Origin of the sequence: Mucilaginibacter sp. PAMC 26640, assembly GCA_001596135.1 — a bacterium.
Classification (GTDB): domain Bacteria; phylum Bacteroidota; class Bacteroidia; order Sphingobacteriales; family Sphingobacteriaceae; genus Mucilaginibacter.
In genome coordinates, this window is sequence record CP014773.1 from 1,903,160 (window position 1) to 1,960,830 (window position 57,671).

52 protein-coding genes and 2 pseudogenes (2 of these 54 running past the window's edge) are annotated in these 57,671 nt (G+C 43.8%); 40 read left to right on the top strand and 14 right to left on the bottom strand.

What is annotated here, in order from left to right; all coding sequences use genetic code 11:
• On the top strand, positions 1-472 hold the final stretch of the coding sequence (locus tag A0256_08160) for a 23S rRNA (uracil-5-)-methyltransferase RumA (GenBank protein ID AMR31401.1). 965 nt of this gene lie to the left of the window's left edge; only the last 472 of its 1,437 coding nucleotides appear in the window; the start codon falls outside the window, past its left edge; it ends in the stop codon at positions 470-472.
• Positions 473-570: 98 nt separating this feature from the next.
• Here the strand turns inward: A0256_08160 and A0256_08165 are convergent, their stop codons facing one another.
• Positions 571-1,539, bottom strand: a complete 969-nt coding sequence (locus A0256_08165) for a nucleoside-diphosphate sugar epimerase (protein AMR31402.1) — start codon at positions 1,537-1,539, stop codon at positions 571-573.
• 173 nt (positions 1,540-1,712) lie between these two features.
• Between A0256_08165 and A0256_08170 the strand changes: the two genes are divergently transcribed.
• The 3 genes from A0256_08170 to A0256_08180 all read left to right on the top strand — a co-directional run bounded on the left by A0256_08170 (position 1,713) and on the right by A0256_08180 (position 5,381).
• A complete protein-coding gene (locus A0256_08170; protein ID AMR34476.1) occupies positions 1,713-2,894 on the top strand; it encodes an arginase in 1,182 nt (393 codons plus the stop codon).
• Positions 2,895-2,947: 53 nt separating this feature from the next.
• On the top strand, positions 2,948-4,129 hold the full coding sequence (locus tag A0256_08175; protein ID AMR31403.1) for a hypothetical protein: 1,182 nt from the start codon (positions 2,948-2,950) through the stop codon (positions 4,127-4,129).
• 124 nt (positions 4,130-4,253) lie between these two features.
• Positions 4,254-5,381, top strand: coding sequence for a hypothetical protein (locus A0256_08180; GenBank protein AMR31404.1), 1,128 nt, complete (start codon positions 4,254-4,256; stop codon positions 5,379-5,381).
• 216 nt (positions 5,382-5,597) lie between these two features.
• Here the strand turns inward: A0256_08180 and A0256_08185 are convergent, their stop codons facing one another.
• Positions 5,598-6,872 carry a phosphoribosylamine--glycine ligase gene (locus A0256_08185; GenBank protein ID AMR31405.1) on the bottom strand — a complete coding sequence of 425 codons (1,275 nt, stop codon included), beginning with the start codon at positions 6,870-6,872 and terminating at the stop codon, positions 5,598-5,600.
• A gap of 241 nt (positions 6,873-7,113) precedes the next feature.
• Here A0256_08185 and secA point away from each other — a divergent pair, with 241 nt between their 5' ends.
• From secA to A0256_08205, 4 genes are all read left to right on the top strand, one after another.
• Positions 7,114-10,422, top strand: coding sequence for a preprotein translocase subunit SecA (gene secA, locus A0256_08190; GenBank protein ID AMR31406.1), 3,309 nt, complete (start codon positions 7,114-7,116; stop codon positions 10,420-10,422).
• Positions 10,423-10,543: 121 nt separating this feature from the next.
• Positions 10,544-11,011: a hypothetical protein gene (locus A0256_08195; protein ID AMR31407.1), complete on the top strand. Its 468-nt coding sequence runs from the start codon at positions 10,544-10,546 to the stop codon at positions 11,009-11,011.
• Positions 11,004-12,188 carry an N-acyl-L-amino acid amidohydrolase gene (locus tag A0256_08200; GenBank protein ID AMR31408.1) on the top strand — a complete coding sequence of 395 codons (1,185 nt, stop codon included), beginning with the start codon at positions 11,004-11,006 and terminating at the stop codon, positions 12,186-12,188. The genes A0256_08195 and A0256_08200 overlap by 8 nt, the downstream gene beginning before the upstream one ends.
• Positions 12,189-12,287: 99 nt before the next feature.
• A complete protein-coding gene (locus tag A0256_08205) occupies positions 12,288-13,217 on the top strand; it encodes a hypothetical protein (GenBank protein AMR31409.1) in 930 nt (309 codons plus the stop codon).
• 142 nt (positions 13,218-13,359) lie between these two features.
• On the opposite strand, the gene A0256_08210 is transcribed toward A0256_08205, so the two are convergent.
• Positions 13,360-14,796 (bottom strand): asparagine--tRNA ligase, encoded by a 1,437-nt coding sequence (locus A0256_08210; GenBank protein AMR31410.1) that lies wholly within the window; start codon positions 14,794-14,796, stop codon positions 13,360-13,362.
• A 108-nt stretch (positions 14,797-14,904) separates the two neighbouring features.
• Positions 14,905-15,387, bottom strand: a complete 483-nt coding sequence (locus A0256_08215) for a hypothetical protein (protein AMR31411.1) — start codon at positions 15,385-15,387, stop codon at positions 14,905-14,907.
• Between the two features lie 204 nt (positions 15,388-15,591).
• On the opposite strand from A0256_08215, the gene A0256_08220 reads away from it, so the two are divergent.
• The 4 genes from A0256_08220 to A0256_08235 all read left to right on the top strand — a co-directional run bounded on the left by A0256_08220 (position 15,592) and on the right by A0256_08235 (position 20,411).
• Positions 15,592-16,458: a hypothetical protein gene (locus A0256_08220; GenBank protein AMR31412.1), complete on the top strand. Its 867-nt coding sequence runs from the start codon at positions 15,592-15,594 to the stop codon at positions 16,456-16,458.
• A 580-nt stretch (positions 16,459-17,038) separates the two neighbouring features.
• Positions 17,039-18,967: a DNA primase gene (locus tag A0256_08225; protein AMR31413.1), complete on the top strand. Its 1,929-nt coding sequence runs from the start codon at positions 17,039-17,041 to the stop codon at positions 18,965-18,967.
• Positions 18,968-19,336 carry a hypothetical protein gene (locus A0256_08230; GenBank protein ID AMR31414.1) on the top strand — a complete coding sequence of 123 codons (369 nt, stop codon included), beginning with the start codon at positions 18,968-18,970 and terminating at the stop codon, positions 19,334-19,336.
• Between the two features lies 1 nt (position 19,337).
• Positions 19,338-20,411, top strand: a complete 1,074-nt coding sequence (locus tag A0256_08235) for a glutamine cyclotransferase (GenBank protein AMR31415.1) — start codon at positions 19,338-19,340, stop codon at positions 20,409-20,411.
• Between the two features lie 31 nt (positions 20,412-20,442).
• Here A0256_08235 and A0256_08240 read toward each other — a convergent pair whose 3' ends face one another.
• Entirely contained in the window at positions 20,443-21,243 is an 801-nt protein-coding gene (locus A0256_08240) for a hypothetical protein (protein ID AMR31416.1), read from the bottom strand.
• A 337-nt stretch (positions 21,244-21,580) separates the two neighbouring features.
• Positions 21,581-22,552 (bottom strand): AraC family transcriptional regulator, encoded by a 972-nt coding sequence (locus tag A0256_08245; GenBank protein AMR31417.1) that lies wholly within the window; start codon positions 22,550-22,552, stop codon positions 21,581-21,583.
• A gap of 161 nt (positions 22,553-22,713) precedes the next feature.
• Here A0256_08245 and A0256_08250 point away from each other — a divergent pair, with 161 nt between their 5' ends.
• The 3 genes and pseudogenes from A0256_08250 (at position 22,714) to A0256_08260 (ending at position 24,247) form a co-directional block, all read left to right on the top strand.
• Positions 22,714-23,277, top strand: coding sequence for a deaminase (locus A0256_08250; GenBank protein AMR34477.1), 564 nt, complete (start codon positions 22,714-22,716; stop codon positions 23,275-23,277).
• A 181-nt stretch (positions 23,278-23,458) separates the two neighbouring features.
• Positions 23,459-23,752: pseudogene (locus A0256_08255) on the top strand (hypothetical protein).
• A gap of 195 nt (positions 23,753-23,947) precedes the next feature.
• Positions 23,948-24,247, top strand: a pseudogene (locus A0256_08260) (hypothetical protein).
• A gap of 121 nt (positions 24,248-24,368) precedes the next feature.
• On the opposite strand, the gene pgi reads toward A0256_08260, so the two are convergent.
• Positions 24,369-26,015, bottom strand: coding sequence for a glucose-6-phosphate isomerase (pgi, locus tag A0256_08265; protein ID AMR31418.1), 1,647 nt, complete (start codon positions 26,013-26,015; stop codon positions 24,369-24,371).
• 282 nt (positions 26,016-26,297) lie between these two features.
• On the opposite strand from pgi, the gene A0256_08270 reads away from it, so the two are divergent.
• Entirely contained in the window at positions 26,298-26,735 is a 438-nt protein-coding gene (locus A0256_08270; protein AMR31419.1) for a hypothetical protein, read from the top strand.
• 73 nt (positions 26,736-26,808) lie between these two features.
• Here the strand turns inward: A0256_08270 and A0256_08275 are convergent, their stop codons facing one another.
• Complete coding sequence (locus A0256_08275; protein AMR31420.1) at positions 26,809-27,393, bottom strand: hypothetical protein; 585 nt, start codon at positions 27,391-27,393, stop codon at positions 26,809-26,811.
• Between the two features lie 768 nt (positions 27,394-28,161).
• Between A0256_08275 and A0256_08280 the strand changes: the two genes are divergently transcribed.
• Positions 28,162-29,019, top strand: coding sequence for a peptide chain release factor 2 (locus A0256_08280; GenBank protein AMR34478.1), 858 nt, complete (start codon positions 28,162-28,164; stop codon positions 29,017-29,019).
• Positions 29,020-29,211: 192 nt separating this feature from the next.
• Positions 29,212-30,123, top strand: a complete 912-nt coding sequence (locus A0256_08285) for a 1,4-beta-xylanase (GenBank protein ID AMR31421.1) — start codon at positions 29,212-29,214, stop codon at positions 30,121-30,123.
• Positions 30,124-30,213: 90 nt separating this feature from the next.
• On the opposite strand, the gene A0256_08290 is transcribed toward A0256_08285, so the two are convergent.
• From A0256_08290 to A0256_08300, 3 genes are all read right to left on the bottom strand, one after another.
• Entirely contained in the window at positions 30,214-30,891 is a 678-nt protein-coding gene (locus tag A0256_08290) for a DNA-binding response regulator (protein AMR34479.1), read from the bottom strand.
• Between the two features lie 7 nt (positions 30,892-30,898).
• The gene (locus A0256_08295; GenBank protein AMR31422.1) at positions 30,899-32,428 is read right to left on the bottom strand and encodes a histidine kinase; all 1,530 of its coding nucleotides are present in this window, start codon (positions 32,426-32,428) and stop codon (positions 30,899-30,901) included.
• Between the two features lie 162 nt (positions 32,429-32,590).
• Positions 32,591-33,460 carry a hypothetical protein gene (locus A0256_08300; GenBank protein ID AMR31423.1) on the bottom strand — a complete coding sequence of 290 codons (870 nt, stop codon included), beginning with the start codon at positions 33,458-33,460 and terminating at the stop codon, positions 32,591-32,593.
• 54 nt (positions 33,461-33,514) lie between these two features.
• On the opposite strand from A0256_08300, the gene A0256_08305 reads away from it, so the two are divergent.
• The gene (locus tag A0256_08305; protein AMR31424.1) at positions 33,515-34,300 is read left to right on the top strand and encodes an SAM-dependent methyltransferase; all 786 of its coding nucleotides are present in this window, start codon (positions 33,515-33,517) and stop codon (positions 34,298-34,300) included.
• Between the two features lie 132 nt (positions 34,301-34,432).
• On the opposite strand, the gene A0256_08310 is transcribed toward A0256_08305, so the two are convergent.
• Positions 34,433-35,569 (bottom strand): hypothetical protein, encoded by a 1,137-nt coding sequence (locus A0256_08310; protein AMR31425.1) that lies wholly within the window; start codon positions 35,567-35,569, stop codon positions 34,433-34,435.
• A 111-nt stretch (positions 35,570-35,680) separates the two neighbouring features.
• On the opposite strand from A0256_08310, the gene A0256_08315 reads away from it, so the two are divergent.
• The 20 genes from A0256_08315 (at position 35,681) to A0256_08410 (ending at position 56,122) form a co-directional block, all read left to right on the top strand.
• Positions 35,681-36,661 (top strand): deoxyhypusine synthase, encoded by a 981-nt coding sequence (locus A0256_08315; protein AMR31426.1) that lies wholly within the window; start codon positions 35,681-35,683, stop codon positions 36,659-36,661.
• A gap of 254 nt (positions 36,662-36,915) precedes the next feature.
• Positions 36,916-38,193 (top strand): cytochrome C, encoded by a 1,278-nt coding sequence (locus A0256_08320; protein AMR31427.1) that lies wholly within the window; start codon positions 36,916-36,918, stop codon positions 38,191-38,193.
• A gap of 41 nt (positions 38,194-38,234) precedes the next feature.
• Positions 38,235-41,315 (top strand): molybdopterin oxidoreductase, encoded by a 3,081-nt coding sequence (locus tag A0256_08325; protein AMR31428.1) that lies wholly within the window; start codon positions 38,235-38,237, stop codon positions 41,313-41,315.
• Between the two features lie 23 nt (positions 41,316-41,338).
• Positions 41,339-42,811, top strand: coding sequence for a hydrogenase (locus A0256_08330; GenBank protein ID AMR31429.1), 1,473 nt, complete (start codon positions 41,339-41,341; stop codon positions 42,809-42,811).
• Between the two features lie 2 nt (positions 42,812-42,813).
• Positions 42,814-43,350 (top strand): quinol:cytochrome C oxidoreductase, encoded by a 537-nt coding sequence (locus tag A0256_08335; GenBank protein AMR31430.1) that lies wholly within the window; start codon positions 42,814-42,816, stop codon positions 43,348-43,350.
• Complete coding sequence (locus A0256_08340) at positions 43,334-43,918, top strand: cytochrome C (protein AMR31431.1); 585 nt, start codon at positions 43,334-43,336, stop codon at positions 43,916-43,918. Before A0256_08335 ends, A0256_08340 begins: the two co-directional genes overlap by 17 nt.
• A gap of 11 nt (positions 43,919-43,929) precedes the next feature.
• A complete protein-coding gene (locus A0256_08345) occupies positions 43,930-45,189 on the top strand; it encodes a quinol:cytochrome C oxidoreductase (GenBank protein ID AMR31432.1) in 1,260 nt (419 codons plus the stop codon).
• Between the two features lie 3 nt (positions 45,190-45,192).
• Complete coding sequence (locus tag A0256_08350; GenBank protein ID AMR31433.1) at positions 45,193-46,425, top strand: hypothetical protein; 1,233 nt, start codon at positions 45,193-45,195, stop codon at positions 46,423-46,425.
• 118 nt (positions 46,426-46,543) lie between these two features.
• Positions 46,544-48,334 carry a cytochrome c oxidase subunit I gene (locus A0256_08355; protein ID AMR31434.1) on the top strand — a complete coding sequence of 597 codons (1,791 nt, stop codon included), beginning with the start codon at positions 46,544-46,546 and terminating at the stop codon, positions 48,332-48,334.
• Between the two features lie 85 nt (positions 48,335-48,419).
• Complete coding sequence (locus A0256_08360; GenBank protein AMR31435.1) at positions 48,420-49,481, top strand: cytochrome oxidase assembly protein; 1,062 nt, start codon at positions 48,420-48,422, stop codon at positions 49,479-49,481.
• Positions 49,478-50,374 (top strand): protoheme IX farnesyltransferase, encoded by an 897-nt coding sequence (locus tag A0256_08365; protein AMR31436.1) that lies wholly within the window; start codon positions 49,478-49,480, stop codon positions 50,372-50,374. The genes A0256_08360 and A0256_08365 overlap by 4 nt, the downstream gene beginning before the upstream one ends.
• A complete protein-coding gene (locus A0256_08370; protein AMR34480.1) occupies positions 50,374-50,952 on the top strand; it encodes a cytochrome C oxidase subunit III in 579 nt (192 codons plus the stop codon). The genes A0256_08365 and A0256_08370 overlap by 1 nt, the downstream gene beginning before the upstream one ends.
• 7 nt (positions 50,953-50,959) lie before the next feature.
• Positions 50,960-51,670 carry a cytochrome oxidase subunit III gene (locus A0256_08375; protein AMR31437.1) on the top strand — a complete coding sequence of 237 codons (711 nt, stop codon included), beginning with the start codon at positions 50,960-50,962 and terminating at the stop codon, positions 51,668-51,670.
• Positions 51,671-51,691: 21 nt separating this feature from the next.
• Entirely contained in the window at positions 51,692-52,033 is a 342-nt protein-coding gene (locus tag A0256_08380; protein AMR31438.1) for a caa(3)-type oxidase, read from the top strand.
• The gene (locus A0256_08385; protein ID AMR31439.1) at positions 52,033-52,731 is read left to right on the top strand and encodes an electron transport protein SCO1/SenC; all 699 of its coding nucleotides are present in this window, start codon (positions 52,033-52,035) and stop codon (positions 52,729-52,731) included. The genes A0256_08380 and A0256_08385 overlap by 1 nt, the downstream gene beginning before the upstream one ends.
• An 86-nt stretch (positions 52,732-52,817) precedes the next feature.
• Entirely contained in the window at positions 52,818-53,393 is a 576-nt protein-coding gene (locus A0256_08390; protein AMR31440.1) for a hypothetical protein, read from the top strand.
• A 12-nt stretch (positions 53,394-53,405) separates the two neighbouring features.
• Positions 53,406-53,681 carry a hypothetical protein gene (locus tag A0256_08395; GenBank protein ID AMR31441.1) on the top strand — a complete coding sequence of 92 codons (276 nt, stop codon included), beginning with the start codon at positions 53,406-53,408 and terminating at the stop codon, positions 53,679-53,681.
• Between the two features lie 40 nt (positions 53,682-53,721).
• Positions 53,722-54,384 (top strand): TIGR02453 family protein, encoded by a 663-nt coding sequence (locus A0256_08400; GenBank protein ID AMR31442.1) that lies wholly within the window; start codon positions 53,722-53,724, stop codon positions 54,382-54,384.
• A gap of 16 nt (positions 54,385-54,400) precedes the next feature.
• Positions 54,401-55,207, top strand: coding sequence for a hypothetical protein (locus A0256_08405; protein AMR31443.1), 807 nt, complete (start codon positions 54,401-54,403; stop codon positions 55,205-55,207).
• Positions 55,208-55,483: 276 nt separating this feature from the next.
• Positions 55,484-56,122, top strand: coding sequence for a lipid-binding protein (locus A0256_08410; GenBank protein AMR31444.1), 639 nt, complete (start codon positions 55,484-55,486; stop codon positions 56,120-56,122).
• A gap of 13 nt (positions 56,123-56,135) precedes the next feature.
• On the opposite strand, the gene A0256_08415 is transcribed toward A0256_08410, so the two are convergent.
• A complete protein-coding gene (locus tag A0256_08415; GenBank protein ID AMR31445.1) occupies positions 56,136-56,363 on the bottom strand; it encodes a hypothetical protein in 228 nt (75 codons plus the stop codon).
• A 465-nt stretch (positions 56,364-56,828) separates the two neighbouring features.
• Between A0256_08415 and A0256_08420 the strand changes: the two genes are divergently transcribed.
• Complete coding sequence (locus tag A0256_08420; GenBank protein AMR34481.1) at positions 56,829-57,473, top strand: hypothetical protein; 645 nt, start codon at positions 56,829-56,831, stop codon at positions 57,471-57,473.
• A gap of 147 nt (positions 57,474-57,620) precedes the next feature.
• Here A0256_08420 and A0256_08425 read toward each other — a convergent pair whose 3' ends face one another.
• A protein-coding gene (locus A0256_08425) for a hypothetical protein (protein AMR31446.1) crosses the window boundary here: on the bottom strand, positions 57,621-57,671 show its end. Its footprint extends 2,709 nt past the window's final position; 51 of the gene's 2,760 nt are visible here — the last part of the coding sequence; its start codon lies beyond the right edge, outside the window; its stop codon occupies positions 57,621-57,623.

A 57,671-nucleotide genomic window follows, 5' to 3' on the forward strand; every position in this document is an offset into this window, starting at 1 on the left:
CTTTGCCGGATTTAAAGGCGATGAGTTGGTGTATGACCTTTATACCGGTGCCGGTACCATCGCGAACTTTATTGCCGGCCATGTGCGCGAAGTGGTAGGGGTAGAGTATGTACCTACCGCTATTGAAGATGCCAAAGTAAACTCGGAGATCAACAACATTACCAATACCAAATTCTTTGCCGGCGATATGAAGGATGTTTTGGTGGCAGATTTTGTGGCCGAGCATGGCAAACCCGATGTGATCATCACCGACCCGCCGCGGGCCGGCATGCACGCCGACGTAGTTGCCCGACTAATGGAAATTGAAGCCCCTAAAATTGTTTACGTAAGCTGCAATGCCGCCACCCAGGCCCGCGACCTGGTCGTGTTAAAAGAGAAATATGATACGGTAAAAATTCAGCCGGTGGATATGTTCCCGCACACCCAGCATGTGGAGAACGTGGTGCTGTTAAAGCTAAGGGAGGTTTTGTAAAAGTTTATCGAGTACTCGTTATTAGGCGGTAATCCCTAAAGGGGTGATTAAACGAATAATGATGTACCTGAAATTGGGTTTTTTGTAAAACTAGCAGATCAATCCTTAAAGCTTTCACAAACTTCCTTAACTGTTTCGCTCAGTGGTTTAAATTCAAACCCGATTGCTTTCCTGATCTTGCTGGTGTCAAATTCTCTAACAACCGATGCTGCTTTCGCGCTGGTTTTATCTATAGCCGGGTCATGTCCGGTAAGGCTCCCCCACAGGGAAGCACCGCGCCAGGCCACTTCCATCAACCATGGCTTGGCCAGCTTAGCAGGCGCAGGCACACCAAGGAAACCCGCTATTTCGCTAAAAAGTTGTTGATAGGATCGGTTCTCGCCATTGATAATATAACGTTCACCGCTAATGTCGCTATCCATCAGGGCGATCATGCATTTGGCAACATCCTGCACATCCACAAAGCCCATGGTACCGCTGGTGTAAAATTTCAATCCTTTGCGTACCGTTTCAAAGATCTGTCCGCTGCCTTCAATCCCGGCACTGGCACCTAAAATAATGGTTGGGTTTACAATAACCGCATCCAGCCCCTCGGCAATGCCGCGCCAAACTTCCATTTCACTTTCCAGTTTCGAGATCGCATAGCCGTCGTTTTCAAGGGTAGGGTCCAGGTGGTGATTTTCATTGATGAGTTCGCCGGGTTTAGCTTCTCCTACGGCCGCTACCGAACTGGTATGCACCATACGAATATTTTTTTCGGTACAAAAATCAACCAGTGTTGCGGTCCCTCTTACATTAGTACGGATCATTGGGTTTTTATCCGCAGCCTTTAAGCTTACCCACGCAGCACAATTGTACACCTCTGTTATGCCATCCAGTGCAGCTTCTAGGGCAAAAGCATCCATCAGGTCTGCATCAACCCATTCTATCTTTGCAGGGTAGGGCAACAGCAGGTCGGGTATAACAGACGATGCCCTCTTTGTGCAGCGGATATAATTACCCCGCAGGATCAGCTCCTTCGCTAATTCTGCTCCTAAAAAACCTGTTGCACCGGTAACGAGTATCATTTGCCAAATATGGCAAATAATGTGCAGATGTGCGGATGTGCAGGTATGCAAATGAAAAACCTTGCTTAATGCCTTTACATGATCCAAAAATAGGTTCACATCTAAAATTTGCACATCTGCTCATGTTTTTTTTCCGCACATTTGCATATTCGCACATCTGCACATCAAACAACATGTCTTTAGCCGATTTTTTTACACCTATTGATCTTAAAAAGATAACGCCTAAAAACGGGTTTTATACCAGTCAGCTGGGGGATAAGATCGATCACAACTCCGTTGCCTTCCCAGATCTGGAGGAGAAAACGGACATCGCCATCATCGGTGTAATGGACGACCGCAATGCCATCAATAACTCCGGCTGCGCTTTAGGGCCGGACTACGTACGCGAAAAACTTTACCAGCTGAACGAGGGTGGCTACACTACCCGTATAGTAGACCTGGGCAACATCACCCGCGGCGAAAAAGTGACTGATACTTATTTCGCACTTAAAACAGTAGTGGAAGAACTGATCAAAAAAGATATCATTCCCGTGATCATCGGTGGGGGGCAGGACCTTACCTACGCACAATATATGGGCTACGAAAGCCTGGAACAAAAGGTGGATGTGCTGGTGGTTGATTCGCATTTCGATTTGGACGATGACGGTTTTGGCGATAGTATTGAAACCAACTCAATCGCCTATCTCAACAAGATCTTCCTGCACGAACCCAACTATCTCTTCAATTTCAGCAACCTGGGTTACCAAACCTATTTTGCCAGCCAGGAGAGTTTGAGCGTAATGAATAAGTTATACTTTGATGTTCATCGCCTGGGCGAACTCGCCGGAAACATCTCCGTAACGGAGCCTGTTATCCGCAATGCGAATATGGTGAGTTTCGATATGGGTGCCATCCGCTCGTCAGACGGTGGAGGTAATGCCAACGCAAAGCCAAATGGTTTTTATGGTGAAGATGCCTGCCAGATCTGCCGGTATGCCGGCTTCAATGATAAGCTAACGTCTATCGGTTTTTATGAATTTAACCCGGCTTACGATACCAACGGCCAAACAGCCATGCTACTCTCACAAATGGTGTGGTATTTTATAGATGGATTTTACAACCGCAAGAAGGATTTTCCCCTCAACCCAAAATCGCAGTATTTGATCTACAAAACCAGCCTCAAGCACGAAGAACACGAACTGGTATTTGTGAAAAGCAAAAAAAGCGACCGCTGGTGGATGCAGGTGCCATACCCTACGGGCGGGTCTAAAAACGAACGCTTTCACCTGGTGCCATGCCGGTACGACGATTATAAAACTGCACGCTCCGGCGAAATGCCCGATCTGTGGTGGCGCACCTTCCAAAAATTAAACTGACCTGCAATTGATTACGCTTTTTTGCGTTATACAAACTCACTATAATCAGATAAATGAAGAGATCTTTTTTATGCCTGCTGGCGCTTGTACCCGCACTGGTATTCGCACAAAATGCCAAACCTTTTAACATTAAAGGCAAGGTTGGTACCCTTAATGCTCCTGCAAAAATTTTCCTTACCTACTATCTGGGTTCAAATACGGTAACTGACTCATCCGAAGTTAAAAACGGCGATTTTGCTTTTACCGGCGTGGTTATGAACCCGGTTAACGCCGCCATGTTTGTAAGCTACAAAGGTACCGAATACGCCAAATTTATGCAGCAGAGCTTTCCAAATGGTCCGCAAAGTGGTGCGGCAAAAGGCACAGATCTGTTAACTTTTTTTATCGATAAGGGCGATATCAACATAGCATCTAAAGATTCAATCTCCAAGGCAGTTATTACCGGGTCAAAACTGAACGATGATAACGTAAGGCTGCAGGGCCAGTTGAAAGTGATTATTCAAAAGGCACAGGCCCTGGGCAAAGAAGCACAGGCTGCAACAGCTGCCCAGCAGCAATCTGCGGCGTTTCAAAACACCATGCAGGGGCGCTACAAAGCACTGCAGGCCGAGCAAAAGACCACTTTAAAGAACTTTATTTTTGCTAACCCAGATAGTTACCTCAGTTTGCTGGCGTTAACCAGCGTTAGTGGCCCTTCGCCGGATGTTGCTGAAGTGGAGCCGCTATATAATGCGCTGTCCGCTGATGTAAAAAGCACCGAACTGGCTAAGCAGTTAAAATATTCAATGGACAATCTGAAGATCACGGCCATAGGTTCTATGGCGCCGGATTTTATCCAGAATGATGTGAACGGTAAGCCGGTGAGCTTATCTTCTTTTAAAGGCAAGTATGTGCTGATAGATTTTTGGGCATCGTGGTGCGGTCCTTGCCGCCAGGAAAACCCTAATGTGGTGCGCACTTACAATAAATACAAAGGCAAAAACTTCACGGTGCTGGGCGTATCGCTGGATAAAGAAACCGGCAGGGATGCCTGGATAGCCGCTATCAAAAGCGACGGCCTTACCTGGACCCAGGTTTCCGATCTGAAATTCTGGAAAAACATGGCCGCAACGCTTTACGGTGTGCAAGCCATTCCACAAAATTTTCTGGTAGATCCACAAGGTAAAATAGTTGCTAAAAACCTGCGCGGCGATGATTTAGATAACAAGTTGGAAGAATTATTGGGTAAAATATAGGGGCATTGCGCTAAAATGCGGGTTTACGATAAACAACTTGTCATTATGTCGTTACAATAGCTGCTTTTGCTTTGATTTCTTGGCTCTTAGTAGGATATTGGCATCTTAATCATATCACTAACTCATGAAGAAAATAGTTTTCAGCGCTTTAGCGTTATTCCCGGCAATGCTTTTTGCACAGGATACTAAATTTACGGTACAGGGCAATGTAGGTACAGTTGGTGCGCCAGCCAAAGTTTACCTGCAATACCGTAAAGATAAAAAAACCGTTATCGACTCTGCTGTACTTAAAGATGGCAAGTTTAGCTTTACTGGCAACGCGGGCACTACACCCGCCAGCGGTTACCTCTTATTTAACGCGAAAGGTACAGGAATGAATGGTACCCGCGATTATAAATCTATTTATATTGAGCCTGGTGTTGTTAATGTTAGTGCTACAGATGCAATAGCTGATGCAAAGGTAGACGGGCCTAAAACAAACCAGGAAAATGCGTTGTACCAAGCCGCTTTGAAGCCTGTGAACGACGGTTATACGGCTATGGAAGCAAAAGAAAAAGCAGCCGGCGACCAGGCAAAAACCCCGGAATTTATTAAGCAGGCTAAACTGGATGAAAAAGCTATCGATGAAAAGGAGAAAGCAATTAACAAGCAGTTTATAACGGCTCACCCGGATTCTTATATAAGTTTGAACGCACTGCAGTCTTTTACTTACAGCGCGGATTATGTAGATATAGCGCCTTTATATGAAAACCTGTCGCCTGCAATTAAAGCCTCAGAAGGTGGCAAAGCTTTTGGCGAAATGCTGCCTAAATTAAAAGCGGTGGCCTTAGGCGCAACAGCCCCTGAATTTGCTGAGGCAGATACAGCAGGTAAAGTGGTTAGCCTTTCTTCGTTCCGCGGTAAATATGTGCTGATAGATTTTTGGGCATCATGGTGTGGTCCTTGCCGCGCAGAAAACCCCAACGTGGTTAAGGCATACAATCAATACAAAGCCAAAAACTTCACCATTGTAGGTGTTTCTTTAGATCGCCCGAACGCTAAGGAAAACTGGTTGAAAGCTATCCATAAAGACGGCCTTGCCTGGACACAGTTATCCGATCTTAAATTCTGGGACAGCAAAGCGGCCGGTATGTATGGCGTGCGCGCTATCCCTCAAAACTTTCTGTTAGATCCTAATGGAAAGATCATCGGTAAAAACCTTCGCGGCGACGATCTGGATGCTAAACTGGCAGAACTGTTTGGGAAGATATAATTTAGTCGGAAGTCGGAAAGACAGAAAGTCGGAAAGTCGGAAAGACGGAAAGTTGGAAAGATCGATAAGTACGAAGTTTCGGAAGTCTGTGAATTTGTGAAGGTAGATTTGCGAATCAGTCAGGCTGATATTTATACAAAAGGTCCCGGAGCATTGCTCACGGGACCTTTTTTGATATCCTATCTTTCGGACTTGCCGGACTTTCGGACTTTCCGACTACAACAAATCAAATCCGATGTCTTTCCGGAAATATACGCCGTCGTAATAGATCCTGGCTGCATCTGCGGTGGCTTGTTGCAGGGCACTGAACATATCATTTTGTAACGAGGTAATGGCCAATACCCGGCCGCCGGTTGATAAGATCTCTTCACCGTTTAACGATGTGCCGGCATGGAACACATGCGAATCGCGCACATTCTCTATCCCGCTGATGGCTTTATCTTTTAGGTATTCGCCTGGATAACCGCCTGCTACGCACACAACGGTTGCTGCAGTTTTATCAGAGATAAGTAATTCCTTTTCATTCAGGTTGCCCTCAGCAACACCTTGCAGCAAATCCACAAAATCAGAGTCGATGCGTGGCATAACGCTTTCCGTCTCCGGGTCGCCCATGCGGCAGTTGTATTCTATTACCCAAGGCTCGCCTTGTGTATTCATCAGTCCGATGAAAATAAAGCCTTTGTACGGGATGCCTTCGTTCTTTAAACCTTCAATTGTTGGGATGATCACCCTTTGCTCTACCTTCTCCATAAAAGCAGCGTCAGCAAACGGAACCGGAGAAACAGAACCCATACCGCCTGTATTCAAACCGGTATCACCTTCGCCAATGCGTTTGTAGTCTTTGGCTTCCGGCAGTATTTTGTAGTTGGTGCCATCGGTCATCACAAAAACGGATAGCTCGATGCCCTGTAAAAATTGCTCTATTACAACTTTGGAGCTGGCATTGCCGAACTTAGCCTCGGTAAGCATTTCTACTAGCTCCAGCTGGGCTTCTTCCAGTGTCAGGCAAATTAATACGCCTTTACCGGCTGCTAATCCATCCGCTTTTAAAACTACCGGCAAGCCGGCAGTTGCCAGGTAAGCAAAACCATCCTGCAAAGTGTCTTTTGTAAATGTTTTTGATGCTGCTGTAGGGATATTATTGCGCTGCATAAACAACTTACTGAAATCCTTACTGCCTTCTAGTTGGGCAGCTTCCTGCTGCGGGCCTATCACCGGGATATGCTTTAGCTGCTCATCTGCCAAAAAGAAATCATGAATGCCCTTTACCAGCGGTTCCTCGGGTCCAACCAATACCAGGCTGATCGCATTGCTTACCGCAAAAGTTTTGATGCCTTCAAAATCGGTAACCTTAAGGTTAACGTTGGTGCCATATTGGCCTGTGCCGGCATTACCCGGTGCAATAAAAAGATTATCGCATTTAGGGCTTTGGGAAATTTTCCAGGCGAAGGCGCTTTCCCTTCCGCCCGAACCGAGGATCAGGATATTCATGGGGCCAAAGATAGTTTTTTGCTATCAAGTAGGAAGTAGGAAGTATCAAGTCTTTAGTATCAAGTATCAAGATTTAATGCGCCCGGCCAGCCATACTAATACTAAATACTGGATACTAGATACTAGATACTAGCTACTTCCTACTAGCTACTTGCTACTATTTTCTTACCTTTGCCTGCCAATATGACTTTGAAATTGCAGTGGCTCAATTGTTGAGTTTATTGCACTTTATAAAAATACTATGTTAGACTTTTTTAGTAAGCTTTTCGGAAGCAAATCAGACAGGGATGTTAAAAGCATCCAGCCTATAGTTGAGAAGATTAAGGCGGAGTTTGCCAAACTGGGCCAATTGAGCAATGATGAGCTTAGGGCTAAAACGATAGAATTTAAAGAAACCATTGCTACCGGGCTCTCCGGTATTGATAGCGAAATACAGGCCATAAAGGACCGGACTGAAACTGAACTGGATATGGAGGTAAGCGAAAAGGTTACCCTTTATACCCAGTTAGATAAGCTGGAAAAGGATCGCAACAAGGAGCTGGAAGATATCCTGATCAATATTTTGCCACAGGCCTTTGGTGTAGTAAAAGAAACCGCTAAGCGCCTTGCTGAGAATAAAAGCATCGAAGTTACCGCTACTGAGTTTGACCGTGAACTAGCAGCAAAGAAAAGCAACGTAGTAATTAAAGGCGATAAAGCTACCCATAGCAGTACCTGGCTGGCTGCCGGCAACGAGGTTACCTGGAACATGGTACACTACGATGTGCAGCTGATTGGTGGTATTGTACTTCACCAGGGAAAAATCTCTGAAATGGCTACAGGTGAAGGTAAAACGCTGGTAGCTACACTGCCTGCGTACCTGAATGCACTTGCAGGCCAGGGCGTACACATTGTAACGGTGAATGATTACCTGGCACGCCGAGATAGCGAGTGGATGGGCCCGTTATATGAATTCCATGGCTTATCTGTGGATTGTATTGATAAACATGAGCCTAATTCTGAAGAGCGCCGCAAAGCTTATTTAGCTGATATTACTTTTGGCACCAATAACGAGTTTGGTTTTGATTACCTGCGTGACAATATGACACGTAGCCCTGAAGAGCTGGTGCAGCGCAAGCTACACTTTGCCATGGTGGATGAGGTGGATTCGGTGTTAATTGACGATGCGCGTACACCGTTGATCATCAGCGGGCCTATCCCGCGTGGTGATGAACACGAGTTTTATGAGCTGAAACCCCGTATAGAGCGTTTGGTTAATGCACAGAAGGCGTATGTAAATGGCGTATTGAATGAAGCTAAAAAAGCGATCAACGATGGCAAAACCGGTGTTGATGAAGGCGGTTTAGCTTTATTGCGTGCGCACCGTGCATTGCCAAAAAGTAAAGCACTGATCAAGTTCCTGAGCGAAGGCGGTAACAAAACCGTATTGCTGAAGACAGAGAACCACTACATGCAGGATCAGGGTAAAGAAATGCCTAAGGTAGATTCTGAACTGTTCTTCATTATAGATGAGAAAAGCAATTCGGTAGAATTGTCTGAAAAAGGTATCGAGCTGATCACCGCTTCCGGTGAGGATCAGGGTTTCTTTGTGATGCCTGACGTAGGTACCGAGATCGCCAACATCGAAAAATCTGCCTTGCCTGCCGAAGAAAAGATTGCTAAGAAAGACGAGCTCATGCGCGATTTTTCTATCAAATCGGAACGTATCCACTCGGTTAACCAGTTATTGAAAGCATACACTTTATTTGAAAAGGATACCGAATACATCCTTGACGATGGTAAAGTAAAAATAGTAGATGAGCAAACCGGCCGTGTTTTGGATGGCCGCCGTTACAGCGATGGCCTACACCAGGCTATTGAGGCAAAGGAAAATGTAAAGGTAGAAGATGCTACCCAAACATTTGCGACCATAACCCTGCAAAATTACTTCAGAATGTACCATAAGCTTTGTGGTATGACGGGTACTGCCGTTACCGAAGCAGGTGAATTCTGGGAAATTTATAAGCTGGATGTAGTGGAGATCCCAACCAATACCCCTGCTTCCCGCTCGGATATGCAGGATTTGGTTTATCGCACCATCCGCGAAAAATACAATGCTGTTGCTGATGAAATTGTTAAACTTACGGAGGCGGGTCGCCCGGTACTGGTAGGTACTACCTCTGTAGAAATTTCTGAGTTATTGAGCCGTATGCTTAAGCTGCGCGGTATTAAACATAATGTACTGAATGCCAAGATGCACCAGAAAGAGGCCGATATTGTGGCCGAGGCTGGTCAGCGGAGTACGGTAACCATTGCTACCAACATGGCTGGTCGTGGTACGGATATTAAGCTGGGCGAAGGCGTAAAAGAAGTTGGCGGTTTAGCCATTGTAGGTACCGAGCGCCATGAGAGCCGCCGGGTAGACAGGCAGCTGCGTGGTCGTGCAGGCCGCCAGGGTGACCCGGGTTCATCCCAGTTCTTCGTGTCATTAGAGGATAACCTGATGCGTTTATTCGGTTCGGAAAGGATCTCTAACCTGATGGTAAGAATGGGTATTGAGGAGGGCGAAGTGATTCAGCACTCCATGATCTCAAAATCTATTGAGCGTGCGCAGAAGAAAGTAGAAGAAAATAACTTTGGTATCCGTAAACGTTTGCTGGAGTACGATGATGTGATGAACTCACAGCGTACCGTTATTTACGCAAAACGTAAAAATGCCTTGTTCGGTGAGCGTTTGGAAGTTGATTTGAACAACACCATTTTTGATGTTATTGAGGATGTGGTTACCGAATATAAAGAAGCTAACAATTACGAAGGCTTCCAGTTGGAGGTGATCCGTTTGTTTTCGGTTGATCCGGATACAACACAGGAGCAGTTTTCAGCCACATCCGTTAATAACCTGGTTGATAAAACCTTTAATGATGTGATCGATTTCTACAAGCGTAAATCTGAAGCCATTGCGCAGCAGGCTTACCCGGTTATTAAAGATGTTTACGATACCCGTGGCCAGTATGTGGAGAACATTGTTGTTCCGTTCAGCGATGGCGTACATGGTATCCAGGTGGCTGTGCCGTTGAAGAAAGCGGTGGAGAACCAAGGGGCAGAGGTGTTCAGGTCGTTTGAGAAAAACGTTACCTTGTACCTGATTGATGATGCCTGGAAAGAGCACTTACGCGAAATGGACGAGTTAAAGCAATCGGTACAGAATGCCGTTTACGAACAAAAAGACCCATTATTGGTATATAAGTTCGAGGCTTTTGAATTATTCCGCCAGATGTTATCAAACGTGAACAAGGAGCTGGTAAGCTTCCTGTTCAGAGGTGGAATTGCAGTACAGCAGGAGCCGGAGGAAGTGAAGGAAGCAAAACCGGAGCCGAAGCTGGATCTTAAAAAAATGCGCACCTCCAAGCCGGAACTGGTTGGCGAAGCTAACGGCATGCCGATGGAAGATACCCGCGAAGTACAAAAAGCAACTCCTGTAAAGGTTGAGCAAAAAATAGGCAGGAACGACCCTTGCCCATGCGGTAGCGGCAAAAAGTTTAAGAACTGCCACGGCGTAGGGCAAAATTAAATAGCAGAAGGCGTCATCCTGAACTTGTTTCAGGACCCAGGTAGTAGTAAACAGTATGTATGCTACTTTGCAGATGGGTTACCGAAACAAGTTCGTTATGACTGCGTTTACATTATAACTAATGAAAAGAGCAACATTTGATCATAAAGCTAAGTTAAGCCTCATCAAATGCTGCTCTTTTTTTGTGCTGTTACTTTTCTCGGTGGCAGCCTCCGCACAGGTAAAAGGCAAAGTTACCGTAGTGCGCGATCCCTTGTTTGATACCCTGCTGGCCAAGCGGGCTTTACTTAACAAAATGGGCGGCGTGGCAGGTGGGGGATTTTTCCCATCCTATGGCTATCGGTTACAGATCTATAGCGGTAGTAACCGGAGCGCAGCTTTTGCAGCACAGGCAAGGTTTAACCGCGAATTTCCGGAGATGCGTACGTACGTAGGTTACCGTGAACCCAACTTTAAGGTAAAAGCCGGCGATTTCAGAACCCGTTTGGAGGCCGAAAAAATGAAGGCCCAACTACAGGATACGTTTTCGGCCATGTTTATCGTTTCAGAAAAAATCAATCCCCCAAAAACAGTTATTAGTAATGATTAAGCAAAAGATCCAGCAGCTTTCGGCAGATATATTTAACGATGTGGTAGCGAATCGCCGGCATTTGCACTCCCATCCCGAACTGTCTTTTCACGAAGTGGAAACATCGGTGTTTGTAGCCAATAAGCTAACCGAACTGGGTTTGGAGTACCATAAAATGGCCGATACCGGCTTGGTGGCCATGATCAAGGGCGACAAGCCTTCTGACAGGGTCATCGCCCTGCGTGCCGATATGGATGCTCTGCCGATACTGGAAGCGAATGACGTTACTTACAAATCGCAAAACCCGGGTGTGATGCACGCCTGCGGACATGATGCGCATACCTCATCGCTATTAGGAACCGCGAAGATCTTAACAGAACTGAAAGCAGAATTTGGTGGAACGGTTAAGTTGATATTTCAGCCTGCTGAAGAGAAACTGCCGGGTGGAGCCAGTTTAATGATCAAAGAAGGCGTACTGGAAAATCCTAAGCCGCACGCGGTATTGGGGCAGCATGTAATGCCACTAATCGATGCCGGTAAGGTTGGTTTCCGTGCGGGCAAGTATATGGCCTCTACAGATGAATTATACGTTACCGTGCGTGGTAAAGGCGGCCATGGTGCACAACCGCAGCAAAATGTTGACCCGGTGATCATCACTGCACATATTTTAACCGCACTGCAGCAAGTGGTAAGCCGCTTTGCCGACCCTAAAAGCCCTTCGGTACTTTCCTTTGGAAAAGTGATCGCCAACGGCGCAACCAATGTGATCCCGAACGAAGTTTACCTGGAGGGTACCTTTCGTACCATGGATGAAAAATGGCGGAACGAGGCTCATATCAAGATCAAGAAAATGGCCGAAGGTATTGCCGAGGCCATGGGTGGCAGTTGCGAATTTAATATCATGCGCGGCTATCCCTTCCTGATCAATGAAGAAGTGTTAACGAATGCAACCCGGAGCCATGCCGAAGATTATTTAGGCAAAGAGAACGTACTGGACCTGGATATTTGGATGGCGGCAGAGGATTTTGCCTACTACTCGCAGGTTGCCGATAGTTGTTTCTATCGTTTAGGCACCAGGAACGAGGCGCGTGGCATCACCTCATCGGTACATACCCCAACCTTCGATGTGGAAGAAGATGCCTTTAAAATAAGTACCGGACTGATGGCCTATTTGGCTATTAAGCAATTGGGAAATTAATTTCGTCGATAAAAGATGTCCATAGCGTATGGAGAGCCCGGATTGAACCGCTATTTCTACCTATGGTCTTTCGACTATCAACCATGGACTAAACAATAGATGAAAAGACTTTTCCTGGCTTTCTGCTTTATCCTATTCGCTTTCTGCTCAAATGCCCAGCAGATCCAACGCTTTAACCCAGACACTATACTTACCGTAGTGATCGATTCGCCCGTTAATATTATCTCGCACCGGCTGCGGGTACAGGACTTTATCGATGCGGTAACGCAGGATACCAGCTTTTACAAGGCTTTTCAGAACATGAAAGGCTACAAGTTCACGGCCGAGAACCGGGTGTTTACCTATGATAAAAAGAACAGGGTAGAGGGCAAGATCTATAGGAAAATTCAGCATAGCAATGTAGCGGGAAGCCACAAATTGCAATATTTGGCCAAAGCCGATAGCGGCACCGTGTTTAAAAAGAATGGCAAGTACCAGCTGTATACCGTAGAGATGTTTGACTATATCTTTATGAATGCCTACAACTCCGACTTTGTAAAAGGAGAGGGACAACCGGGAGATAAACCCGGTAAGAATGAAAGTTACAAATCAAAACTGAAAACGCTGGTGTTTACGCCCGGGCGTAAGGTAAACGGGATCCCTTTTATCAGCGATAAAACAGAAATTTTTGGTCCCGACTTAAAGCAATTTTACCTGTACCAGTTTGCCCGGGGTAAATATCTCGATAGCATCCCGGTATACCGCTTTAAAGTGGTTCGCAAACCCAGCAGCAGTCCGGATGATGTAATGATTCAGGAGATGACCACCATCTTCGATATGCGGACCTTCCAGATCCTGGGCCGCTATATCGATATGAAATACAGCAATATGCTATTTGATTTTAATGTGCAGATGAATATCGAGCTCAATAAATTCGACGACGAACTCCTGCCCATCAAGATCACCTACCAGGGGAACTGGAATATCCCGTTCCATAAGGAAGAGCGGGCCAGTTTTTTAATTGTGCATAAGGATTATAAAAAAGAGTAGGAAGCTTAGCCCCTAACCCCCTGAAGGGTGAACGGCATATCACATAATGCAGAAAGCCATCCGCGGGATGGCTTTCTGCATTATGTGAATTTAAAATTTGCTAATCAAAAACTCCCCCTTCAGAGGGCTGGGGGGCTCCGGCCTAAAATTCAGCGTTCTTCGGGAACCTTGGGAAAGGGATCACATCCCTGATATTACCCATACCGGTTACAAAAAGTACTAAACGCTCAAAGCCTAAACCGAAACCGGCATGCTGACAAGAACCAAAGCGGCGGGTATCTAAATACCACCAAAGCTCATTTTTAGGGATGCCCAGTTCGTCCATCCGGGTTTCTAATTTATCCAAACGTTCTTCACGCTGCGACCCGCCTACTATTTCGCCAATGCCCGGGAAAAGAATATCCATTGCTGCAACGGTTTTGCCGTCATCATTCTGGCGCATGTAGAAGGATTTGATTTCTTTAGGGTAATCCGTCAGGATCACCGGTTTTTTAAAGTGCTTCTCTACCAGATAACGCTCATGTTCCGATTGCAGATCGGTACCCCAGCCTTCAACCGGGAACTGGAATTTTTTCTTTTTGTTAGGAGTAGAATCACGCAGGATCTGGATCGCCTCGGTATAGGTAAGGCGCTCAAAATCGTTATTTAAGCAAAATTGCAGTTTATCCAGCAGGTTCAGTTCAGAACGTTCCTGCTGCGGTTTGCTTTTCTCTTCTTCCAGCAAACGCTGGTTTAAAATTTCAAGGTCCTCTTTATTTTTGTCCAGCGCGTAGTTAATTACATATTTCAGTAATTCTTCGGCCAGGTTGGCATTATCAGTCAGGTCATAAAAAGCCATTTCCGGCTCTATCATCCAAAACTCGGCTAAGTGGCGGGTAGTATTGGAATTCTCCGCGCGGAACGTTGGCCCAAAGGTGTAGATATCGCTTAAAGCCATGGCACCCAATTCACCTTCCAGCTGACCGGATACGGTTAAGTTGGTTGATTTACCAAAGAAATCCTGTTTGTAATCTACCTCACCGGTATCAGTGCGCGGTACGTTAGCCAAATCAAAATTGGTTACGTGGAAAGCTTCGCCGGCTCCTTCAGCATCAGATTGCGTAATGACCGGTGTATGCAGGTATACAAAGCCTTTCTCCTGGAAAAACTGGTGTACGGCAAACGATAAGGTGTTCCTTACACGGAATATCGCGCCGAAGGTATTGGTGCGGAAACGCAAGTGAGCGTTTTCACGCAAAAACTCCAGGGTTTGCTTTTTGGGTTGTAACGGAAACTCATCGGAGTTACAATCGCCCAGGATCTCAATGTCGCGGGCTATGATCTCCACCGACTGCCCCTGGCCCAGAGAAGCCGATAGCTCGCCGGTAACAGCAACCGCCGCACCAAAAGTAATGCGTTTTAATAAGGCGGGGTCCGTATTTTCAAAGTCAACCACAATTTGCAGGTTGCTATTGGTAGAGCCATCGTTTAAAGCAATAAAACGATTGGACCGGAATGCCCGTACCCATCCTTTTACCGTTACCTCGGTACCGGTTTCCCCGCTTTGCAGTAATGCTTTAATCTTAATTCGCTGACTCATATAAAAGTATTTTGGGTGGCAAAAATACAATTAATCATCCATTGGATGAACCTGAAATTGCATAATTTAAGCGCGGTGCTGATGCCTTTTCAATAAAAATGTCCGGATCTATTTGGGTAGGTAAACGTTAAACATACCATTAGCGAATTTCACCGTTTCGGGGTAAGCAGTTGATGGGTTAGGATAATCTCTTTTAAGGGTAAGGCTGTAGCTGCCGCTAATCAATCGGCTGGTTTCGTCATAGCCTGTAACGGTTAGTGTACTCGCAGCGGTTTTGTCTAATACATATTCGCTGGTAAAAACATCGCCGCCAACAGTTGTAAAATAAAAAGCCTGTGTGTTTTGAAAGGTGTATGTACCCTTGCCTGTGAATTTTAAGCGCATGATAAGGCGCTCTTCGGTTTTCGAACCAATAATCAATAAGGTATCCGTACCCTGTTTTTCGGCCGTGGCTTCGCCGGTCCATTTCACCATATTTTTGTCGGCACCAATGTAAGGTGCAATAGCCGGCGACACGCAGCAATTGCGTTTAGAGCATCCAGCGGTAAATAAGCCCAAAACAATTAGGATAAGCAGCGTTAACTTTTTCATGATAAGTTTTTATTTTAATTACGTCCGTTAATGGCGGAACGCTACAGTGAATTAAGGCTGACAGTGTTATGATTCCGTTAAATTAAAATCAACAAAGGTTCCGGTACACATCGTTGGGCCATTGCTTTGCCACGCTTGTTTCGATAAGTCAATTAATCCTTCAAAATTAGATCGTCTAATGGTGGCAATGCGTAGTTTTGCCGCATGAACCCAAGGGTAAGTCTGTTAGTCGGGATATTGTGTATCTCTTTTTCGCCAATCTTTGTAAAGCTGGCCGGTGTATCTCCGCTGGGTGCTGCATTTTACCGGGTAGCCGTTGCCTGGGTTTGCCTGCTGCCCTATTGTATCATCAAAAACAAACTAAAGGTAGATCGTCGCCAATTATTGATTGCGATTGCTGCCGGGATCATATTCGCATCAGATATTGCGGTTTGGAATATCTCACTTTTGAAAATCAGCGCCACCGTATCCACCCTGGTTGCCAACCTGGCCCCGGTTTGGGTGGGCCTCATGGGCTACCTGCTTTTCAGGAAGCTGTCTGGCCGGCTGTTTTGGATCGGCACTTTGATAGCTATCGCCGGCATGGTGATCCTGGTGGGTTACCAGCATATCCTCCATCTGGAATTTAATACCGGCATCTTGCTGGCCTTGCTGGCCAGTTTTCTATATGCCAGTTACATTATGCTCACCAAAAACATCATGGCGGGGATAGATGTGTTTACCTTTATGTTTTACAGCATGCTTAGTTCGGGGATCTTCCTGTTGGTCATCAGCAGTTTTACGGGAGATGATATGGTACATTTCCCCATTAAAGTTTGGCTTTGTTTTATCGGTATGGGGCTTATTTGCCAGCTGGTAGGCTGGCTCACTATCAATTATTCCCTGCGGTATATGGAATCTACCAAAGTAGCCATTGCGTTATTGAGCCAAACCGTTTTTGCCGGGATCCTGGCTGCCTTTTTTCTGAATGAGCATTTATCATTTACAGAGATCATTGGCAGCGTTGTGGTGTTGGCGGGAATAGCGGTAACGTTTTTGAAACCGAAAAAAGTTGAGGGGAGTGCTGTTTAGTAATTGCCGTTTGTAGCGTGGACTCACCCCGGGATCGCTGTGCTGCCCGACCCTCTTTGCGCAGCAGAGAGGGTGAAGCAATAAGCGCCATGTCTCCTCAACTTTCCATCACCCATCGCTTGCAGAGTGGACTCACCCCGGGATCGCTGCGCTGCCCGACCCTCTCTGCTGCGCAAAGAGGGTGAAGCAATAAGCGGCCTGTCTCCCCAACTTTCCATCACCCATCGCTTGCAGAGTGCACTCACCCCGGGATCGCTGCGCTGCCCGACCCTCTCTGCTGCGCAAAGAGGGTGTAGCAATAAGCGGCCTGTCTCCCCAATTTTACATCACCCACCACTTGCAGAATGGACTCACCCCGGCATCGCTATCACTCGCCACCCATTTCTGCTGCTTAGAAAGGGGGATTTCAGAATACTTTGCGCAACGAAAAGAGGGCGTAGTTGAGGCGGCTTGCCGGGTGCATCTCAACTTTCCGATTCCATCGATTCAAAATCATCACTGTATTAAACGTTAAATTTGTATCTTTAAAGAAGAAGTAAGTCGCTTATACCTTACTTTTGCAGGCTCAATTTTTTTATCTATGATCACCAAACCCACCATCGACCGTATAATGGAAGCCACAGATATTGTGGAGGTGATTGGCGAATTTGTGCAGTTAAAAAAACGCGGGGCCAATTTCGTGGGTTTGTCTCCCTTTGCTAATGAGCGTACCCCTTCTTTTACTGTTTCGCCTGCTAAAGGGATCTTCAAGGATTTCTCTACCGGTAAAGGCGGCAGTGCCATTACTTTTTTAATGGAGCTGGAAAAGTTTACTTATCCGGAAGCTCTTAAATGGCTGGCCAAAAAATACGGTATCGAGATAGAGGAAACGGAAGTATCAGCAGAGGATAAAGCGGAAGATAACCGCCGCGAAAGCCTTATGATCGCCACCGGCTACGCGGCTAAATTTTTCCACGAAAGCTTGTTGGATAGTGACGAGGGCCAGAGCATCGGACTTAGCTATTTTAAGGAACGCGGTTTTACCAATGATACCATCAAGAAATTTGAGCTGGGCTATTCGCCCGATCAATGGGAAGCCTTTACCGATAGCGCCCTGAAGGCCGGCTACCTGGAAGAATTCCTGGTAGAGAGCGGCCTGTCGGTTAAGCGCGATAACGGCAAACTGTACGACAGATATCGTGGCCGGGTGATGTTTCCCATCCATAGCTTTACAGGCCGGGTAATTGCCTTTGGCGGCCGTACGCTTAAAACAGATAAGAATGTTCCTAAGTACGTCAATTCCCCGGAATCGGAGATCTATCATAAATCCAATATCCTTTACGGGTTATACTTCGCCAAGAAATCTATTCGTGAGGAGGACAACTGTTACCTGGTAGAAGGGTATGCAGATGTACTCTCGGTTTCGCAGGCGGGTATAGACAATGTGGTGGCCTCATCAGGCACGTCACTTACAGCAGAACAGATCAAGCTCATTAGTCGCTTTACCAAGAATATCACCATTCTTTATGATGGCGATGCGGCGGGGATAAAAGCTTCCCTGCGCGGGTTGGATATGATTCTGGAGCAGGGCCTCAACGTAAAAGTGGTTTCGTTTCCTGATGGGCATGATCCGGATTCTTACGTGCGCAAACTGGGGACCAACGCCTTCAAAAAGCATATTGAGGAAAATAAGAAAGACTTTATACTATATAAAACGGACCTGCTTTTAAAAGATGCCGGTAAAGACCCCATAAAAAAAGCCGATGTGATCCGGGAGGTGGTTGAAAGCATCGCAAAGATCCCCGATTCTATCAAGGCCTCGGTTTTTATAAAGGAGTGCAGCCATATCATGCAAATTGATGAGCGTGCGCTGCTTACCGAACTCAACAAGATGCGCCAGGCTAAGGCCAAAAAGGATTATCAGCAGGAGCAAAACCACCGCCCTGCCGAAATGCCGGATGAGCCGCACTTTTTTGATGAGCCTGTAGAGGAGAAGCCAAAGCTGATCGACACGCAGGAGAAAGAGATCGTTCGCTTGCTGCTTTTATATGGTAACAAGATGATCGATTGGGATGGTATCGCCAATACCTATATCGGCCCTTTTATGATAGCCGAGCTAAGTGATGTGGAGTTTGATGAACCAAGCTGCAAGGCGTTTGTAGAGATCTACCAGAAAGAGGTCGAAAACGGCGTTTTGCCGGAGGAACAGCATTTTATCCATCATCCAGATAAAGGTATTGTGGATGTGGTAGTAACCCTGCTGGCCACCAAATATACATTGAGTGAAAATTGGTACGAGATGCACAAGATACTGGTGCCCGATGAAACGGAGAACATGAAGGCTACAATACTTGGCGCTATCTTTCACCTCAAAATGCATAAGGTTGGCAAAATTCTGGAGAACCTGCGCGGTGAGTTGCAAAAGGCAACATCAGATGCCGACCAGGATATTTTGCTGAACCAGTATATGCATATGAAAAAGGTAGAAAAGACGATTTCTGATTATTTAGGGTCGGTGATATTAAAATAAATGGCAAGCCACAACGATCTGGGCCGACATGGTGAAGCATTAGCCAAAGCCCATCTGGAAGCCAACGGCTACGAAATAATGGACGAGAACTGGGTGCATGGCAAAGCTGAAATTGATCTGATTGCCTATAAAGACAAAATAATTATCTTCACCGAAGTTAAAACGCGTACAGGTACCGGCTTTGGCATGCCCGAGGATTTTGTTGACGCCCGTAAGCAGCGTTTATTGGCAGATGCAGCCGATGAGTATATTTATTTGATGAACCACCAGGGCGAAGTGCGTTTTGATATAATATCTGTGCTGTTTGACCGTAATAACAACTATAACTTAAAACATATTGAAGATGCCTTTTGGCCATCTGCTACTTAACATGAATAAAAGATTAATATACCTGGCCGCCGCTGCCCTGCTTGTAATAGGCTACAATGGCTGTAAAGATAATAAAACCGATACCGCTGCTGATATTACCATGAGCCCCGAAGCCGGTACCACTTACAAAGCAGGTGAATCGGTTAGTATTAAGGTAAATTTTCCTGCCGATGCCAAAACTGATTCTGTGGTGTATATGCTGGATGCTGCCAAAATCACAGTAGCGAAAGATCTTAGCCCGGTCACCCTTAAAACGGATACCCTGGCACTAGGTGCAAGGGTGATCACTGCAAAAGTTTACCAGGCGGGCAAAAGTCAGGATGTCAGCACCAATATCGTTTTGCTTGCTGCTAAGGCACCCGAAGAATTAACTTTTAAGGTGGAGAAAGTATTCCCGCATGATACCACATCTTACACCGAAGGGCTGCTTTACCAGGATGGTGTTTTTTACGAGAGCGATGGCGGCCGGGTGGCTGAAGGTAACGGGCAATCAAGCATCCGTAAGGTTAACCCGCTAACGGGAAAGCCTATTATTAAAAAAGATATCGACCCAAAAATCTTTGCCGAAGGTATTTCGGTAGTAGGCGATAAGCTGGTGCAATTGACCTACACCGAAAAGATCGGCTACGTGTATGATAAAAAAACGCTGAATCTGTTGAGCACTTTCAATAACAACGTGGGTATAGAAGGCTGGGGGATGACCTTTGATGGCAAAAAGCTTTATATGGATGATAAAACCAACCGCATTTTCTTTTTAGATAAGGATAACTACCGGCAAATTGGCTTCATTGATGTTTATGATGATAAAGGGCCTATAAACGAAGTGAACGAACTGGAAATGATCGATGGCAAGCTCTACGCTAACGTATACACCAAAGATGATATATTGGTTATTGATCCTAAAACCGGTGCTGTTTTGCAAAAGATAGATATGGCATCGTTATACCCGGTATCGCAAAGAAATAAAAATGCCGATGTACTCAACGGCATAGCCTACGACAAAGCCACCAACCGCATATTTGTTACCGGCAAAAAATGGGATAAGTTATTCCAGGTAAAATTTGTGAAGAAATAGATTAGCCAGAAATGGCCCAGGTAAATGGAATTTAACGCTGAACCAGGTCATCCGGCCCGGCAAGTAAACGTTCATCACCGGGGGCTATAATAATATTCCAGCGCTTACGATTTAAAATAAATACGCCTACAGCAATTGCTAAGTAAATGATGCTCAACATTGCCCAGGACTGTTCTACCGCCATGGTATCCTCAGTGCCAACCCGCGCTTCAAAAAAAGCCTGCGGAAAATCTACGCAAGCATGCGCTATTGCTAATACAAAAACGTTGCCTCCAACGCGATCCCAAAGCCAGGTGAATATTACCGATAGCGCCAAAACGGCAATTAGAAACGGTATTAAGACCCGGTAGCCGCTAAAAAATAAAGGCACGTGCCAAAGAGCCCAAACAAAAAAAGTCAGCAGGGTTGCCTTGAGGATGGATCTTCCCTGTGCAAGTCTTGGCAGCAGAAATCCGCGCCAGCCCAGTTCCTCGCCAATGCCTATAACTATTAACGCTGCCACAAAATGCATTACCAACAAAAGAGGGCTGGCCGCTGTTACGAAGGCAACTAATTCTTGTATCTTAAATCCCCCTGCCACGAATGCGATAGCCGTAACAACTACCCCCGTTACGGGTAATGCTATCCACCATATGATGTGAATGGTGTACGGTTTTAGTTTAGCTAATAGCGTATCCACACCTGTTTTTCCAGTTGTGATATAGGTAATAATGATAGCAGATATTGCAGGGCCGTATACAACTAAAATTTTGGAATAGTAACCCAAACCCAACTCCGAATCTTTAAAAAGTTCATTCAGGACAAAAAGCTTTAACGGAAATCCTATCAACAAAGAAATGACAAACGTTAAACCGATAAAACAGGAAATAGGGCGTTTTAGGATTAGGGATCTCAAACCGTACCGTAGTTTAAATTAGAAGACTAATTACGGGATTTATCACTGTATTTAGCAACATTGTTATTCACAAATCTAAAGTGCGCAGGTAATAGCCGGGCAAAGCCCTTGGCGGACGAGGATCTCTTTACAAATTAGATAATGGCGTTTAAGCTTTACTATACTCGGAAAAAGCTGATTTCATGCAGCAAGGTATAGAGTTCGCGGCTTGTTCGGGCTTGTTCGGGCATGTTCGGGCTGCTCGCGTCAGGCAATAGCCGCGAACACAAACAACTTAGGCCACGTTATTATACTTATTCCGGTACGCCATTGGCGATACCCCCGTTATTTTTTTAAACACCGTACGGAACGCTTTGGTGTCGGTGTATCCAACCTCGTACATTACTTCATTAACATTTTTACGGCTGCTCTCCAGGTGCTTTTTAGCGGCCTCTATCTTAACCCGCTGAATGTATTCTACAGGGGTATTATTTGTTGCTTTTTTAAACCTGCGCTCAAAATGGCGTTTACCAATGGCATACTTATCGGCCAGTAATTTTATAGAAATGCGCCCGGCAATATTGGCTTCTATAAATTCCTGGGCTTTTTTAATCGGCTCATCTTCGTGGGTTTTTTGTCCGTTGAACATAATAAAAGGCGACTGGCTTTTCCGGTCAATGTCCAAAGCGAACATTTTGGCTGCCAGGATGCTCATATCGCGCCCGGCATGTTTTTCTACCAGGTATAAAAGCAAATTCCAGTAGGAGGTTGCTCCTCCGCTGCTGTAAAGGCCCTGCTGTTCGGTAACAATACGGTCGTCCACTAACGTAACCCCGGGAAACATAGCACGAAACTGCTCTGCAAAACGCCAATGGGTACTGCACTCCTTACCGTTGAGCAGGCCGGTAGCGGCCAGCAGGAATGCGCCTACGCATAGGCTGGCAACTTCCGCGCCCCGGCCGTACTGTTGTATGATCCAGGGAATAAACTCCCGGTTCTTTTTGATAGATGCGGCCATATCGCCACCCATCGCCGGTATAATGATCAGGTCTGTTTTTGCCACGTCGTTTATCAGCCTATCGGTGTGCACAGAAAATAACCCGTTGTGTAGTTTTACGTCACCGTTAAGGCCGATGAGTTGCACCGTAAATATTGGAGGTTTGCCCGCGGCTGCCAAAAAATCATTAACACCGGTAAACATGATGCGGGGATCGGCTATACTTGCCAAAACGGCTTCGTTAGTAATTAATATGGATACATGTTTCATTATCAGGCTTATTATTGGTTAACAGGATAAAGATACGATGCGGTAAATTACAAAATAAACGCAAAAAAATACAGGTCGCGACGGGCCTGTTAAAAGTCTTTTTTGCACGCCGGCGCAAACGCTTACCTTGGCCTATCTTTGATGGTAATAAAGCTACAGAAATGAGGAAGATAAAATTGCAAATGCAAGTAAGCCTGGATGGATACGTTGCCGGCCCCAATGGTGAGATGGATTGGATGACCTGGGATTGGGACGAAGAACTTGTAAAGTATGTGGGCAGCATTACCGAGACTGTAGACTTAATCATACTTGGCCGGGTACTGGCTGAGGGATTTATACCCGTTTGGCAGGAGCGCATCGATGCCGGCGACACCGAGCCTTTTTCGCAGCAGATGGTTAGTATACCCAAAGTAGTTTTCAGTAAAACACTAACGCATAACCTGTGGGCCAATACTACACTGGCAACGGGAGATATTATTGAAGAGATTACTCAATTAAAAAACCTGCCGGGTGGCGATATGATGGTTTATGGTGGTGCAGGTTTGGCTTCGGCTATGATCAAAAACAAACTGATAGATGAGTATTATATTTTTGTGAACCCGGTGGTAATAGGAAAAGGAATGACCATTTATAATGATCTGAAAGAAAAGCTGAGCCTGGAACTAATCGCCGCCAGATCCTTCTCTTGCGGAATCAATGTACTGGCTTACCGCCCGGCTAAATAATGACAGCAGTTGTTTAAGATTACAGTATGCACAGATGTGACCCTGAACGTGTAGTAGCTCTCCCTATGGGCGAGACCGGCGGGTATTAAGTTTGCCGCCGCCGTGGTACTATTGAATTAAAGACGGCTTGCGGTTGTAGCCAAAAGTTTGTACGTTTATAAGGTAAACCTAACTCTTCCTCATGTTTATCAATCCATTCGTATTTTACGGCCGCATCAGGCGCAAGGAATACGCCCTTAGTCTATTAATTTTTGGCATTTTATTGCTGATAACTGGCGTGCAGGGCGGGGACGACAGGCATAGCTTTTACTACATCCTTTTTTTGCCTATATTTTGGTTCCGTTTTGCACAAGGGGCCAAACGTTGCCATGATCTGGGGAGTAGCGGCTGGTGGCAGTTGATCCCTTTTTATAATATTTGGCTAATATTTGCAGACGGTGAAACTGGCAGGAACCAATACGGGGACAATCCTAAAGACGATCAATATCCCAACTATCCCGAAAATTTCCAGAAAAATCAAATAGATCCGGATAAAATAAATACCCCGCCTGCCCAGAAATAGCTTTGTGTACTATACCTGTTTCGTTTAAATTTTCACGTTAATTGTTTGATTGATATTGCAATAGATAACTGCAGTTAGTAATTTAGGTGCACCTTTGTCTGAACAATTATGTTTAAGTCTCCATTTTCATTTGCCGGCCGTATCAGGCGAACGGAGTATGTTTTAAGTGCCTTGGGTTATCCGCTAATTTATTACTTTGTTTGGGGGATGGATGAGGGGCGCGGGGGCGATCTTCTTGCGCTAATACTCGTTATACCAATCTTATGGTTTGCGTTAGCGCAAGGTGCCAGGCGCTGCCACGATATTGGCAAAAGCGGCTGGTTGCAGATGATCCCGTTTTACCTATTTTGGCTGCTGCTTAAAAGCGGCTATCCTGGCCCTAACAACTTTGGAGACGACCCTAAGGAAATGCCTTTTGTTAACAACGAGGATAATTTTGATTTTCGCAACCCCACTGGCAGCGGGCTGTAAATAGCGATGGGCGATTCGCAATGCAAATCGCCCACCGTTAATATATTAGTTGATCAAATTATCTCCAGGCTTTGTACTGATTTATCAGGCCATTGGTAGATGAGTCATGTGATGTAACTTCTTTATCATCCTTCAGTTCGGGTAAAATTTTACCGGCAAGCTGTTTGCCTAATTCTACTCCCCATTGGTCAAAACTGTAAATGTTCCATATAATACCCTGTGTGAAGATTTTATGCTCGTACATGGCGATAAGCGAACCCAGCGAGCGCGGCGTGATCTTTTTAAGCAAGATAGAGTTTGTAGGTCGGTTGCCTTCAAATACCTTAAAGGGTGCTATGTTGGTGATCTCTTCTTCAGATTTACCGGCCTTTTGTAGCTCCTCAATTACCACCTCCTCGGTTTTGCCATTCATTAGAGCTTCGGTTTGAGCGAAGAAGTTCGACAGCAGCATCGGGTGATGTTCGCCCAGTGGATTATGTGATTGTGCCGGGGCAATAAAATCACATGGGATCAGTTTGGTTCCCTGGTGAATCAGCTGGTAAAAAGCATGCTGACCGTTGGTACCCGGCTCACCCCAGATGATAGGGCCCGTTGAGTAATCTACATGCTTGCCGTTACGGTCCACATGTTTGCCGTTGCTTTCCATATCTCCCTGCTGGAAATAAGCAGCAAAACGGTGCATGTATTGATCATAAGGCAAAATAGCCTGTGTTTCAGATTCGAAGAAGTTATTGTACCAAATTCCCACCAGTGCCAGTATGGCTGGAATATTTTCTTCCAGTTCCGCTGATTTGAAGTGGTTATCCATAGCGTGAGCGCCTTCCAGCAACTCTACAAAGTTATCAAACCCAATGCTCAGGGAGATAGAGAGGCCGATAGCGCTCCATAAAGAGTAGCGGCCACCAACCCAATCCCAAAACTCAAACATGTTTTTGGTATCGATGCCAAATTTTTCAACGCCTTCACTGTTGGTAGATAAGGCAGCAAAATGTTTGGCCACATCTTCATCCTTGGCGCCACTTTTAATAAACCAATCGCGGGCGCTATGGGCATTACCCATCGTTTCCTGTGTGGTAAATGTTTTGGATGCAATCAGGAACAACGTAGTTTCCGGATCAACCACTTTTAAGGTTTCTACGATATGAGTAGCATCCACATTGGATACAAAGTGCAGGTTAAGGTGGTTTTTATAGGCCTTCAAAGCCTCCGTAACCATTACCGGGCCAAGATCCGATCCGCCGATTCCGATGTTTACTACATCAGTGATAGGTTTACCGGTGTAGCCGGTCCAGCTGCCACTAATAATGGCTTCGCTGAAATCCTTCATATGATCCAATACGCGGTTAACATCCGGCATCACATCTTTGCCATCTACCAAAATTGGGGTATTGCTGCGGTTACGCAGGGCGATGTGCAAAACTGGGCGGCCTTCGGTAACGTTGATGATCTCACCAGAAAACATGGCTTTAATAGCATCTGCGATACCGCATTCGCGTGCCAGCTGAATCAAGAGCGCAAGCGTTTCCTCGTCTATCCGGTTTTTAGAATAATCAACCAGTATATCCTCAAACTGCAGAGAGAATTTCTCAAACCGGTTGCTATCGGTATCAAAAAGATCCGTCAGATTTTTAGATACAATGTCGATGTAATGGTCGGCTAGATATTTGTATGACTGGGTGGAAGTAAAATCAATTTTGGGTAGCATAGTGGTGTTTTTTTTGGTAAAAGTAGCAAGTTAATTAAGCCGCTATAAATTAAAATGAAATTATGACTTAAAGGTTTTATTTAGTGTGTTTTAAACAGCATGATTTCCCAGGCGAATATTAGCGTGCTTAGTGTTTAATCTACACATTTGCGATTGCCATATTTGCAATATATTTTACAAATGGCTTACAAATTCAAAATCACTATTTATTATATTTGTTGAGGTGGTAAATAAATAGGTTGTTTGCTATCAAATTATTAATCTACTTTAAACACTGGTTTTATGTTCGAAAAACTTTTTTTGCTCGTAAAAAATAACGCTCAGGAAGCCGTTATCAACAACCCTTCAATAGCTGTAAATTATCAGGAAGCGGTAATGAATGATGCTTCGAGTTCGATTATTGAAGTATTAAAAGGACAGATGGAAACAGGTAAATTTAAAGAGTTGGTAAAATATTTTCAGTTTGCCGGAATTTATAACAACCCGCTCATAGCTGCTGCGGTTAAAAAGTTTGCCGTTAAACTGGAGAACTATTATGGAATGGATTCTGCAATTGCTTTGAAAACCTCAAACCAACTGATTCCGCCGGTGATGCAGGAAATGATTAAACAATCAAAAAATGAGCCTACAAAAGAGTTTGCTTTAGATAAACTGCTATCCAAACTAAGTGGCAACATGGCTAACATGACGCTGCTGCTTACCCAAATTAAAGTAGCTTAAACAGATTTTAGCAGTTTAAAAGGATATAAGAGTTGGAAAGTTGAAAAGATCTTTTCAACTTTTTTGTTTTAAGTTAAAGCCTGATCAGCATTCCAACCTTGCTGCCATCAAAGGTAACCGGGTTGCGCTCCAGGAAATTTCTCAATTTGCTGCCATTGCTATGATGCGTTCCATACATAGTGGCGTCAAACAAAAGCAGGAAGGCGCCCTGTAAAATAACAGCCTTGCCGTAGCCTTTTAATTTATCGTTAGTATGCGTATCTCCCCGGTGATTTAAATAGATGCCGGTGCCGATATAGGCCACATCCAGCCCGGCATTGATCAGGAAAATCTTCTGAATTTTTTTTTGCTCTTTAAGCGTTTCTCCTGCTGTGTAATTTTTATCCTTTCCATTTTGCGCTCCGGTATAGCCTAAAACAGCTGCCCCAATGTTGGCAATTCCCCAAAAAGTGTTCATTTGATAAAAGTATTTAGTTTGACCACTACTGCTTGCCCAGCCAATGCCCCCGGCTACCGTGTTGGCAATACCCCAACTGCCTAAAACCTTCATACCGGTTGTGGTGATGTGATAACGTTGCTGATTGTAGTACCGCAGGGAATCCTGTGCGGAGGCTTTGTAGGTTATGATCAGTAGCAAAGCAAGTAATAACTTTTTCATGGCAAGGAGTTGATAGGGTAATATACGGGATGTAACATCAACGGGTTGTTATTGTTATCAGGAAAATCAACCTAAATCCGGATTTAGGCCAAGCCACTGTAATGGGATTTAGGTGGTTCAACTGGGAGGGTTGGATTAAATGTAAAAGATGGGTACCATACAATTTTTAAATCGGCAGCTATCATCCGGGTAGAACGACTGAAACACTTCCTGCTCCGTGGATATCTTTCCAGTCTGGCGGTTGCGTGAGCCATCTATATGGAGAACTCAGGCATTGACCACTAGGGTTTGTTGGTGGAAGGTTAACATCGCTTATTTGAAAAATTTATAGAACATTGATATTTAAATTATTGACTTAGGCTAACATGGACTCGTGTTAAGTCGTGTTAACCCTTTATTGTTTAATTGCGGGCAAACGGGGCGTTTGGGTCAGGGTGGCGAACACATTGTTTACATAATTAGCAGGGTTAAAATCTGTATTCAACTTGTTTTAACTTGTCCACCCTGTCCTAACTTTATTATATATTTGCTGTATGACCAAAGAAAACATTCAGGATTTAAGGGATAGAACAACTTCCCTGAGGAGGCATCTTTGACATCGATACCAAACTCGATGCGATGCAAAAGGAGCAGGATATAACTATCGGCCCAAACTTTTGGGATCATCCTAAAGAGGCCGAAAAAGTACTGGCCTCTATTAAAACAAAAAAGATCTGGACGGACGCTTTTCAAAAAGTGGTATCTGTAGTTGATGATACCGGCGTGCTCATGGAATTTTTTCAGGCGGGCGATGCAACTGAGGCAGAAATGTTGGAACAGTACAATGCCGCTGTTAAAGCCGTTGAGGAGCTTGAATTTAAAAACATGCTTAGCGCTGAGGAAGATCAGTTCAATGCTGTGCTGCAGATAACCGCTGGAGCAGGTGGTACCGAAAGTTGCGACTGGGCCGGTATGCTGATGCGTATGTACATTATGTGGGGCGAAAGTAACGGCTACAAAGTTACCGAGCAGGATTACCAGCCGGGTGATGTGGCCGGTGTGAAAACGGTGACGTTACAGCTGGAGGGCGATTTTGCTTACGGTTATCTGAAAGGCGAAAATGGTGTGCACCGGCTGGTGCGGATCTCTCCGTTCGATTCGAACGCTAAGCGCCATACATCATTTGCTTCGGTATATGTATATCCGTTAGTGGATGATACCATTGATATTGAAGTGAAGGATGCAGATATTGAGTTTGAAACCTTCCGTGCCGGCGGCGCGGGTGGCCAGAACGTGAACAAGGTAGAAACTGCCGTTCGATTGTATCACAAACCTTCAGGGATCATCATAAAAAATCAGGAATCGCGTTCGCAGTTACAGAATAAGGAGAACGCCATCCGGTTGCTGAAATCGCAGTTGTACGAGGCAGAAATGCGCAAGCGAGCCGAAGCTTCGAGTGCGGTAGAAGGCAACAAAAAGAAAATAGAGTGGGGGTCGCAGATCCGCAACTATGTACTGCATCCCTATAAACTGGTGAAAGACCTGCGTACCGATCATGAAACCTCTAACGCTGCTGCAGTTTTGGATGGCGACCTGAACGAGTTTTTAAAGGCATACCTGATGGAATTCGGCGGGCCAAAGAGTTAAACGCCTTAACCCGTGTTGCTCAATTTATTTGGCATCTCTCCTGCAGGGTTGCACAATTGCTGTTTGACTACATCAAATGGGATGCTGAACCAGTTCAGCGTACCGATTCAAGTTTAACGATGCTGTATGAAATACAGCATCGTTTTTTGTTTGACTAAATTGTAACTTGCCCTTACCAAAAAACTTATTTTTATGAAGCGTACTTTAACTGCAATGCTCTTAACTTGTACTATGTTTACCGCTTACAGCCAGGAAAAAACACTTCCCTTGTATCCTAAAGGTGTTCCGAATTCGAAACCTACCCCGGCAGGTTACGTGGAAACAACCAACGCTACTAACTGGATCAGCAAGGTAAGCCTACCAACCATAACGCCATATCTGCCCGCTTCCGGAACTGCAAACGGAGCGGCTGTTGTCATTTTTCCGGGTGGGGGATATGCAGGCCTGGCGAATGATCACGAAGGGATGGCAATTGCCAAAGCTTTTAATGGCATTGGGGTAACGGCCTTCCTGGTGAAGTACCGGTTGCCGACAGACGAAACTATGATCGATAAAACAATTGGTCCGTTGCAGGATGCACAGCGCGCGGTGCAGATTGTTCGCCAGGGTGCTGCTAAATGGAGTGTTGACCCCAATAGGATTGGTATTATTGGCTTCTCGGCTGGTGGTCACTTAGCATCTACAGAGGGTACTCATTTTGATAAGGTAGTTATTGAAAATAAAGACAATATCAGCGTACGCCCAGATTTTATGATGCTGATTTATCCGGTGATCACTTTTGGCCCCAAAGCACATGCTGGTTCGCGCGAAAACCTCATTGGTAAAACACCATCACAGGAAACGATCGACTTTTATTCCAACGAGAAACAGGTAATGGCTGATACGCCGCCCACATTTTTGGTGCATGCTGAAGACGACAATGTTGTACCTGTAGAAAACAGCCTGATGATGTATGAGGCCTTGTTGAATTCCAAAGTAAAAGCTGAAATGCACTTGTTCCAAAATGGCGGACATGGGTTTGGAATGAATAACTCGACTACCAAAGAAAAATGGTTTGACTGGGCAGCTGCCTGGATGGATGCAAACGGGTGGTTAAAGAAGTAATGCCCCCCAACCCCCTGAAGGGGGAGCTTTTGGCCAAGCTGGCCGATGACTAAACTTCGATTCCCCCTTCAGGGGGCTAGGGGGCGAGCTTTACTTGACCGTCAAAATATTCTGGTAATATGAGCTGCCGACTGGTAGTACGGCACCATTCACTACTAACTGGTGACGCTCTATCTTTTCCACTTTATTTACTGCCGCTATAAATGACCGGTGGATGCGGATAAACTGGTCGGCCGGTAATAGCTGCTCTACTTCGGAGATTGTCATTCGTGAGAGCAGTTGTTTGTCCTTCAATTCGAAATTCACATAATTGCCGGTTGCCTCCAGGTAACAGATCTCATCAAACAACACTTTCACCTGTTCATAGCCGGTTTTCAGGAACAGGTAATCTTTCTTGTCTTCCTTAACGTTTCGAAAATTGTACAACTCATAGGCTTTGTTGCAGGCTTTGGTGAACCGGGCAAGCGAAAACGGCTTGAGCAAGTAATCTACCGCATCGAGTTCAAAGCTGGTAACGGCATGCTCTGTGTAGGCGGTAGTGAAGATCACCAATGGTTTTTTATTCAGGCAATTAAGCAGGTCGATGCCGGAGATATCGGGCATTTTGATATCCAGAAACAGCAGGTCTGCCGGGTTGTACTGCAGATACTCCATGGCTTTAAAGGCATCGGTAAATTCAGCTTTCAGATCAACAAACGGAACCTTAGCCGCGTGGGAGCGCACCACTCCAAGGGCTAAGGGTTCATCATCTATGGCTACAGCAGTTATCAAAATATCAGGCGAGTTGAATGGTTAAATGTATAAAAAATTCGCTTGCGTTTTCGCGGATGATCAGCTCGTGCTTGTTATTATATAATAGCTTGAGGCGTTGCTTTACGTTGACCAGGCCTATGCCGCTTTTGCCTTTTTCCGGGTCGTTATCAGGTTTGGTGTGGATGCTGTTGTGCACATCAAAGTAAAGTGTGTTGTCTTTGGTTTGCAGGGTAATTTTGATATGCGATGGCTCTCGCAAACTGATACCATGTTTAAACGCATTTTCTATAAAGGGGATCAGTAGCATAGGGGCTATCTGTAATCCCAAAATATGATCTTCTATCTGCACATCTATCACAATATCCGGCGAGGTTTGCGTGCGTAACTTTTGCAGGCTGATGTAATTGTTCAGGTAATCTATTTCGCGCGTCAGCAGGATCTTCTCGTGCATGTTTTCCTGCAACATAAAACGCATCATGTCTCCAAGGCGCTGGATACCCTCGCCGGTACGATCTGCGTTTTCCTGCAGGGCAGTTCCGTAAAGTGTGTTTAAGGCATTAAACAAGAAGTGAGGATTGATTTGTGATCTTAGGAAATCAAGATTGGCAGCAGAGTGGCCAAGTGCGGTTTTTAAAGTAGTTAGTTCTGCTGCCCCCGTTATCCGGCGTTTGTAAGTGATCCAGGAGAAAGGTGCGGTGACCAATAACTGGAATCCGGCATTAAAAGCCAACGTAAGCATCACTGCCTGGCCACGGCTAAACGCTATAGCTGCTATTACCCCGGCAGGTATGGATACCGCTAGCGTAATTAAAAACACCTTACCAAAGTAATTGAAATAGCGTTTCTTGTTATTTAAAGTTTGCGGAATAAGGGTGTAGGCTGATAAGCCATAAATCCCTATTGCCACAGGAACGGTAAGGAAAAACAAACCGATCACTTCAATAGGGGCATCACTTAGCAGTAAGCCAAATAACAGAATCATCCACAAAACCAGGCCAATAATGCCATCGCGTGTGAGTACTTTATACTCCGCCTGGATATGCTCGCTATTATTTAAAAGGTACTGGGCAACCTGCTTAATTAAACTGTAAAGCGTCAGCATCATCATTACCCAAATAGCATAGATGAAGTTGGTTTTAAAAACAAGGTTGTACACCCAACCTGCCGAATGCTTAAAAAATAGATAACCTTTAAGCCAGGTATCGGTGATGCCGCAAAAAAGCCAGATGGTGCCAAATAGTGCCACCGCCAGTATGATCATCAACGTAGTTTTACGCCGTTCTATCAAAGAGGGAATGATCAAAAAGTTCCACAACAAAAAGCCGCCGAAATATATAGTATATCGGGCAATCATCGGGAAGAAGAAATATTTAGAGTAGGAATAATGCAGGTGCAACTCGTTGAACATGTAGCGGTACGGCGTCCAGATCACCTGTACATTGCTGTCGGCAACGCGGGCAACCAGGAAAAACACGGCCAACGCATAAATGGACGTGGCGGTGTATAGTTCAATGCGGGTAAGGTTCAGCGGTTTTTTGATGAGCGTTATCATGTGGTATTTAAATTATGCCGCAAGATAAACCTGCCAAACAAGCCTCAGAACTAAATGGGACGAAACGCGGGTGTGCTGTGACGAATCTGGGAAGAGGCCAGAGACAAGAAATCAGGAGGCAAGAGAGATGCGCTCTTTACTTAATTCTCCGGTCTTGATATCTTAGGTCTGCCTTTCTTCCAGTATCTCCAGTAACTCATTCAGCTCATCCACTTTTTCGGATGATCCAGAATGTTCATAAGCACTTATCAAATTGCGAAGAACACGTTTGATAATATCTGAATTGGAACATGGCTCATAAAATTGCTTGTCGAATTTTAAGTTGAGTTGTTTCAGGAACATATCCACATCACGCCGGCCAAAAATGAAGCCCTTGTTAAAAGCATTGATGTAGAACAAAATGCCGCCTTCAAATTCGGATTCCTGGCTCTCATCCATATAGGCCAAAATAAAATGCTGCGGCAAATTAACGCCATACACCGGGATATCCAGCTTTTGAGCTATGATGGAATAGATGATTGCCAGTGAGATCTGGTTGCCTTTTTTAGTTTCCAAAACCTGGCTGATGTAGCTGTTCTGCGGGTCGCGATGGTTGGTGGTATTGCCGCCAAAGCCATGGATGCTGTAAAAGACATGGTTCATCAATTTGATTTGCTCCACCGGACTGGCTTCGTTCATCATTTGCAGCCAGATATCACGCTTTATCGCTTCCACCTGGTTAATTACTTTCTGCTCATCCAGATCAGGATACTGATAGCGGTTAATGATTAAAATGCCCCGCAACAAATCAAATGCGCCGCCCTGAAACCACAACTGCAGGTCGTTTTTCAGGGTACCGAATTGGATCTCGTGAACCAGGTTAGCTATGCGCTCCTGCTGGATAGCGTCAAATGCCTCCCCAAATGCCGATTCGAGATATGTTACTATTTCCGGACCGTAAGAAAGCAACTTTTGGTGAACATGTTCGTATACTTCGCCGTCCGGATCGTCGAGCAGGCGTATTAAAGAATTTACTTCTGAGGTATTTATCATATCGCTATCTGCTAAAATACTAAAGTTTGTATTACTTTTACCGTAATTTAAACAATGTCTAATTTAACGTTCACTAAAGATTTTCTCGTACACCGATTCACGTCAAAAAATCGTCACGGTTTGCACTCTCCTTTTGTTTATAAATTGGTTGATGAAGTTATTTACGATTATAAGCACAAGCAAGCTTACGACAAAATAGAAAAAGAACGCAATGAACTGCTTATAGACGATACCTACATTACCGTTACGGATTTGGGAGCAGGATCCCGGGTAAATAAAAATAATCGGAAAAAGGTAAGCGATATTACCAAGAATGCGCTTAAGTCGCCAAAACTGGCGCAACTCCTGTATCGATTGGCTGCCTTTATTCAGCCCAAATCGATAGTGGAACTGGGTACCTGTTTAGGTATAACCACCCTCTATCTCCAAGAGGCTGCCCCCGATGCAAAAGTATATACTTTGGAAGGCTGCCCCGAAACGGCAAATGTGGCAAAAAAGGTTTTTAGCCGGGCCGGATTCGACGAACTGAATCCGATAATCGGCAATTTCGACGATACGCTTGCCGGTGTGCTAGGCGAACATGAAAAGCTTGACCTGGTATATATCGACGGCAACCACCAGCGGGTTGCCACCCTAAACTATTTTGAACAATGCCTGCCAAAAGTTCATGAAGGCACCATGCTCATTTTCGATGATATCTATTGGAGCGACGGTATGAAACAAGCCTGGGCCCAAATAAAAGCAAACCCGCAGGTTACTGTCACGGTTGATCTGTTCTGGATCGGGCTTGTGTTTTTTAAGACGGGTAGGGTTAAGGAGGATTTTAAGATCAGGTTTTAGATTACGAATACCTCCCGCAAATTATCTACCGGGGAAAGCATATTGCGGTATTGTTGAATGCTGGTATGAGCGCCTGTTTTATCAAAGATAATCTTTCTTCTGCACATTTAAAATCAGGTATCCGCACACCTATTAAAAAGCTTCTCCCAACCCAATATAAATACCGCTTTGCCTGCTTTCGTTGGGTCTTTTCTCTCCAACGCCGTAGTCAATTCTTACGCTCAGGCCTTTTTGAGTATCGAAGAAATATCTCATTCCGCCCCCGTAGTTGGGCTTAAATTCATTAATGCTAAAGTCGCTGTTCCAAACCTGCCCGGTGCCGATAAAGCCCACGATGCCTAATCGTTGGCTTAGGCGATAGCGGAGCTCCGTTTGGGCGGCGAGCATGTTCCGGTCGCGGAAACGGCCGTTGTAATTGCCGCGCATCATCTCATCGCTGCCCATGGCAGGTAGCAAATAAAACGGCGACTGGCTGCCCGTAAGGCTTTGTTCCTGAATATCCAATCCTAAAACTAATTTCTTGGTTAGGGAAAAGAACTGCGCATATTCTATATTTAACAAGCCACCGCTATAATCGCTGTTGCTGCCAATGCCCCGCATAAAATCAAAATAGCTGGTGATTACTGCACCTTTGGTGGTGTAAGTGTTATTATTTCGGTCATCAAAGATCAAAGTAGGGCCAATGTAAAGGGTTGTACCACCATGGCGGCCGTAAAGAGTTGGGTCAGATTCAAATACACCGGTCTCGTCTTTATCGGTAAAGCGGTAATCAAAACCACCCGCAACAAGGCCCGCATAAAAATGGCTGCTTACTTTTTTTTCTGCATTAAGGGCCACTTTAAATCGCTTTAGTCCGAGCCTGTCGGCATCGCTTTTTAAGGTATTATTTCCCACTCCGTAAAAATCAAAAGGGAAATTAATGTAAGAAACCGCAGCGATGTAGTGATAGCTGTTGCCGGGCGTCCAATAACTGGTGCTCAGGCTAAACCGGCTTTGGCCTTTAGTGGTGATGGTGGCATAGGCAAATATATTTGATACACGGGTGTTACGGTTTGCCGTATCGGTATAAAAAGAAAGTAGGCCGGCGCCGCCAACTTCCACACCTGTTTCCGGGGCAGTGCTGAATACTGGCAGAACCACAAAGCTGCTTTTACGGGTAGTATCCCTATCCAGATACATCTTGCGAATAAATTTGGGGATGAAATTTGCCTGGGCAAATACGTGTTGCCCCAAAGTGGCTAAAAACAATATCAGTATAATTTTCTTCATAGGATAGTAGTGCTAAAACGCAGCAAAACTAAATGTTTGGGGCGAATGTAGAATTTAAATTCTGTTGTCCTCAAAATACCTACTTTTGCAAAATAATCAGCATAAATAAATATGAGCACAGAAAGAGGCCCTATATCGCAATTTATCGAAAGAAATTACCTGCACTTTAATGCAGCAGCGTTAATGGATGCCGCCAAAGGTTACGAAACACACCTTTTGGAAGGCGGAAAAATGATGGTTACGCTGGGTGGTGCCATGAGTACGGCCGAACTGGGCATATCTTTGGCGGAGATGATTCGCCAGGGAAAGATTGATATCATAAGCTGTACGGGTGCCAACCTGGAGGAGGATATCATGAACCTGGTGGCACACTCGCACTATAAGCGCGTTCCTAACTATAGGGATCTGAGTCCGCAGGATGAGTGGGATCTGTTGGAGAACCACTACAACCGGGTTACCGATACCTGTATCCCGGAAGAGGAGGCTTTTCGCCGTTTACAAAAACACATTTACAAAATCTGGAAAGATGCCGATACGGCAGGCGAGCGTTATTTTCCGCATGAATACATGTACAAAATTTTGCTTAGCGGCGAACTGGAGCAGTATTATGAAATTGACCCTAAAAACTCCTGGATGCTGGCAGCGGCAGAGAAGAATCTGCCGATAGTGGTACCGGGTTGGGAAGATTCTACAATGGGCAATATTTTTGCATCTTATGTAATTAAAGGGGAGGTAAAAGCTTCTACCATGAAAAGTGGTATAGAATACATGGCTTGGTTGGCTGGCTGGTACCCGGAAAATTCAACAGGCAAGGGGATAGGTTTCTTCCAAATTGGTGGTGGTATAGCTGGAGATTTCCCTATTTGTGTTGTACCGATGCTTTACCAGGATATGGAAATGCCCGAAATTCCATTCTGGAGTTATTTCTGCCAGATCTCCGATTCAACTACATCATATGGCTCATATTCCGGTGCGGTGCCCAATGAAAAAATTACCTGGGGTAAGTTGGATATCAATACGCCAAAATTTATTGTAGAGTCTGATGCAACAATTGTTGCACCACTCATTTTTGCCTGGTTATTAAAACAATAACGAAAATTTTTAAATTTTCAAAAAAATTCAAATTTTTTAATCAGGGCAATGCGCTGCTAAGATGCCCCTTTTCATACCTGAAAAGGGGCATTTTAAACTTGTTTAGAACGATTATAAATTATTTATTACTGTCACTAATTTGTCAGCGGTAGAGTAATAAATTATACTTTTGTAGCTGTAAAAGTGGATAAAACATTCCCCTTTACGTCAGTTTATAACGTTAACATTATAACTATTTAGCATAAATACACTTTATGAGAAATATCTCATTGATTTTTAAACAGTTCTCTAAGTCGGTTTTACTTGTTGCAGGGTTAGCCCTTTCTGGTTTTAACGCCAGTGCGCAGGCTGATGCTGCGAAAGGAGAAGCCATCTTCAAAGCCAAATGTACAGCCTGTCATAAGATAGATGTACGGATGACCGGCCCTGCATTAGGTCCACAGATCACATCTGAGACCGATGATAAGTACCTCACGAAGTGGATCCAGAACAACCAGGCTTTAATTGCTGCAAAAAACCCAAAGGCGCTCAAAATTTACAATGAGTATAACCAGGCGGGTATGACTGTTTTTGCCGAGTTGACCGATGCTGATGTAGGTAACATCATTACCTATGTGCGTGAGGATTGGAAAAAAATCCAGGCTGATAAAGCAAAAGGCCCTGCCGGTGGCGGTGCTGCTACGGCTCAGGATGCTGGCCCAAGCAATTTTGTGATCTTCGCCTTAATAGGTGTTATCCTAGTTGCATTTATTGTAATTCTGGTGCTAAACAAAGTAATTGGTACGCTTGAGCGTTTGTTGCTTCGTAACCAGGGTTTGTTAGCTGAAGAAGAAGAAGTTGACGGTGAAAAAGTAAAAGGCGACCGTTTGCTGCTGGTTAAAAAGATTCTTAAGAATAAAAAGCTGGTTTTCTTTATAGTTGTTTGCGGTACCATTGCGATGGGCAGCTGGAGCTGGGTTACCATGTGGAACACTAATGTTCACCAGGGATATCAGCCAGCACAACCTATTAAATATTCACACAAACTGCACGCAGGTGTTATGAAGCTGGAGTGTCAGTATTGCCACTCAGGTGCCTTTAAAGGTAAAAACGCTTCTATACCATCGTTAAACGTTTGTATGAACTGTCACAAGGCAGTTAAAACCGAATCTCCTGAGATCCACAAGATCTATGATGCTTTGGGGTACGATCCGCAAACGCAGAAATACGACAGTACAAAAGCACAGCCTATTCAGTGGGTGCGTATCCACAACCTTCCGGATCTGGCTTACTTTAACCACTCACAGCACGTAGTTGTAGGAAACGTTAAATGCCAAACTTGCCACGGTCAAATTCAGGAGATGCAGGAAGTATATCAATACTCTCCGCTTACTATGAAATGGTGTATACAGTGCCATAAACGTACTGAGGTGAATGGCAAAGGAAATGCTTATTATGATAAGATCCTTGCGGCACACGATAAGATCAAAAAAGGTGAAAAAGTTACTGCCGCTGTTTTGGGTGGTATCGAATGCGCCAAGTGCCATTATTAATAAACGATTTAGAACTTAGCATTACAGTTTATATAACTTAAATGGATAGCAATAAAAAATACTGGAAAGGTTTAGAGGAACTAGACAGAACGCCAGAATTTGTTGAGAAAAATAGACACGAATTTGCGGAGCCCATCCCAATTGAAGAAGTTTTAAGTGGTGGAGGGTTGTCGTCAAAAACACCTCGCCGCGACTTTTTAAAGGCCCTGGGATTCGGTGTGGGTGCTGTTACTTTGGCTGCATGCCAGAAGGTACCGGTGCACAAATCTATACCTTACTTAATAAAACCTGAAGAAGTTACCCCGGGTATAGCCAACTACTACTCATCTACTTATGAAGGCAGCGCTATACTGGTAAAAACCCGCGAGGGCAGGCCAATTAAGGTAGAAGGTAACCCTAATGATCTTTTGTCAAAAGGGGGCTTAAGCGCACAGGCACAGGCATCCGTATTGGATCTGTATGATAATAGCCGTGTGCAGCAACCAATGCTTAACGGTGGCACAACTACCTGGAAGCAACTTGATGATGTTGTAAAAAGCCAGCTGTTAGCAGCTAAAACCGCAGGTAAAGGTATCCGTATTATCAGCTCAACGGTACATAGCCCGTCTACCCAGGCGGTAATTGCTGACTTTATTAAAGCATACCCTACCGCAAAACATATCAATTATGATGCGGTATCTTATACAGGTATTATTCAGGCCAACAAGAACAGCTTTGGCAAGGCTGTAGTGCCTCACTACAATTTCGATAAGGCAGATGTTATTGTAAGTTTCGGTGCCGATTTTCTTGGCACATGGATCTCTGGTGAAGAATTTACCACACAATACGTAAAGAACAGGAACAGCAAATCGCTGGAAGAAAAGAAAATGTCTCGCCATATCCAGTTTGAAACTGGTATGAGCCTTACAGGTACCAATGCCGATGTCAGGATGCCGATCAAACCTTCTGAAGAAGGGGTAGCGTTGGTAAATCTGTATAATGCGTTATCTGGTACTACTTTACCAGGGTCTAAAAAATTGGCCAATGCCAATACTGATAAGGCCATTGTACTGGTAGCAAAAGAATTATTAGCTGCAAAAGGCAAAGCACTTGTGGTTGCCGGAAGTAATGACGTATCTGTTCAAACTCTTGTAAATGCGATCAACTCTTTGTTGGGCAGCTATGGCACTACTATAGATTTGGATAACCCATCGCGCCAATATGCCGGTAATGATGCAGAGATGAAGCAATTCGTTGACGACGCAAAAGCTGGACAGGTTGCTGTAGTTTTATTCCTAGATGCCAACCCGGCTTACGATTATCATTTGGTTAAGGATATTAAAGATGCGTTGACCAAAGTAAATATCAAGGTTACGTTTTCAGATCATGCAGATGAAACTGCTGCGTACTGTAACGTAGTTGCTCCTAACCATCATTACTTAGAAGCGTGGGGTGATGATAGCGCAGTAGAAGGCTATTACACCGTTTTACAGCCAACCATTAACCCGGTTTACAATACCCGCCAGGCCGAAACCAGCTTATTGGTTTGGAGCGATAACGCGATAAAGGAATATTATACTTACGTAAGAAATAACTGGGATACAACACTTTTGGCTAAAGGCGGTTTATCCGGCCAGGCTGGTTGGGAAACTTTATTGCAGACAGGCTTTGTAAAAGTTGCACCTATTGCAGCCGGTAGCTACTCTTTTAGTTTAGATCTAAATGCAGTAGCGCAAACTATCATTAACCAAAGCGCTAAGTTAGCGGGTGGTAAAGTAGAGTTGCAATTGTATCAAAGCCAGGCTATCCGTGATGGTAAACGTGCCAACAATCCATGGTTGCAGGAGTTGCCGGATCCGGTTAGTAAAGTAACCTGGGACAATTACGCTGCTATGTCTCCGGCCGACATTAAAAAAATGGGCCTTGATGAGTTTGAGGTAGTAACCATTAACGCAAATGGCTATACGGTTTCTTTACCGGTATTATCGCAACCGGGCCAGGCACAGGGCACAGTTTCCGTAGCGGTTGGTTATGGCCGTACCAAAGCAGGCCTTGTTGGTAACAATGTTGGTAAAAATGCTTACCCTTTCTCCAGTTTAGTAAACGGAACTATCCAGGGTAATGCTACTGCTACAGTTGATAAAACAGGAGATATCTTCCCGCTTTCGCAAACACAAACGCACCACTCATTTGAGGGGCGTAACATTATCCGCGAAGCAACCTTTGCCGAATACAAAAAAGACCCAACTGCTGGCAGTGGCCGTAATGAAGAAGAAAAAACTTATGACCTTTGGGACAAGAGCGATAATGACGCAGTTCATGACCGCCCTGTTTACGATTGGGTTATGGCTATCGACCTTAACGCTTGTACAGGTTGCGGTGCATGTATCGTAGCTTGTAGCGCAGAGAATAACATTCCTGTAGTGGGTAAGGAAGAAGTTGGCCGCCGCCGCGAGATGCACTGGATTCGTATCGACCGTTATTACAGCTATGCCAAGAATGGTACTGCTGAGGCTGATGAGGAAACCGGGTTGGTAACAAAGGAAAAGGAAATAGATAAGCTGGAGAATTTCGACAACGTAACTGTTGTTCACCAGCCGATGCTTTGCCAACATTGCGACCACGCACCATGCGAAACAGTTTGTCCGGTACTAGCAACTGTACACTCAAGCGAAGGTTTAAACCAGATGGCTTATAACCGTTGCGTTGGTACACGTTATTGCGCAAACAACTGCCCTTACAAAGTGCGCCGTTTTAACTGGTTCAATTACTGGAACGATTCGCGCTTTGATAACTACCTAAGCAACGAGCACACACAATTAGTACTTAATCCTGATGTTACTACACGTTTCCGTGGGGTAATGGAAAAATGTTCAATGTGTGTACAACGTATTCAAGCTGGTAAGTTAAAAGCTAAATTGGAAAAACGCCCGCTTAAGGATGGTGAAGTACAGGTTGCCTGTGCGCAAACCTGTTCTGCAAATGCTATCGTTTTTGGTAACCGTAATGATCCTAACTCAGAAGTTTCAAAAGCTTTAAAGAGCGAAAGAACATACTATGTACTGGAAGAACTTAACGTAAAACCAGGCATTGGTTACCAGGTGAAAGTTAGAAATACAACAACTGCTGAATTACAGGCTTAATTATTACAAGAGATTTATACTATATGGCATCTCATCATAATGAATCAATAATCAGGGAACCGTTACTTACGGGCAAGGATATTACCTATGCCAAGATCACTAACGATGTATTATTCCCTGTAGAAAATAAACCAAATAAGGCCTGGTGGATTGGCTTTACCGTTGCCTCCATGGGTGCCCTGCTTTGGGTTGTTGCAATCAGCTATACATTCTGGTTCGGTTTGGGTGCATGGGGACTAAACAAAACAGTAGGATGGGCCTGGGACATCACCGGATTCGTTTGGTGGGTAGGTATCGGTCACGCTGGTACGCTTATCTCTGCGGTGTTGTTAATTTTCCGTCAAAACTGGCGTAACTCTATTAACAGGTCGGCAGAAGCGATGACTATTTTTGCGGTAATTTGCGCGGCCACTTATATCGTGGCGCACATGGGCCGCCCTTGGTTAGCCTACTTTACTTTACCGCTTCCAAACCAATATGTATTATGGGTAAACTGGAACTCGGCATTGATGATGGACGTGTTTGCGATCTCTACATACTTCTCGGTTTCCTTGTTATTCTGGTACACAGGTTTACTGCCTGATATCGCTTCAATCCGTGACCGTGCTGTAGGCTTACGCCGCCGGATCTATTCTATCCTTTCGTTTGGATGGACTGGTTCTGTAAAAAGCTGGCAGCGATTCGAAACCGTTTCACTAATCCTGGCCGGTATCTCTACGCCACTTGTACTTTCGGTGCACACTATTGTATCTTTTGACTTTGCTACTTCGCTTGAGCCGGGATGGCACACTACCATATTCCCGCCATACTTTGTTGCGGGTGCTATCTTCTCGGGTTTCGCTATGGTGCAAACATTGTTGCTTGTTACCCGTAAGGTATTAGGTCTGGAGAACTATATCACTATGTTCCACATTGAATCGATGAATAAGATCATCATGCTTACCGGTTCTATTGTAGGTGTGGCATATATTACTGAGTTCTTTATTGCATGGTACTCTCAGGTTGAATATGAGCAATATGCTTTTATTAATCGTGCAACTGGTCCGTACTGGTGGGCTTACTGGAGCATGATGAGCTGTAACGTAATCTCTCCACAGTTATTCTGGTCGAGCAAACTGCGCAGAAGCATCAAATTCTCTTGGTTCTTGTCTATTGTGGTTAACATCGGTATGTGGTTTGAGCGTTTTGTGATTATCGTAACTTCATTACACCGCGATTATTTACCATCCAGCTGGGTGATGTTTTACCCAACCTGGGTAGACGTAAGCGTGTTCGTTGGGTCTATCGGAATATTCTTTACCATGTTCTTGTTATTCATTCGCGTATTGCCATCTGTTGCGATTGCTGAAGTGAAACTATTACTTGGTACAGCGAGTGAGCAGCAGAAGAAAAAATTAATCGAAGAGGGTCACCTTGATCCGGTTGAAGTACAATACTACAAGGAGTCGTTAGTTAAGTACGATAGTGTTGATATGTCTGATTACGAAAAAGTATAAAAATGAGTAGCACAAAATTTATATTAGGCTTATTTGACGACCCCGATCACATGATGCACGGGATAGAGAAGCTGCAAAAGAATAGTATCCCTATTTATGATGTATATAGCCCGATGCCTATCCATGGTATTGAGGATAAATTAGGCATAAAAGAATCAAGGTTGGGTTATGCAGCATTTTGTTTCGGCTGCCTTGGAATGACGGTTATCTTCAGCATTGTGTACTATACACTGGTGCATGATTGGCCAATGAACATTGGGGGTAAACCAAGTTTTGCGATACCAAACTTTGTACCCTTCACCTTTGAGTGGACAATTTTATTCACTGCATTTGGGATGACTCTTACCTTTTTTGCCGCGACTAACCTTTTTCCGGGCCGTGCGCCAAGAGTGATGGACCTTCGCGCAACTGATGATCGTTTTGTTATAGCGATCGATGCAAAGGGTAACATTCCACATGATGATATCACCAATTTATTAAAAGAAGCAGGCGCTGTAGAAGTAAAGCATAACGACAGAAAATATGTTAGCTATGAATAAATTTAGAATATTGGGCACAACTGCTATCGTTATCGCTGCATCGATCGTTATTACATCGTGCAAGGATAAACGCAGCACAGGTTGGGAATATGCTCCCAATATGTACGAGCATACCGCATACGATCCGGATCAGCCAAACACACAATTTAAGGATGGCAAAACTGCTCAGGTTCCACCTGCAGGTACTATTCCAATCGGTTTTAAAAAGTTCGATTATGCGAACACCAAAGATGGTTACGATAAGTCAAGTGTTGAAGTTAGCAGCCTGATAGCGCAGACTCCAAAGCATCTCGCCGAGGGCAAAGTATTGTTTACAACCTTTTGTTCGCCATGCCACGGCCTTACTGGCCAGGGAGATGGTTTGGTAGTGCAGCACGGGTACCCAGCTCCGCCATCCTATTCAAAAGGACAGTCTTCGCGTGGCGGTGCTATGAAAGACCTTACAGATGGTAAAATTTATCACACTATAACTTATGGAGTAAACTCTATGGGTTCATACGCTTCTCAGGTTGCACCGGAGGATCGTTGGAAAATAGTGATGTATGTTCACCAATTACAAAAATTATAAGATTATTTTTAATGAAGAATCATAATAGTTTCGACGAAAAATTTGAATTTACAGGAAACGCGAAAACTTTTAGTTTAGCGGCGATTGTAATTGGTGTAGTGTGTATCGTGGCTGGCTTTATATTTAGCGGCGAACACGTACAACGTACCTATAGCAACTTGTTGCTGATGTCATATTACTTTGTTTGTGTGTGTACTTGCGGCGTTTTCTTTTGCGCTTACAATTACGTAGCGCAGGCAGGCTGGTCTGCAGGTTTGATTAGAATTCCGCAGGCGATGGCTAAGCTGCTGCCGATTGCAAGTGTTTTTTTATTAGTTGTGGTGACCGCCGGTTTGTTTAATACTCACGAGGTTGAAGAACATGGTAAGAAAGAAATTGTCCCTTACCTATACGCACACTGGGCTACGCATGGTTTAACAACTGTTGGCAGTGAAAATTTTGATCCGATCATCTTCGGTAAAAGAGCTTTTCTTAACACAGGATTTTTTTATGCTACATTAATCGTGTTTTTATCGGCATATAGCTTTTTTGGTTACAAATTGGCTAAATTTTCTGAAGAAGAGGATACCGTTGGTGGTATGTCTAATTATGACAAGAGCTTCAAATATGCCTGTATATTCCTCGTAGTATTCGGTTTTACCTTCCCAATATTTGCGTTTGGTGTAATCATGTCTTTAGAGGCTCATTGGTTCTCTACCATGTTTGGTTGGTACAATCTGGCAGCAATGCATGTTAGCGGTTTAGCTATCATTGCGCTCATCCTGATATTTTTGCAGAAAAAAGGCTACATGTCATGGACATCAACCAATCACCTGCACAGTTTAGGAAAGCTGATCTTCGGATTCTCTATTTTCTGGACATATGTTTGGTTTTCGCAATTTTTCCTGATCTGGTATGCTAACATGCCTGAGGAATCCGTTTACTTCTTTATCAGATGGGAAGCTGAATACAAGCCTTGGTTCTGGTTAAATATCATTATCAACTTCCTTGCACCATTGTTGTTATTAATGTCTCGTGATGCAAAACGTATGACTAACCGCATGATGTGGACTTGTATCATTTTGATTGCTGGCCACTGGCTGGATTATTACATGATGATTATGCCAAGTACGGTTAAAGAGAACATGGGTTTTAGTTTTGAGGAAATAGGAATATTCGTTGGTTTCGCTGGCTTATTTACCTTCCTGGTTTTAAACAGCCTGAGCAATGTTTCTTCTCTGGTGCCCAAAAAACACCCTTTCCTGGAAGAGAGCCTGCATCATCACATATAATAATTGTTAAATTTGCAACGGAATACAGCATTAATAAAAACCAATAAAATGGGATTCAAAAGTTTAATAAGTTCTAAAAAAATGCTTTCGCTTGTAGCTGCGTTGATGCTGTTTGGCACTAACCTGGTGATGGCGCAAGACGCACCTGCCGCCGCGGCTGTAACTGAAGGTGATAAGCCAAGTGTTTGGCTTGGCCCTGGTTATTATATTTTGTTATTCGTAATCGTATGTTTTGTAGTTGGCATCGTAGGTAAGATCCTTCGTGTTTATGACCTGACTCAACAAATCCAGAATAAAAAGCCGATCAACTGGCACAATGTTATGGGCGTTTGCTGCATCATATTTCTTATAGCCGGTATTTACGGTGCTTATTGGGAATTCAGCGTACAGGGAGCAATGATTCTGCCTGCATCTGCGTCTGTACATGGTGTAAGGATTGATGAGATGTTTTGGACTACAACAGTTCTTACCATGATCGTATTCTTTATTACCCAGATCCTATTATTCGGGTTCTTATTCAGATATCGATATAATGCTAATCGTCGTGGCCATTTCTTGCCGCACAACAATACGATTGAGAAAATCTGGACTATCGCGCCGGCTGTTGTACTAACGATCCTTGTAATCTTCGGTTTCTTTACCTGGCAGCAAATCACTAATACTGTTGATGCCAAAGGTGAAGTTGCCTCTATTAACGTTGACATTACAGGTCACCAGTTTGCGTGGGAATTGCGTTATCCTGGCAGCGATGGTAAACTGGGTAAAACCAATTACAAGCTGGTTAATGGCAGCAACAAGTTAGGTGTAGATTTTAAGGATAAAGATAGCTATGACGATTTGCAAGCCGATACGATGGTAATACCTGTACACAGGTCTGTTAAGCTTAATATTCACGCACAGGATGTTATCCATAGTGTTTATATGCCGCACTTCCGTGTACAATTAAACGCAGTACCGGGATTGCCAACTTACTTTAAATTTACACCTACTATCACAACAAGCGAAATGCGCCGTAAAGAGGGGGATCCTGCTTTTGAATATTTGGTGTATTGCAACAAAATTTGTGGTGGTGCACATTATAACATGAAAAAGGTTGTACGTGTGGTAACAGAAACTGAATACCAGGCTTGGTTGTCTCAGCAAAAACCTTATCTGACTGATCAGATTAAAAAGGATTTGAAATTTGCCGTAGTGAAACCGACTGCACAACAAAACAGGTTAGCGTTAAATAATTAATTCAAAAAGATTAGCGAGTATGTCAACATTAACAGTTCAAGGTCACGGAGTCGTTCATCACGAAGAAGATCACGGACACCACCATAAAGAGACTTTCCTGAACAAATACATCTTCAGTATGGATCACAAGATGATCGCCAAGCAATTCCTGGTGACAGGTATTACCATGGCTTTTATCGCGATGATCTTATCTATCTTGTTTAGGATCCAATTGGCTTACCCTGAAAAAGAATTCCCTTTAATGGAAACATTACTAGGTCGTTTTGCACCGGGTGGGCGTTTAGATTCCAATTTTTATTTAGCCCTTGTAACTATACATGGTACCATCATGGTATTCTTTGTTCTTACAGCAGGGTTAAGCGGTACTTTTAGCAATCTGCTAATTCCATTACAGTTAGGTGCACGCGATATGGCTTCGCCATTTATGAACATGCTTTCTTACTGGTTCTTTTTTACAGCCAGTGTAGTAATGTTGTCTTCATTCTTAGTACAAAAGGGCCCTGCAAGTGGTGGCTGGACGATTTATCCACCTTTGTCTGCTTTGCCTAAAGCTATGCCGGGTTCTGGTATGGGTATGACCTTGTGGCTCATCAGTATGGTGTTATTTATTGCATCATCATTAATGGGTGCTATCAATTATGTAAGTACAGTATTAAATATGCGTACTAAAGGGATGGACCTTTGGAAGATGCCTTTAACTATATGGGCGTTCTTCCTAACCGCTATCCTGGGTATTCTTGCATTCCCGGTTTTGGTTGCCGGTGTTGTGTTATTGATTTTTGACCGTAGCTTCGGTACAAGTTTTTACCTTTCAGAGATCGTTATCGGCGGTAATAGCGTACAGCCGTTTGAAGGCGGTAGCCCTATTTTGTTCCAGCATTTATTCTGGTTCCTGGGCCACCCTGAGGTGTATATTGTAATCATGCCGGCAATGGGTATCTCGTCGGAGGTTATGTCTGTGAACTCTCGTAAGCCTATCTTCGGTTATCATGCAATGGTTTACTCTTTAATAGGTATTACTGTATTATCGTTCATCGTATGGGGACACCATATGTTTGTAACGGGTATGAATCCGTTTTTGGGTGGTGTGTTTATGATCACGACATTGATCATTGCAGTACCATCAGCTGTAAAAACATTTAACTGGCTTGCAACTTTATGGAGAGGTAATATCCGCTTTACTGCAGCTATGCTGTTTGCTATCGGTATGGTGTCGTTCTTTATCTCAGGTGGTTTAACAGGTATTTTCTTGGGTAACGCTGCGCTTGACATTAACCTGCACGATACTTATTTTGTGGTTGCTCACTTCCACCTGGTGATGGGCTCCGCTGCTATATTTGGTATGTTGGCTGGGGTTTACCATTGGTTCCCTAAAATGTACGGTCGTTTAATGAATGAAAAATTAGGCTACCTGCACTTTTGGTTAACCTTTATTGGTGCTTACCTGGTGTTCTTCCCGATGCACTTTATGGGTCTTGATGGCGTGCCACGCCGTTACTATGCATTCACCGAGTTTGAATCTATGAAACGGTGGTTGTCAGTAAATGTATTTATTACATGGGCGGCAATTATGTCGGCATGTGCTCAGGTAGCTTTCCTTATCAACTTTGTGTATTCGATGTTCTGGGGTAAGAAAACTACACAAAACCCTTGGGAGGCAAATACATTGGAGTGGACAGCACCTGTTGAGCATATCCATGGCAACTGGCCCGGGGAGATTCCAACTGTTTATCGTTGGCCATATGACTATAGTAAGCCTGGAGCAGATGAAGATTACATCCTGCAAACTGTGCCATTATCTCAAACAATGAGCTCTAACCTTCCGCATGATTTTGAAGATAATCCTGCTGGTTTAGAGGCGCACGCTACATGGACCAGCACTCAAAAAAGCAACGAAGAGGTAAAATAATTTAAATACTGATCTGATCTTTTAGGGTATCTGTGCCGGAACTAAAACTCCACAGCAGATACCCTAATTTTTTAGAAATATTTTGATGGGCATAAACGCATCCGGTTACACATTTTTAAGAATTAATCTCATTACTATCATACTGCTTTTTGTATTAATACTGGCAGGGGGTGTGGTGCGCAGTACCGGCTCAGGCATGGGATGCCCCGATTGGCCTAAATGTTTTGGCCAATATATCCCGCCAACCAGCGTATCAGATTTACCAGCTAATTACAAGGAGAATTATGCTGATAAACGATTGGCTAAAAATCAAAAATTTGCCAGGATGTTGGATGTATTTGGGTATAGCGATTTAGCGTCGCGGATCAGAAACGACCGGTCTATTTTGGTTCCTGAAGAGTTCAACAGCGCCCGAACCTGGACAGAATATATTAACCGTTTGATTGGCGCTATATCAGGCCTATTTCTGCTGCTTACAGCTGTCTACTCTTTCAAATATTGGAATAGCAACAAGCTCATTTCGATATTGAGTGTGCTTAATGTTATTATGGTTGGTTTACAGGCCTGGTTAGGGTCTATCGTGGTTTCTACTAATCTCGTTGCCTGGATAGTTACTGTGCATATGCTGCTTGCATTGGCTATTTTGGCTATTAGCATAGCAACTTATCACATGGCTAAAGTTAGCGGAAGGTATAAATTTAGTGTGAAACCACTAGTTGCGATAGTAACGTTATTGGTTTTAGCGTTAAGTATCCTCCAAATAACCTTCGGGACTGAAGTACGCGAAAAAATAGATGCAGTAGCAAGTCATCTGGAAGGAAGTTATCGCGATAGCTGGACAAGCAAGGCGGGAGAGATTTTTACCCAGCACAGGGATATGGCCATGCTGGTATTGGTTTTGAATGTAGTTTTGTACGCATTGATTCGAAGAACTTTTAACCGGCATTCTATTCAGCAGCAGCTGATGAGCTTTACATTTTTAATGCTCATGTTGCAAATAGTGACCGGCATTTTATTATCCTATTTGGCACTACCTCCGTTCGCACAGGCGGCGCATATTGTATTGGCTAGTCTGGTTTTTGGGGCACAATTTTATTTGCTGTTGAATTTATTTAGTTCGGTAAACGCGCAGGAGGGGAGCAGATGAAGTGGAGTGATTTTAGTAAACTGATAAAGTTGAGGCTTACCTTTTTGGTTACGTTCTCGGCTTCTATATCCTTTATCATTGCGGTAAAGGCAAATGGGGGCGACACCTGGGGTTCACTATACAGCAGCACCATGTGGATCAACTGGATCAAATTGGTTATTGGTGGTTTCCTGGTAACATCTGCAGCAAATTGCTTTAATGAAGTAATTGAAGTGAAGTTGGATAGGTTAATGAAACGTACTATGGACAGGCCAATGCCGGCGGGCAGAATGACCACCGGTCAAGGCCTTGTTTTAGGCTTAGGTATGGGTATGGTTGGTACTTACCTTTTGGGTACTTTGAATTTGCTTACAGGCTTATTATCGGTATTCTCCATTATATTATACGCTTTTGCTTACACACCATTGAAGCGGCACTCGGCAATAGCTGTTTTTGTTGGTGCAATTCCAGGCGCACTACCTGCTTTGATAGGTTACGTAGCTGGTCAGCCGCATGGGCGGATAGATACTATTGCATTGATTTTATTTAGTATTCAATTTGTGTGGCAGTTCGTGCATTTCTGGGCCATAGCCTGGGTGCTGGATGATGATTACAAACTGGCGGGGTTCCGTTTGCTGCCAACTGGTAAAAGAGATAGGGCTAGTGCGGCAATTACCTTTATCTTTGCGATTATAATGGTGCCGGTTAGCCTGTTGCCAACATTTTACGGTTACGGCGGTTACTATGTTGGAGGGGTATCATTAATAATGAGTATGATATTTTTATACCAGGCATTTAACCTGCTGCGCACGCTCGAAATTGGGGCGGCCCGCAAGTTAATGTTTGGCTCTTTTTATTACCTGCCAGTAGTGCAGCTAATGTTTTTATTTGATTTTTTAGGAAACGTGAAATGATGGCTAAGATAGAACAGGAAGATAAACTTCAACTGGCGCCGAAGAAATTCAATATGTGGATTTTCGTATTCACATCGTTTATGTTTTTTGCTGCTTTAACCAGCGGATTCATTGTATACGCGGGGGGGCATGGTACTGGCATGAACATAAAGCTGCCTGCTATATTCACTTACAGCACCGCAATTATTATCCTAAGCAGCATTACCATGTATATGTCTTCTGCAGCAGCACGAGGATTGCAGTTTGGTAAACAGCGATTATACTTATGGATCACACTGTCACTTGGTGTGGCTTTTTTTGCTGTACAAACTTACGCCTGGCTTATTCTGTTGCCGGGTATGGGCGTATATTTTACCAATCCGAATGCGTCTCAGTCTTTTTTATATGTGTTCATCTGGACGCATTTATTACACATTCTAGCCGGCGTGCTGCTTTTAGCTAACACGCTTTTCCGCAGTTATAGGAACACGCCACAGGTTAAGAATTTATTTGGAATGCAGATGTCCTCTATATTTTGGCATTTTGTCGATATTATATGGATTTATCTGTATGTTTTTTTACTTTTGAACCAATATTAACAAACACATGAGTGCACAAGTATCACCTATTGATGAAGTAAAAACCACACCATGGTCTGGCGGCAAATCGCCGTTTGATGTAGAGTATGGTAAAATGATGATGTGGTTTTTCCTCCTTTCGGATGCGTTTACCTTTTCCTCGTTATTGATCGCCTATGGCGCGCTGCGTTTCAGCGCCAACAGCTGGCCGGCAGCCGACCTGATATTCCAATCTGTACCGGGCATGATAGAGCATGGTGCTCCGTTGGTGTTCGTAGGCCTAATGACTTTTATCCTTATTCTTAGTTCGGTAACCATGGTACTGGCGGTTGAAGCAGGTCATCGCATGGCCCGCACGGAAGTTATTTGGTGGATGGTAGCTACAATTATTGGCGGGTTTACCTTTTTGGGTTGCCAGGCATTAGAATGGAACCATTTACACAGCGAAGGATTCTGGTGGGGAACTATTCCTCATGAGCTTAGCGAGTATTTCCATAAGCCATCACCTGTATCTGAAACTTACACACAGCAGTTTGCTAATCTTTTCTTTACCATTACCGGTTTTCATGGTTTCCACGTATTTAGCGGCGTAATCATCAACATTATTATCCTGGTAAACGTATTAGTAGGTACCTATCAAAAACGTGGCAGCTATTTAATGATAGAAAAAGTCGGCCTTTACTGGCACTTTGTGGACCTTGTTTGGGTATTCGTATTTACTTTCTTCTATTTAGTTTAAAAATTTTAACTGATCGATCATATGTCAGAACACAACGAAGCTCATGCAGAGCACGGCGAACACGAAGGAATGACCAAGAAGAAGATCTTTCAGATCTTCGGTGTATTATTAGGTATTACCGTTGTCGAATTTATTATAGCACTTTGGTTAGTCCCTAAAGGATTTATACCGTTGCATTTTGCAAACCCAATTTATATAGTGTTAACATTGGCTAAGGCATTTTACATCATAGCTTACTTTATGCACTTAAAGTTTGAAAAAATAGGTTTGATGCTTGCAGTTGTTGTACCTGTTTTATTCATTATTGGGCTTATACTTGTATTGACCAACGAAAGCCATTACTGGGTGGATTTGAGATTATAATGCGCAAAGCAGCCATCTTTAAAAAGATATTGATCCTGGTAATGATATTAGCATTACCGGGATTTTTATATTATTTGCTAACCGCAAAGGGCAAAAACAGATATAAACCACTTCCGTTTTATGGTTCAAAGGCAGTTGCCAAAACCGGCCATAAATTTCATGGTAAATTCATCCCTGATACCATTTATCATAAGCTCGATGACTTCCAACTAACCGATCAAAACGGAAAAGTAGTATCTTCTAAGTCGTTCGATAAAAAGATTTTTGTACTTGCTTTTTTTTATAGCCGTTGCCCAGGCGTTTGCACTACAGTGAATAGTAACATGGATAGCCTGGCCATAAACTACGCTAAAAACAAAATGGTGTATTTTAATTCGGTGACGGTAGACCCTACCTATGATACGCAACCTGTACTGAAGAAATACGCCGGACAATTTAAACCGGACGAAAAATGGCGTTTCTTAACCGGCGATACTGCTACGATATATAACCTGGCACGTAATGGCGTATTGTTAAATGCCTTAAAAGCAGGCGACGGTAGTTTTGTGCTCGATGACAAGCTGGTATTGATAGATGCAGAGAAAAGGATCAGGGGCTATTATTCGGGCACCTCGCGTACAGAGGTAATTAAATTGAAGGACGAGATTAAAGTGCTGATATCCGAAGAACTACGCAAAGTTGATAAGGCGCTATATTAGGCGTAAACGCTTACATTTAAGGTGCGGATCAACTATATACCATGATCTGTTCATTTCTTTTTCTGATGTCTTGAATCTAAAATAACATGACTGATAAATTTATATTTCGTTTCGTTGCAGGGGTTACAATCTTTGTTGTAGCGGTTGTGATCGTGTTAAACCGTCACCTTATCCCAGGCCCTGCGGTAGCTCCTTCATTTACACCATACCTTCCATTACTTAACGCGGTACTTAACGGCACTTGCAGTGTCCTTCTATTGATATCTCTATACTTTATTAAAAAAGGAAATATCGCTGTCCACAAGCGGCTGAACATCGTTACATTTTGCCTGTCATCGTTATTCCTGGTATCTTACATCCTTTTTCACTACCTGATGCGTACGGATACTTTTTATGGCGACGCAAATGGTGATGGCATTTTGGCTGCGGACGAAAAGGCGGCGGCGGGCGGGCTACGCACGCTGTATCTGTCAATACTGATTCCACACATTGTGCTGGCTGCCGGTGTTTTACCTTTAATTCTGTTAAGTTTTTATCAGGGTTTGCTAATGCAGGTCGAAAAACATAAGAAACTGGTAAGATGGGCGTTTCCTATATGGTTATTTGTAACAGTATCCGGAGTTGTCGTATATTTGATGATCTCTCCGTATTACCATTTTTAATTAAACTGATTCATGAAAACGATCAAATATTTATTGCTGGCAATCACTTTTGGTTTATTGGTGTGCAGTGTTGTGCCGGTTAAAGCGCAGTGTGCTATGTGTACTGCAACTGTTGAGTCTAATTCTAAAAGTGGTAACAAAGCTACTAATGGGCTCAATGCTGGTATCATGTATCTTTTGGCAGCACCCTATTTGGCTGTAGCAGTTTGTGGATATATCTGGTATAAAAAATATCGCCGTAAAGAGGTTACGCTGGATATTCGTAAAGAGAAGCTTAACTTAAACTAAACTGCTGTAATAGCGTTGTTCAGTAAATTTAAGGCGAAGAATGATCCAGGTACATACACTCGATTTTTTAAAAGAACTTGTAGAAAATAACAATCGCGAGTGGTTCCAGGCGAATAAAGAGCGATACGATAAAGCGCGGGAAAATGTTATTGAGCTGGCCGCTGGTCTGATTGCTAAGATCCATCAGGTAGACGCTGGTGTTAGCGCAGATCTCGATCCAAAGAAGAGTGTGATGCGTATTTACCGCGATATCCGTTTCAGCAAAAATAAAATTCCTTATAAAAACAATTTTGGCGTTAGTATCCCTTCACACGGTGTAAAACTGGGCGGTGTAGAATACTATTTACAGATTCAGCCCGGCAAATCATTCATTGCCGGCGGCTATTGGATGCCCGAGGCTGAACACCTTAAAGCTATCCGGCAGGAAATTGACTATAATGCGGCCGATCTGAAAAAAATAGTTGATGACCCTGAGTTCGTAAAATTATTTGGTGAACTCAGGAAACAGGATCAATTGAAAACAGCCCCGCGAGATTACAGCCCAGATAATGAGAATATAGAATTACTTAAGCTGAAAAGCTTTATTGTAATGCACCCTTTAACCGATAAGGATGTGTTAGGGGCTAAGCTTACAGATAAAATCTTAAACGCCTGTGAGAAATTATATCCGCTGAACGTTTTCTTAAAGAACGCTATCGGTTAACCCTAAATACTTAATTATGAAACCAAAATACGTATTTCTAGCCGCATCTGTGATAATGGCCCTGCATTCCTGTGTGGTATTATCCCCTAAAAAATATAAAGCCCTGTTGGCAGAGCGCGACTCATTGAACACAAGAACAGTGAGCCTCGAAACGGAAAGGACACAATTAATGGCAGATACCGCGCGGTTGAACGGTGATATTGTTACGTTGAAAAAAAATTATAACTCGCTTAATAATAGCTATAGCGCCAGTTCATCAAAAGTAAACGAGCTTTCAACAGATCTGCAAAAACGTGAAGCACGGTTGAAAGAGGTTGAAGAGATTTTGCGCAAGCGGGATGAAGCGACCAACGCACTGCGTGATAAGTTACAAAAGGCTCTCCTTGGCTTTCAGCAAAGCGGCCTAAGCGTTGATATTCGCAATGGCAAGGTGTACGTGTCATTAACGGATAAACTGCTGTTCCCGTCGGGCAGTATTGTTATTGATGAGAAGGGCAAACAGGCGCTGAAGTCCTTGGCAGCGGTTTTAAATAAAGAGGCTGATATTAATATTGCAGTAGAAGGCCATACTGACAATAAAAAGGTTAAGAATTTGGGGCAGATAAAAGATAACTGGGATTTAAGCGTATTGCGTTCTACATCGGTAACGAGGTATTTAACCGAAGTCGAGATGGTAGATCCGCATAGATTAACAGCCACCGGAAAAGGCGAGTTTCAGGCAATAGACCCGGGAGAAACGCCGGAGTCGCTTTCTAAAAACCGTCGGATAGAAATTGTATTGACCCCTAAACTTGATGAGTTGTATAATCTGATTACAAAGTAATTTTAGCCAGCCAATAAATAAAATCCTCCTGCAAAGGGGGATTTTTTTGTTAAGTAGTAAATCTCGCGCATCACGTATCATGTTATTAGATGATACATCTTTGAAAAAACCAGAAATTTATTGTTTTACTTTTTGCAAGTCGTATAGTCCTAACTATATGATTTTGCCTTTTTAATGGCTTGGGAAAGGTTGCCATTCACTGTTGATTGTCATAAATTATACTGCTTGTTTTAGGTGAAATCAATATTTATAAATTTGTTTTTTTAAGATCTAAACATGTACAAATATTTAACATTTCTCGTTTTGCTGCTGAAAATTTCGGGAGCATCTGCGCAATACGTATGGACTCCAAAAACCGAAACTGATGGGATTAAGGTTTCCACCAGCATGGTGCCAAAATCTAAATTTAAAGCAATAAAGGTGGAGTGCGATATTAGTGCAACGGCATCACAGCTGGTGAAAGTTTTAATGGACGTGAAAAACTGTACTGAATGGGTATATCATACCAAATCATGCATATTGCTTAAGCAACCATCGCCAGCTGAAGTTTATTACTATTCAGAGGTAAGCATCCCCTGGCCTGCTACAAACCGCGATTTTGTTGCACATCTCACCGTTCATCAAAATCCGGAAAACAAAGTTGTTACGGTAGATGGGCCGGTAGTGAATGGCATGGTGCCCGCAAAAGAGGGAATTGTGAGGATAACCGAATCAAAAGGCGAGTGGGTTATTACGCCTATCGGAAAAAATAATGTTAAAGTTGTTTATACGCTTCAGGTAGATCCGGCAGGTGACATCCCTGCCTGGTTGATCAACCTCTTCGCGGCAGAAGGGCCCACTAAAAGCTTTGAGGCATTAAGGCAACAGGTTAAGAAATCGGAATATCAGCAAGGTGTGGCTTATATCAGAGACTAGTGCTTACAAATACCTATTCCGGCAGATCTTTAGTTTCAGGCTTTTCTTTGGTGTTGGCTTTTAACATAACCCGGCCTTTCTTTGTTAACGTACAAGCAGGAGATCTGTCATTTTCTGCGCCTTTTGCAATATCAATAAGGTTATAACCCTTTAAATCTTTCAAATCATCCTTGCTGATATGGATGGCCATTCCTTTTTCGGAAATAACTTTTAAAGCGGCAACTACTTCGTCGTGTTTCATATATGTCGGATGTAAAATGTCAGGGATGATGCAAATATCGAACAATTTAGTGAATTGTCTGAGCAGCTCAAAGTTTTAATCAGGTTCTGCAAGTACTATGGTATCGCATCTAATCAATCATCAGCTGTTTAGGGCTTTTATTACAGTCAGTGACTGTGCATATACCGCCGGGGAAATATTGTGATATGTTAATAGCAGAAGAGTTAACTTTCCGTATTGAAGCCGAACGTTAAATTTTATCGGATACATTCAACTTAATTTAATTGCTAAATCGTTTTATTTTGTATGATCTTTGTTAGTTTTGAATAAACCACATAACCCTAAGCATTAAGCTATACTATGAAATATTTAAAAGTTTTAGCCCTCATACTATTGTGCCAAACGGCGAACGCACAAAAAGTACAAAAAGCCGCCGAGGAAAAGACAGAAGAGCAGAAAAAAAAGGATTGGGAAAATTTTCAAAAGATGATTGAGCATCGCGTTCATAACGACTGGGCCTGGCTGGAACGATACGCTAGTGATAATGATAAAATACGCAATCCCACAGCCGGTGAAAAACGGATTGTGTTTTTAGGCAATTCTATTACTGAGGGATGGATCAATACCGATCCTGATTTTTTTAAGGTGAAGGGTTACATCAACCGGGGTATCGGCGGGCAAACCACACCGCAAATGCTGGTACGGTTCAGGGAAGATGTTATTAATTTGAAACCAGCGGTAGTTGTAATACTTGCCGGTATAAATGATATCGCTGAGAATACCGGCCCTTCCAAAATTGAAAATGTGGCCGGTAATATATTTTCGATGGCCGAATTGGCCCGTGTAAATCACATAAAGGTGATATTATCTAGTGTTTTGCCGGCATATGCTTTTCCATGGCATCCGGGAATAAATCCTGTACCAGCAATTATTCAACTCAACCAATTGTTAAAAGAATACGCACAAAAGAACGAGCTGACTTTTATTGATTATTACATTGCTACCGTGAATGTCGACAAAGGGTTCAAGAAGGAATTGACAATAGATGGTGTGCATCCCAACCTGGCTGGCTACAAAGTGATGGAGCCTTTGGTGGAGCGCGCAATTGCCGAAACTTTGAAGAAGAAATAAGAGCCTGACAATGGTGTTGTCAATCGGTTGGCATAATTATCGTCGACAAATTTGGCAGAGCACAGAAACAAGACCGGGGAGCTTAAGGAAAGAAAGCCGCTGAGCATATGCGTCAGCGGCTTTTTAGTATAATTAGTTTAGTGTAGTTTAAAAAGTAAAACCTATACGCGCAAAAAAGCGGCGGCCATTTTGCCCCAT

Bases quoted from the DNA above. Each gene is read 5' to 3' on its own strand.
- A0256_08165 (AMR31402.1), bottom strand. From the start codon at position 1,539: ATGATACTCGTTACCGGTGCAACAGGTTTTTTAGGAGCAGAATTAGCG.
- A0256_08170 (AMR34476.1), top strand. From the start codon at position 1,713: ATGTCTTTAGCCGATTTTTTTACACCTATTGATCTTAAAAAGATAACG.
- A0256_08175 (AMR31403.1), top strand. From the start codon at position 2,948: ATGAAGAGATCTTTTTTATGCCTGCTGGCGCTTGTACCCGCACTGGTA.
- A0256_08180 (AMR31404.1), top strand. From the start codon at position 4,254: ATGAAGAAAATAGTTTTCAGCGCTTTAGCGTTATTCCCGGCAATGCTT.
- A0256_08185 (AMR31405.1), bottom strand. From the start codon at position 6,872: ATGAATATCCTGATCCTCGGTTCGGGCGGAAGGGAAAGCGCCTTCGCC.
- secA (AMR31406.1), top strand. From the start codon at position 7,114: ATGTTAGACTTTTTTAGTAAGCTTTTCGGAAGCAAATCAGACAGGGAT.
- A0256_08195 (AMR31407.1), top strand. From the start codon at position 10,544: ATGAAAAGAGCAACATTTGATCATAAAGCTAAGTTAAGCCTCATCAAA.
- A0256_08200 (AMR31408.1), top strand. From the start codon at position 11,004: ATGATTAAGCAAAAGATCCAGCAGCTTTCGGCAGATATATTTAACGAT.
- A0256_08205 (AMR31409.1), top strand. From the start codon at position 12,288: ATGAAAAGACTTTTCCTGGCTTTCTGCTTTATCCTATTCGCTTTCTGC.
- A0256_08210 (AMR31410.1), bottom strand. From the start codon at position 14,796: ATGAGTCAGCGAATTAAGATTAAAGCATTACTGCAAAGCGGGGAAACC.
- A0256_08215 (AMR31411.1), bottom strand. From the start codon at position 15,387: ATGAAAAAGTTAACGCTGCTTATCCTAATTGTTTTGGGCTTATTTACC.
- A0256_08220 (AMR31412.1), top strand. From the start codon at position 15,592: ATGAACCCAAGGGTAAGTCTGTTAGTCGGGATATTGTGTATCTCTTTT.
- A0256_08225 (AMR31413.1), top strand. From the start codon at position 17,039: ATGATCACCAAACCCACCATCGACCGTATAATGGAAGCCACAGATATT.
- A0256_08230 (AMR31414.1), top strand. From the start codon at position 18,968: ATGGCAAGCCACAACGATCTGGGCCGACATGGTGAAGCATTAGCCAAA.
- A0256_08235 (AMR31415.1), top strand. From the start codon at position 19,338: ATGAATAAAAGATTAATATACCTGGCCGCCGCTGCCCTGCTTGTAATA.
- A0256_08245 (AMR31417.1), bottom strand. From the start codon at position 22,552: ATGAAACATGTATCCATATTAATTACTAACGAAGCCGTTTTGGCAAGT.
- A0256_08250 (AMR34477.1), top strand. From the start codon at position 22,714: ATGAGGAAGATAAAATTGCAAATGCAAGTAAGCCTGGATGGATACGTT.
- pgi (AMR31418.1), bottom strand. From the start codon at position 26,015: ATGCTACCCAAAATTGATTTTACTTCCACCCAGTCATACAAATATCTA.
- A0256_08270 (AMR31419.1), top strand. From the start codon at position 26,298: ATGTTCGAAAAACTTTTTTTGCTCGTAAAAAATAACGCTCAGGAAGCC.
- A0256_08275 (AMR31420.1), bottom strand. From the start codon at position 27,393: ATGAAAAAGTTATTACTTGCTTTGCTACTGATCATAACCTACAAAGCC.
- A0256_08280 (AMR34478.1), top strand. From the start codon at position 28,162: ATGGAATTTTTTCAGGCGGGCGATGCAACTGAGGCAGAAATGTTGGAA.
- A0256_08285 (AMR31421.1), top strand. From the start codon at position 29,212: ATGAAGCGTACTTTAACTGCAATGCTCTTAACTTGTACTATGTTTACC.
- A0256_08295 (AMR31422.1), bottom strand. From the start codon at position 32,428: ATGATAACGCTCATCAAAAAACCGCTGAACCTTACCCGCATTGAACTA.
- A0256_08300 (AMR31423.1), bottom strand. From the start codon at position 33,460: ATGATAAATACCTCAGAAGTAAATTCTTTAATACGCCTGCTCGACGAT.
- A0256_08305 (AMR31424.1), top strand. From the start codon at position 33,515: ATGTCTAATTTAACGTTCACTAAAGATTTTCTCGTACACCGATTCACG.
- A0256_08310 (AMR31425.1), bottom strand. From the start codon at position 35,569: ATGAAGAAAATTATACTGATATTGTTTTTAGCCACTTTGGGGCAACAC.
- A0256_08315 (AMR31426.1), top strand. From the start codon at position 35,681: ATGAGCACAGAAAGAGGCCCTATATCGCAATTTATCGAAAGAAATTAC.
- A0256_08320 (AMR31427.1), top strand. From the start codon at position 36,916: ATGAGAAATATCTCATTGATTTTTAAACAGTTCTCTAAGTCGGTTTTA.
- A0256_08325 (AMR31428.1), top strand. From the start codon at position 38,235: ATGGATAGCAATAAAAAATACTGGAAAGGTTTAGAGGAACTAGACAGA.
- A0256_08330 (AMR31429.1), top strand. From the start codon at position 41,339: ATGGCATCTCATCATAATGAATCAATAATCAGGGAACCGTTACTTACG.
- A0256_08335 (AMR31430.1), top strand. From the start codon at position 42,814: ATGAGTAGCACAAAATTTATATTAGGCTTATTTGACGACCCCGATCAC.
- A0256_08340 (AMR31431.1), top strand. From the start codon at position 43,334: ATGTTAGCTATGAATAAATTTAGAATATTGGGCACAACTGCTATCGTT.
- A0256_08345 (AMR31432.1), top strand. From the start codon at position 43,930: ATGAAGAATCATAATAGTTTCGACGAAAAATTTGAATTTACAGGAAAC.
- A0256_08355 (AMR31434.1), top strand. From the start codon at position 46,544: ATGGATCACAAGATGATCGCCAAGCAATTCCTGGTGACAGGTATTACC.
- A0256_08360 (AMR31435.1), top strand. From the start codon at position 48,420: ATGGGCATAAACGCATCCGGTTACACATTTTTAAGAATTAATCTCATT.
- A0256_08365 (AMR31436.1), top strand. From the start codon at position 49,478: ATGAAGTGGAGTGATTTTAGTAAACTGATAAAGTTGAGGCTTACCTTT.
- A0256_08370 (AMR34480.1), top strand. From the start codon at position 50,374: ATGGCTAAGATAGAACAGGAAGATAAACTTCAACTGGCGCCGAAGAAA.
- A0256_08375 (AMR31437.1), top strand. From the start codon at position 50,960: ATGAGTGCACAAGTATCACCTATTGATGAAGTAAAAACCACACCATGG.
- A0256_08380 (AMR31438.1), top strand. From the start codon at position 51,692: ATGTCAGAACACAACGAAGCTCATGCAGAGCACGGCGAACACGAAGGA.
- A0256_08385 (AMR31439.1), top strand. From the start codon at position 52,033: ATGCGCAAAGCAGCCATCTTTAAAAAGATATTGATCCTGGTAATGATA.
- A0256_08390 (AMR31440.1), top strand. From the start codon at position 52,818: ATGACTGATAAATTTATATTTCGTTTCGTTGCAGGGGTTACAATCTTT.
- A0256_08395 (AMR31441.1), top strand. From the start codon at position 53,406: ATGAAAACGATCAAATATTTATTGCTGGCAATCACTTTTGGTTTATTG.
- A0256_08400 (AMR31442.1), top strand. From the start codon at position 53,722: ATGATCCAGGTACATACACTCGATTTTTTAAAAGAACTTGTAGAAAAT.
- A0256_08405 (AMR31443.1), top strand. From the start codon at position 54,401: ATGAAACCAAAATACGTATTTCTAGCCGCATCTGTGATAATGGCCCTG.
- A0256_08410 (AMR31444.1), top strand. From the start codon at position 55,484: ATGTACAAATATTTAACATTTCTCGTTTTGCTGCTGAAAATTTCGGGA.
- A0256_08415 (AMR31445.1), bottom strand. From the start codon at position 56,363: ATGAAACACGACGAAGTAGTTGCCGCTTTAAAAGTTATTTCCGAAAAA.
- A0256_08420 (AMR34481.1), top strand. From the start codon at position 56,829: ATGATTGAGCATCGCGTTCATAACGACTGGGCCTGGCTGGAACGATAC.